The 57,671-nt window shown below is 44.6% G+C and carries 53 protein-coding genes and 1 riboswitch (2 of these 54 cut by a window edge); of the genes, 34 read left to right on the top strand and 19 right to left on the bottom strand.

What is annotated here, in order from left to right; genetic code table 11:
* The 5 genes from OV592_RS16520 to OV592_RS16500 all read left to right on the top strand — a co-directional run.
* On the top strand, positions 1-897 hold the 3' portion of the coding sequence (locus OV592_RS16520) for a substrate-binding domain-containing protein (protein ID WP_406609335.1). It extends 93 nt beyond the left edge of the window; the window shows 897 of its 990 coding nt (coding positions 94-990); its start codon lies beyond the left edge, outside the window; the stop codon is at positions 895-897.
* A gap of 78 nt (positions 898-975) precedes the next feature.
* Positions 976-2,400, top strand: a complete 1,425-nt coding sequence (locus OV592_RS16515) for a helix-turn-helix domain-containing protein (protein WP_406609334.1) — start codon at positions 976-978, stop codon at positions 2,398-2,400.
* Between the two features lie 150 nt (positions 2,401-2,550).
* Entirely contained in the window at positions 2,551-5,205 is a 2,655-nt protein-coding gene (locus OV592_RS16510) for an alpha-amylase family glycosyl hydrolase (protein ID WP_406609333.1), read from the top strand.
* A 174-nt stretch (positions 5,206-5,379) separates the two neighbouring features.
* Positions 5,380-6,126 (top strand): carbonic anhydrase, encoded by a 747-nt coding sequence (locus OV592_RS16505; RefSeq protein ID WP_406609332.1) that lies wholly within the window; start codon positions 5,380-5,382, stop codon positions 6,124-6,126.
* Positions 6,127-6,378: 252 nt separating this feature from the next.
* Positions 6,379-7,983, top strand: a complete 1,605-nt coding sequence (locus OV592_RS16500; RefSeq protein WP_406609331.1) for a cellulase family glycosylhydrolase — start codon at positions 6,379-6,381, stop codon at positions 7,981-7,983.
* Between the two features lie 59 nt (positions 7,984-8,042).
* On the opposite strand, the gene OV592_RS16495 is transcribed toward OV592_RS16500, so the two are convergent.
* Together OV592_RS16495 and OV592_RS16490 are read right to left on the bottom strand one after the other, a co-directional pair.
* Positions 8,043-8,603: a DJ-1 family glyoxalase III gene (locus OV592_RS16495; RefSeq protein WP_406609330.1), complete on the bottom strand. Its 561-nt coding sequence runs from the start codon at positions 8,601-8,603 to the stop codon at positions 8,043-8,045.
* Positions 8,596-9,519, bottom strand: a complete 924-nt coding sequence (locus OV592_RS16490; protein ID WP_406609329.1) for a ketopantoate reductase family protein — start codon at positions 9,517-9,519, stop codon at positions 8,596-8,598. Before OV592_RS16490 ends, OV592_RS16495 begins: the two co-directional genes overlap by 8 nt.
* 121 nt (positions 9,520-9,640) lie before the next feature.
* Between OV592_RS16490 and OV592_RS16485 the strand changes: the two genes are divergently transcribed.
* The 3 genes from OV592_RS16485 to OV592_RS16475 all read left to right on the top strand — a co-directional run bounded on the left by OV592_RS16485 (position 9,641) and on the right by OV592_RS16475 (position 11,891).
* The gene (locus tag OV592_RS16485) at positions 9,641-10,123 is read left to right on the top strand and encodes a YajQ family cyclic di-GMP-binding protein (protein ID WP_016400328.1); all 483 of its coding nucleotides are present in this window, start codon (positions 9,641-9,643) and stop codon (positions 10,121-10,123) included.
* A 191-nt stretch (positions 10,124-10,314) separates the two neighbouring features.
* Complete coding sequence (locus tag OV592_RS16480; protein ID WP_016400327.1) at positions 10,315-10,656, top strand: YciI family protein; 342 nt, start codon at positions 10,315-10,317, stop codon at positions 10,654-10,656.
* On the top strand, positions 10,653-11,891 hold the full coding sequence (locus OV592_RS16475; RefSeq protein WP_406609328.1) for an RNA polymerase sigma factor: 1,239 nt from the start codon (positions 10,653-10,655) through the stop codon (positions 11,889-11,891). Before OV592_RS16480 ends, OV592_RS16475 begins: the two co-directional genes overlap by 4 nt.
* 8 nt (positions 11,892-11,899) lie before the next feature.
* Here the strand turns inward: OV592_RS16475 and OV592_RS16470 are convergent, their stop codons facing one another.
* From OV592_RS16470 to OV592_RS16455, 4 genes are read right to left on the bottom strand one after another with little or no spacing between them, the layout of a single operon-like run.
* A complete protein-coding gene (locus tag OV592_RS16470; protein ID WP_016400325.1) occupies positions 11,900-13,258 on the bottom strand; it encodes an AmpG family muropeptide MFS transporter in 1,359 nt (452 codons plus the stop codon).
* A gap of 27 nt (positions 13,259-13,285) precedes the next feature.
* Positions 13,286-13,864: a peptidylprolyl isomerase gene (locus tag OV592_RS16465; RefSeq protein ID WP_406609327.1), complete on the bottom strand. Its 579-nt coding sequence runs from the start codon at positions 13,862-13,864 to the stop codon at positions 13,286-13,288.
* Positions 13,861-14,442: a YajG family lipoprotein gene (locus OV592_RS16460; protein WP_406609326.1), complete on the bottom strand. Its 582-nt coding sequence runs from the start codon at positions 14,440-14,442 to the stop codon at positions 13,861-13,863. The genes OV592_RS16465 and OV592_RS16460 overlap by 4 nt, the downstream gene beginning before the upstream one ends.
* Before the next feature lie 22 nt (positions 14,443-14,464).
* Positions 14,465-15,607 carry a methyltransferase gene (locus tag OV592_RS16455; RefSeq protein ID WP_406609325.1) on the bottom strand — a complete coding sequence of 381 codons (1,143 nt, stop codon included), beginning with the start codon at positions 15,605-15,607 and terminating at the stop codon, positions 14,465-14,467.
* Positions 15,608-15,618: 11 nt separating this feature from the next.
* On the opposite strand from OV592_RS16455, the gene OV592_RS16450 reads away from it, so the two are divergent.
* From OV592_RS16450 to nqrM, 11 genes are all read left to right on the top strand, one after another.
* Positions 15,619-16,293, top strand: a complete 675-nt coding sequence (locus tag OV592_RS16450; RefSeq protein ID WP_406609324.1) for an alpha-ketoglutarate-dependent dioxygenase AlkB family protein — start codon at positions 15,619-15,621, stop codon at positions 16,291-16,293.
* Between the two features lie 18 nt (positions 16,294-16,311).
* Complete coding sequence (locus OV592_RS16445) at positions 16,312-16,617, top strand: BolA family protein (RefSeq protein ID WP_406609323.1); 306 nt, start codon at positions 16,312-16,314, stop codon at positions 16,615-16,617.
* Positions 16,618-16,648: 31 nt separating this feature from the next.
* Positions 16,649-17,719 (top strand): TRAP transporter substrate-binding protein, encoded by a 1,071-nt coding sequence (locus tag OV592_RS16440; protein WP_406609322.1) that lies wholly within the window; start codon positions 16,649-16,651, stop codon positions 17,717-17,719.
* A 296-nt stretch (positions 17,720-18,015) separates the two neighbouring features.
* Entirely contained in the window at positions 18,016-19,356 is a 1,341-nt protein-coding gene (locus tag OV592_RS16435; protein ID WP_152780028.1) for a Na(+)-translocating NADH-quinone reductase subunit A, read from the top strand.
* 2 nt (positions 19,357-19,358) lie between these two features.
* Complete coding sequence (locus tag OV592_RS16430; RefSeq protein ID WP_406609321.1) at positions 19,359-20,576, top strand: NADH:ubiquinone reductase (Na(+)-transporting) subunit B; 1,218 nt, start codon at positions 19,359-19,361, stop codon at positions 20,574-20,576.
* On the top strand, positions 20,566-21,351 hold the full coding sequence (locus OV592_RS16425) for a Na(+)-translocating NADH-quinone reductase subunit C (RefSeq protein ID WP_016400316.1): 786 nt from the start codon (positions 20,566-20,568) through the stop codon (positions 21,349-21,351). The genes OV592_RS16430 and OV592_RS16425 overlap by 11 nt, the downstream gene beginning before the upstream one ends.
* Positions 21,344-21,976 carry an NADH:ubiquinone reductase (Na(+)-transporting) subunit D gene (locus OV592_RS16420; RefSeq protein ID WP_016400315.1) on the top strand — a complete coding sequence of 211 codons (633 nt, stop codon included), beginning with the start codon at positions 21,344-21,346 and terminating at the stop codon, positions 21,974-21,976. Before OV592_RS16425 ends, OV592_RS16420 begins: the two co-directional genes overlap by 8 nt.
* A 4-nt stretch (positions 21,977-21,980) precedes the next feature.
* Entirely contained in the window at positions 21,981-22,589 is a 609-nt protein-coding gene (gene nqrE / locus OV592_RS16415) for an NADH:ubiquinone reductase (Na(+)-transporting) subunit E (RefSeq protein ID WP_016400314.1), read from the top strand.
* A 31-nt stretch (positions 22,590-22,620) separates the two neighbouring features.
* Complete coding sequence (gene nqrF / locus OV592_RS16410; protein WP_016400313.1) at positions 22,621-23,844, top strand: NADH:ubiquinone reductase (Na(+)-transporting) subunit F; 1,224 nt, start codon at positions 22,621-22,623, stop codon at positions 23,842-23,844.
* Positions 23,845-23,847: 3 nt separating this feature from the next.
* Positions 23,848-24,873 (top strand): FAD:protein FMN transferase, encoded by a 1,026-nt coding sequence (locus OV592_RS16405; protein WP_406609320.1) that lies wholly within the window; start codon positions 23,848-23,850, stop codon positions 24,871-24,873.
* A gap of 17 nt (positions 24,874-24,890) precedes the next feature.
* Positions 24,891-25,127, top strand: coding sequence for a (Na+)-NQR maturation NqrM (nqrM, locus tag OV592_RS16400; protein ID WP_016400311.1), 237 nt, complete (start codon positions 24,891-24,893; stop codon positions 25,125-25,127).
* A gap of 223 nt (positions 25,128-25,350) precedes the next feature.
* On the opposite strand, the gene ggt is transcribed toward nqrM, so the two are convergent.
* Positions 25,351-27,090 carry a gamma-glutamyltransferase gene (gene ggt / locus OV592_RS16395; protein ID WP_406609319.1) on the bottom strand — a complete coding sequence of 580 codons (1,740 nt, stop codon included), beginning with the start codon at positions 27,088-27,090 and terminating at the stop codon, positions 25,351-25,353.
* Positions 27,091-27,449: 359 nt separating this feature from the next.
* Here ggt and OV592_RS16390 point away from each other — a divergent pair, with 359 nt between their 5' ends.
* The gene (locus OV592_RS16390) at positions 27,450-27,710 is read left to right on the top strand and encodes a hypothetical protein (protein ID WP_016400309.1); all 261 of its coding nucleotides are present in this window, start codon (positions 27,450-27,452) and stop codon (positions 27,708-27,710) included.
* Positions 27,711-27,860: 150 nt separating this feature from the next.
* On the opposite strand, the gene OV592_RS16385 is transcribed toward OV592_RS16390, so the two are convergent.
* Positions 27,861-29,084 (bottom strand): threonine/serine exporter ThrE family protein, encoded by a 1,224-nt coding sequence (locus OV592_RS16385; protein ID WP_406609318.1) that lies wholly within the window; start codon positions 29,082-29,084, stop codon positions 27,861-27,863.
* A 205-nt stretch (positions 29,085-29,289) separates the two neighbouring features.
* Between OV592_RS16385 and OV592_RS16380 the strand changes: the two genes are divergently transcribed.
* Positions 29,290-31,005, top strand: a complete 1,716-nt coding sequence (locus OV592_RS16380; protein ID WP_406609317.1) for an NAD-dependent malic enzyme — start codon at positions 29,290-29,292, stop codon at positions 31,003-31,005.
* A 350-nt stretch (positions 31,006-31,355) separates the two neighbouring features.
* Here the strand turns inward: OV592_RS16380 and OV592_RS16375 are convergent, their stop codons facing one another.
* Entirely contained in the window at positions 31,356-33,098 is a 1,743-nt protein-coding gene (locus OV592_RS16375) for a choice-of-anchor I family protein (protein ID WP_406609316.1), read from the bottom strand.
* A 302-nt stretch (positions 33,099-33,400) separates the two neighbouring features.
* Here OV592_RS16375 and OV592_RS16370 point away from each other — a divergent pair, with 302 nt between their 5' ends.
* Positions 33,401-33,898, top strand: a complete 498-nt coding sequence (locus OV592_RS16370) for a fasciclin domain-containing protein (RefSeq protein ID WP_406609315.1) — start codon at positions 33,401-33,403, stop codon at positions 33,896-33,898.
* 65 nt (positions 33,899-33,963) lie between these two features.
* Here OV592_RS16370 and OV592_RS16365 read toward each other — a convergent pair whose 3' ends face one another.
* Entirely contained in the window at positions 33,964-34,800 is an 837-nt protein-coding gene (locus OV592_RS16365; RefSeq protein ID WP_406609314.1) for a hypothetical protein, read from the bottom strand.
* Between the two features lie 183 nt (positions 34,801-34,983).
* Positions 34,984-35,181, top strand: a riboswitch (FMN riboswitch).
* A gap of 154 nt (positions 35,182-35,335) precedes the next feature.
* Between OV592_RS16365 and ribB the strand changes: the two genes are divergently transcribed.
* Together ribB and OV592_RS16355 are read left to right on the top strand one after the other, a co-directional pair.
* Positions 35,336-35,989, top strand: a complete 654-nt coding sequence (ribB, locus tag OV592_RS16360) for a 3,4-dihydroxy-2-butanone-4-phosphate synthase (protein WP_406609313.1) — start codon at positions 35,336-35,338, stop codon at positions 35,987-35,989.
* A gap of 323 nt (positions 35,990-36,312) precedes the next feature.
* Entirely contained in the window at positions 36,313-37,776 is a 1,464-nt protein-coding gene (locus OV592_RS16355; protein ID WP_406609312.1) for an alpha/beta hydrolase-fold protein, read from the top strand.
* Positions 37,777-38,003: 227 nt separating this feature from the next.
* Here OV592_RS16355 and OV592_RS16350 read toward each other — a convergent pair whose 3' ends face one another.
* On the bottom strand, positions 38,004-38,987 hold the full coding sequence (locus OV592_RS16350) for an aldo/keto reductase (RefSeq protein WP_406609311.1): 984 nt from the start codon (positions 38,985-38,987) through the stop codon (positions 38,004-38,006).
* Positions 38,988-39,141: 154 nt separating this feature from the next.
* On the opposite strand from OV592_RS16350, the gene OV592_RS16345 reads away from it, so the two are divergent.
* Entirely contained in the window at positions 39,142-40,038 is an 897-nt protein-coding gene (locus tag OV592_RS16345; protein ID WP_040306961.1) for a LysR family transcriptional regulator, read from the top strand.
* 155 nt (positions 40,039-40,193) lie between these two features.
* On the opposite strand, the gene rnr is transcribed toward OV592_RS16345, so the two are convergent.
* Positions 40,194-42,482: a ribonuclease R gene (gene rnr, locus OV592_RS16340; protein WP_406609310.1), complete on the bottom strand. Its 2,289-nt coding sequence runs from the start codon at positions 42,480-42,482 to the stop codon at positions 40,194-40,196.
* Positions 42,483-43,036: 554 nt separating this feature from the next.
* Here rnr and OV592_RS16335 point away from each other — a divergent pair.
* Positions 43,037-43,873, top strand: a complete 837-nt coding sequence (locus tag OV592_RS16335; protein ID WP_406609309.1) for a hypothetical protein — start codon at positions 43,037-43,039, stop codon at positions 43,871-43,873.
* On the opposite strand, the gene yjjX is transcribed toward OV592_RS16335, so the two are convergent.
* The 3 genes from yjjX to OV592_RS16320 all read right to left on the bottom strand — a co-directional run bounded on the left by yjjX (position 43,859) and on the right by OV592_RS16320 (position 45,632).
* Complete coding sequence (gene yjjX, locus OV592_RS16330; protein WP_406609308.1) at positions 43,859-44,401, bottom strand: inosine/xanthosine triphosphatase; 543 nt, start codon at positions 44,399-44,401, stop codon at positions 43,859-43,861. The genes OV592_RS16335 and yjjX overlap by 15 nt on opposite strands.
* Positions 44,402-44,460: 59 nt before the next feature.
* Complete coding sequence (locus OV592_RS16325) at positions 44,461-45,207, bottom strand: sugar nucleotide-binding protein (protein WP_406609307.1); 747 nt, start codon at positions 45,205-45,207, stop codon at positions 44,461-44,463.
* Between the two features lie 74 nt (positions 45,208-45,281).
* Entirely contained in the window at positions 45,282-45,632 is a 351-nt protein-coding gene (locus OV592_RS16320; RefSeq protein ID WP_406609306.1) for a hypothetical protein, read from the bottom strand.
* A 551-nt stretch (positions 45,633-46,183) separates the two neighbouring features.
* On the opposite strand from OV592_RS16320, the gene OV592_RS16315 reads away from it, so the two are divergent.
* Positions 46,184-46,405, top strand: a complete 222-nt coding sequence (locus OV592_RS16315) for a hypothetical protein (RefSeq protein WP_406609305.1) — start codon at positions 46,184-46,186, stop codon at positions 46,403-46,405.
* A 25-nt stretch (positions 46,406-46,430) separates the two neighbouring features.
* Here OV592_RS16315 and OV592_RS16310 read toward each other — a convergent pair whose 3' ends face one another.
* On the bottom strand, positions 46,431-47,861 hold the full coding sequence (locus tag OV592_RS16310) for a PLP-dependent aminotransferase family protein (RefSeq protein WP_406609304.1): 1,431 nt from the start codon (positions 47,859-47,861) through the stop codon (positions 46,431-46,433).
* A 216-nt stretch (positions 47,862-48,077) separates the two neighbouring features.
* Here OV592_RS16310 and OV592_RS16305 point away from each other — a divergent pair, with 216 nt between their 5' ends.
* Both OV592_RS16305 and OV592_RS16300 read left to right on the top strand, forming a co-directional pair.
* Positions 48,078-48,338: a DUF1127 domain-containing protein gene (locus tag OV592_RS16305; RefSeq protein ID WP_406609303.1), complete on the top strand. Its 261-nt coding sequence runs from the start codon at positions 48,078-48,080 to the stop codon at positions 48,336-48,338.
* A 229-nt stretch (positions 48,339-48,567) separates the two neighbouring features.
* Positions 48,568-50,700 (top strand): di-heme-cytochrome C peroxidase, encoded by a 2,133-nt coding sequence (locus tag OV592_RS16300; protein ID WP_406609302.1) that lies wholly within the window; start codon positions 48,568-48,570, stop codon positions 50,698-50,700.
* 89 nt (positions 50,701-50,789) lie between these two features.
* On the opposite strand, the gene OV592_RS16295 is transcribed toward OV592_RS16300, so the two are convergent.
* The gene (locus OV592_RS16295; protein WP_406611440.1) at positions 50,790-51,947 is read right to left on the bottom strand and encodes an iron-containing alcohol dehydrogenase; all 1,158 of its coding nucleotides are present in this window, start codon (positions 51,945-51,947) and stop codon (positions 50,790-50,792) included.
* Positions 51,948-52,029: 82 nt separating this feature from the next.
* Entirely contained in the window at positions 52,030-52,719 is a 690-nt protein-coding gene (locus OV592_RS16290; protein WP_406609301.1) for a type 1 glutamine amidotransferase domain-containing protein, read from the bottom strand.
* 158 nt (positions 52,720-52,877) lie between these two features.
* On the opposite strand from OV592_RS16290, the gene OV592_RS16285 reads away from it, so the two are divergent.
* From OV592_RS16285 to OV592_RS16265, 5 genes are all read left to right on the top strand, one after another.
* Complete coding sequence (locus OV592_RS16285; RefSeq protein ID WP_406609300.1) at positions 52,878-53,789, top strand: LysR family transcriptional regulator; 912 nt, start codon at positions 52,878-52,880, stop codon at positions 53,787-53,789.
* Positions 53,790-53,940: 151 nt separating this feature from the next.
* Entirely contained in the window at positions 53,941-54,834 is an 894-nt protein-coding gene (locus tag OV592_RS16280; RefSeq protein ID WP_406609299.1) for an EamA family transporter, read from the top strand.
* A 9-nt stretch (positions 54,835-54,843) separates the two neighbouring features.
* Positions 54,844-55,317 (top strand): DUF1772 domain-containing protein, encoded by a 474-nt coding sequence (locus tag OV592_RS16275; RefSeq protein WP_406609298.1) that lies wholly within the window; start codon positions 54,844-54,846, stop codon positions 55,315-55,317.
* 225 nt (positions 55,318-55,542) lie between these two features.
* Positions 55,543-56,421, top strand: coding sequence for a LysR family transcriptional regulator (locus tag OV592_RS16270; protein ID WP_406609297.1), 879 nt, complete (start codon positions 55,543-55,545; stop codon positions 56,419-56,421).
* 318 nt (positions 56,422-56,739) lie between these two features.
* Positions 56,740-57,342 carry a YiiX/YebB-like N1pC/P60 family cysteine hydrolase gene (locus OV592_RS16265; RefSeq protein WP_016400891.1) on the top strand — a complete coding sequence of 201 codons (603 nt, stop codon included), beginning with the start codon at positions 56,740-56,742 and terminating at the stop codon, positions 57,340-57,342.
* A gap of 94 nt (positions 57,343-57,436) precedes the next feature.
* On the opposite strand, the gene OV592_RS16260 is transcribed toward OV592_RS16265, so the two are convergent.
* Positions 57,437-57,671, bottom strand: partial view of an efflux transporter outer membrane subunit gene (locus tag OV592_RS16260; RefSeq protein ID WP_406609296.1) — the end only. Its footprint extends 1,238 nt past the window's final position; only the last 235 of its 1,473 coding nucleotides appear in the window; the start codon falls outside the window, past its right edge; the stop codon is at positions 57,437-57,439.

The following is a 57,671-nucleotide window of genomic DNA, read 5'->3' as shown; positions in this document are numbered from 1 at the left end:
AAAACCGTTACTAACCCCTTTTTTGATGATGTTGAGAAAGGGTGTTTGCAAGCAGCAGCAGAGCTAGATGTTGAATGCGTGTATATTGGCCCTGAAGAGGCCGATGCACGTTACCAAGACCAAATTATTTCTCAGCAAATTGAGCAAGGGCTCGACGGTATTTCGGTATCGGTCATTAATTCTCGGGTGCTTACTCACCGCAGTATGCAATTGGCCAAGCAAAACCAAATCCCCGTGGTTACATTTGATTCTGATTTTTCTGAAAAAGCCTTGGCTGCCGATCCCAAACTACGACATAGCTACATTGGAACCGATAACTTTCAGTTTGGCTTTCAGCTAGGGCGTTTAACCCAAGCCTTAAAGCCACAAGGAGGTTCGTTCTGTATTATTACCGGACACAAGGGCGCAGCCAATTTGGTGGAACGTATAAGCGGGGTGTATGCTGGCTTGGGTTTTAACAATAACAGCGGTAAAAGTGATTTATGGGAAGAGCTTAGTCGCTGCCCCATCTATTCCGATGACGAGGCTCAGCGCTCATTAAATAATCTCGATAGAATGCTACGTTTACATCAATATGAGCCGAAGTTGCTTGATGTAATTATTACTGTTGGTGCATGGCCACAAACTTTGGAGTTTAAATACTCAGATGTTGTGTCGCCGCATAGTGATAGTTTAGCGTCAAAGCGTTTATTGCTTATTTTTGGCGACACCCTCGAAGTACAAAAGCGCTTATTAGCCCAAGGCTTAGCACATGGCAATGTTGGCCAGTCGCCTTACGATATGGGCTACCAATCGATTTATACGCTGTATAGCATTCACCAAGGTAAGACCGTAGAACCGTTAATACACACCAAGCTGGAACGTTGTGTATTTGGTCAAATACCTATGTGCCAGTAAACATGCTTACAATCTTTATATTGATAAGCTAACCAGCTTGTTAGACACTGGCGAAAATTTCTACACTAGATCAATTACTTGAATCAAGCTCCAGTCATTTCTGCCTTAGCCAAAAAACTTGGTCATTCCCACTTGCAAGTAGCGGGTGAATACTGGCACTTGGCCGATGTATTGTGTTTGCAATCGATGTTGTTGCTGCATGCTCCTTCACTAAAAGAGGGCTTGGTGTGGTGGAGTAAAAGCCTCTCTTTGTTTGATAGAAGTGTTTATGTTGAGGTGAGCGATGATAAGCAAGGTTTAACCCTAAGTTTACAAACCCGTGATTCACAAGTGTTGCCTGCTTGGAGTGAACTACTGCTAGATAATCTGTATCAGCAGCTGCAGCAATTCAACAATCCACTGATTACCTGCCATTTTAGTGGCACAAGTTTGCAGGTGGCTGCCAAAGGGCTTCCGCTTAGCTTACAGGCTAAATCGGCGAGCCACAGTTTTGCTAAAAAAGTATATTCACTACTATTGCATCAATCGATTGAATCGCCAGACTTACAGCTACAACTAAAACGCTCTATTCAACGTTCACTTGATAAGCCACTAAACCTAGAGCTTGTGGCTAAAAAAATTGGTTTGTCGACGCGTACTTTGCAGCGGCGTTTAGCCGAGAAACAGCTTCATTTCTCTCAGCTAGTTGAAGATGAGAAGAAAACCTTGGCGCTAAATTTGTTAGCCGATACCCAGTTGCCTATTTCTAGTATTGGTTTGCGTTTAGGTTATGACGACCCCTCTAACTTTCATCGTTCGTTTCGTCGCTGGTTTAAGTTTACCCCTAGTTTTTATCGCCAGCGTTGTGTGCAAAATCGCAGTCAATTAAGAGCGCAGCCAGTGCGTTTACATTATGCGCGTGGACCCATAGGCGAGGCCGAGGAGTTACATACTCAAGAAGGTCAAGTTTGGTTAGAAGTGGATAACATTGCCTTCGAAAAAGTAGTGACGGTTGAGTGTAAAGACAGGGATGGCATATGGCGCCATTACCCGGCATTTTTTGCCGATTTTTTAAGTGATGGCACCGAGCTTTGGTCTACCGCCAACCTGCCGGTTGCTCACCCCTTATGTTTTCGTCTGCGTTATGAAGTAGATGGAGAAAGCTATGTGGATGATAACCAACAGCGGGATTACTTAGTCAGTGAACGTTTGCTACTGGGCACTCCGGCCTATATCGTGCCCACTCTTAGCATTATTAAAACCGGTTTTGCCTACCAGTTGTTTATTGAGCTTGCTTGCCAATTAGTGCAGGTCAGCAAAATACTTTGTTATCTGGGAGAGCATTCTCAGCCACTGGCGCTGCAGCAAGTGAGCAGTAATAAGCAATACAGTATTTGGACCTTATCCAGCCCTTTTCCGGCCCTCGCCGAGCATTGCCGTTTTAGAGTATTTGACCAACACGATAACGAATTAGCTGAGCAGCACTACCCGCAGCGCTATCAATTTGTTCCTCCATTGTTATAAGCCATAAGCTTACTCTCCAGAAATAGCTACTAAGTTCACAGAATGCTTTAGCTGGCATGCTGCTGCGTATTATTTGGCGCCAAGTGACACTACGCGCCATGAGTGTCTGGCTTATTGTTCTCCGCAAGATAACTCATAAAGGAATGAAATATGTTGCGGGGAAGAAATAACATACTAAAACCATTGAATATAGTGGCATTATCAGTTGCGGTGGCGTTAAGTGGCTGTAATTCCGATGAACAGCAGAGTGAAACTACCGGAAGTCATGTGGCATCACCGGAATGGCAAGATCAAATTATCTACTTTTTAATGATTGATCGCTTTAACAATGGCGATCCTAGTTTGAGCGATCAAGGGCAGGGGGAGTTTGACCCAAGTTCAGACAAAAAATTTAGTGGTGGTGACTTAGTAGGCATAGCCGACAAGCTAGATTACATTCAACAGCTTGGTGCCACATCGGTTTGGCTAACGCCACCGGTTGCTAACCAGTGGTGGGATAATGAGCAAAACTATGGTGGTTACCATGGCTACTGGGCGAGAGATTTTCAAAAAGTTGATGAGCACTTTGGTGATTTGACCAGCTACCAAGATTTAGCGCGAGAAATCCACGGCCGCAATATGTACCTCATTCAAGATATTGTGACTAACCATGTAGGAAACTATTTCACTTATGATCAACCTTGGGAATACGACTCAAGCTTGCCATGCCAAGGGTTCCGCTTAATAGATAGCCCCTTAGTTGAAGGGCAAGAACTACCTTATCCCTTAAACCAAAATAACTGTAATGAAGATGGTTCTGGGATCTACCACTGGACGCCAAGCATTAGCGACCATAACGATTCTATTCAGGAGAAAAACTGGCAGCTGTCTGATTTAGATGACTTAAATACCGCTCACCCGGAAGTGCGTGCTTATTTGAAAGAAAGTTATAGAAAATGGATACGTGAGGTGGGGGTGGATGCTTTTCGTATCGATACCGTCAAGTTTGTAGAGCACGAGTTTTGGACCGACTTTTTACATGCCGACGATGGAGTAATGGCACAAGCAGAACAAACAGGGCGGAGCAATTTTCTTACCTTTGGTGAAGTATTCGAGAGCTCAAGTGCTTATAACACCGAAGGTGAGCAAAAAATGCTGAGCTACCTAGGGGATGCAGATAACAAACAGCTGGCATCCTTACTTAACTTCCCCTTGCAAACCACCATGACGCGAGTATTTGCTGCAGGGCAACCTACCGATTATCTAAGGTTTCGTATAGAAAAAATGATGGAGCTATTTCCTAATCCATACATTTTGCCCAACTTTATCGACAACCACGATATGCCGCGCTTTTTGTCGCAAGCTAGCCAAGCTGATTTAAAACAAGCGCTAATGACCATGTTAAGCATTCCGGGCATTCCGGTGATTTATCAAGGCACTGAACAAGCAATGAGTGCGAGTCGAGACGCGATGTTTGAGGGAGGCTATCGCGAAGATGGTGAGTCGCTCGACTCCTTCGACAGCGGCAGCGAGATGTATCTGTTTATTCAGCAATTGGCGACGCTACGTAGTAATAATCCTGTGATGACGCGCGGAGATATTAAGGTGTTGGCTAGCGACAAGTCGGGTGCCGGTGTATTTGCATTTACTCGTCAGTTAGCGGAGCAAGAAGTGCTGGTAATAATGAATACCGCTAATCAACCCATGCTGTTAAACAGGTTGGATCTAGAGCAAGCAGAAGGCACGGTATTTGAACAGCAAATTCAAGCCAATTGGATACAAGCACCAGCAGGTTTAGTGGTGGATGCAAACGGTGAAGTAAGTGTTGAACTGCCAGCAAAAGCCGCGGTGTTGTATTTTAAAACGAATACTATTGCGGAAGTAGATACTGCAAATTTGGGCATCAGCCTAGATGAGGATTGGACAAACCGAGTGATTAGCGCAGATACCCAGATAACTGGCCGCGCTCAAGCAAATGCTCAATTGCAATTGGTGGTGAACGGAAACTTAGCCACAGCAACAGACATACAAGTTGATTCGCAAGGGCAGTGGTCGGCCATGTTATCAACTCGACATTTCGCGATTGGTGAGCAGCAGCATCGTTTTGCTATTTATTCAGCCGAAGAAAAAGCAGGTTTAGCCGACGTGCATTTCACTTCAGATTTAGCTTGGTCTGATACACCTGATCTAAGCATTGATGATAGCAACGATGTGCAAGAAGGAACGGGTGGTCCTAACGGCAGTTACTCGTTGCCAGGTGACCCTAGCTTTGACAAGGTAAACAGCCAGCTAGCAATTAACCAAGCTGAAGTGTACTCCGTAGGAAGCAATATTCGACTTAAACTCACCATGGATAAGCTCACCGATACTTGGTTGCCACCAAATGGTTTCGACCACGTAGGTTTTACCGTGTTTATTGATTTACCCGAAGACCAAGGGCTTAGCGCTACCGTTCTACCAAAAATTAATGCCAACATGCCTACTGGAACTTGGAGCCGAAATGCGGTGATATTTGGCTGGCAAAGCTCTATATATAACGCTCAAGGTGCCGATGCGGATAATTGGGGTGAAGCAGTAACACCTGCACCAAAAGTGACTGTAGATAAGGCTCAGCAAGTCATCTATCTTGATTTTGCAAGTGATTCTCTTGGAAGACCAAATAGTTTAGACGGTATCCGTTTTTACCTTTCTACCTGGGACTTAGATGGTTTGTCTGCTGTTTATAGACCACTTGCTGAAGATGCTGGCCCGTGGAATTTTTCTGGTGGCGAGGCTAACCAAGAAAAGATCTGGGATGAGTTGCCTATTATCACTCTTAGTGAATAAGCCACATTGATGATAAAGCCTTCAATGAGTAAGGCTTTATTTACAGCTAAATTGTAATAAATTCAGTGTGTTTCTTATTTTTATTGATCTTGTTATCAATAAATTGATAAAACCTTTTTTCCGTTTATGCTCATCGATTTTTGCGATGGGCTTTTTACATTCAAGGATCTAAGGATGAATAAGCAACAACTGAAAAGTGTAATGATTAGTGCTGTATTAGGTTTTTCGGGCAGTGTATTGGCAGAAGGCAATGGGCACTGGGGCTATTCTGGTCATCAAGGGCCTGAGCATTGGGGTGAGTTAGCCCCCGAGTTTAGCCTTTGCGCAAGCGGCAAAAATCAATCACCTATTAATATTGCTGGCACAACCAAAGGTGAGCTGCCAACTCTGGCGCTTAGTTATAAAGCCGCAGGCAGTGAAGTCATCAACAATGGGCACACTATTCAAGTGAATTACCAGCCTGGCAGCAGTATTAGCCTTGCTGGGCATAGCTTTGAGTTAAAACAGTTTCATTTCCATTCACCCAGTGAAAACACCTTAAAAGGAAAGTCATTCCCGCTGGAAGCGCACTTTGTACATGCCGATGAAGATGGTCACCTAGCGGTGGTGGCAGTAATGTTCGAGCAAGGAGATGAGAACCAAGAGTTGGCAAAAGCGTGGGCGAAGATGCCTAAACATGCTGGCGAGCAAGCAGCCTTGCTTGACGCGGTTGATGGATTGGCGCTGTGGCCAAAGAGTCACGAGTACTACCGTTTTAATGGCTCATTAACCACACCGCCGTGTAGCGAAGGAGTAACTTGGTTGGTGCTAAAACAACCAGTTAGTGCTTCCGAGCAGCAAATTCGAGACTTTACTGCAGTAATGAAACACCCCAACAATCGCCCTGTTCAAGCAATTAATGCGCGGGTCATTGTTGAATAAATCCGCTAATAGCAATATGCCGGGGCTTTAGTTCCGGCAGTCTCACTGAACGCCAAAATATTCTTTAGATTTAAAATAATACAATTAGTCAATGGCTGGTTTTAAATTTTGCCTAAAACTAGATCTGTATTGATGTATTTCGTGAAATCACTATGAAACCACTATTCGTTGAGTTATTTCTCTGACTATTTATCTATTGTTTATTTTGTTAATAGTTTTATTTGTCATTAATTGAAAAGGAGCGTCACCGATATGAACATTAGTACTTTAGAAAAACTCAACAATAGTAAGCGTGTTAACCCTATTTCTCGATTAAGTCTTAGTGTAGCGGCGGGCTTGTTGGCCTTGTCTAGTTTGCCTGCAGTGGCAGGTTTTAGTACCTCAGGTACTCAACTGCTAGACGCTAACGGGCATGAGGTAATTATGCGCGGGGTAAACCATGCTCACGCTTGGTATAACTATCGCCAAGGCGCGTTTAGAGACATTGCTGAAGCTGGCGCAAATACTGTGAGGGTGGTGCTAAGTGATGGTCAGCAGTTCGCTAAAAACGATGCAGAAGACGTGGCCAAAGTGGTTAAGATGTGTAAGTTAAATCGCTTAGTCTGTGTGCTTGAAGTGCATGATGTCACAGGATCAGGTGAAAAAGCTGAGGCTGGCGATTTACAAACCACAGCTGCTTATTGGGTGGAACTTGCAGATGTGCTTAAGGGTGAAGAAGACTATGTGATCATCAACATTGCTAACGAACCCTTTGGTAACAATGTACCTGCAGAAACCTATGTAAATGAACATAAAAAAGCGATAACAACGCTACGAGATGCTGGCTTTACCCACACCATAATGATTGATGCGGCAAACTGGGGGCAAGATTGGCAGGAGATTATGTTAGACAATGCCACAGAGGTTGCTTCTGCAGATTCGTTAAACAACATTATGTTTAGTGTGCATATGTACCAGGTTTACCAAAACCGCGAGAAGATCGAGTCCTACGTATCTACCTTTTTGAGCCGCCACAACATGCCACTAATCGTGGGTGAGTTTGGCATGGATCATCAAGGTCAAGATGTGGATGAAGATGCTATTTTGGCGGTGGCCGAAGAATATAAAATTGGCTACTTAGGTTGGTCTTGGTCGGGCAATACTGCGCCGGGTACATTTGAACTAGATATGACGGTGAACTTCGATGCCAGTAAACTCACTACTTGGGGCAAACGCCTAATCAATGGTGAAAATGGTATTAAACAAACCTCGGTTCTTGCTTCTGTATTTGATGGCCAAGAGCTACCGGTTGTTCAACAGTGTGATTTTTACGGCACCATTGTGCCTATTTGTTTATACGAAGATGCCGGACACTCTCAAGAAAATGGCGGTAACTGTGTGGGTTACACGATGTGTAGCGAAATTCCTGCAGGCTCGGGCGGCATAGTGGATGGTCCTGTAGACCCAACAGACCCAACAGACCCAACAGACCCAACAGACCCAACAGACCCAACAGACCCAACAGACCCAACAGACCCAACAGACCCAACAGACCCAACAGACCCAACAGATCCTGTTGATCCTAATGCTGCGTGTAAACATGTAGTGGTTAACTCGTGGGAAGGTGGTTTCCAAGGTGCAGTGGTTATCACTAATACTGGCAGCGAACCCATCAATACTTGGCAAGTTAGCTGGGCGTATAGTGATGGTTCAAGCATAAGTAGCTCTTGGAATGCCGAGCTAAATTCTGCCGAGGGATACACCGCTTCTAACCTTGCTTGGAATAGCACTATTGCTGCTGGGCAGTCGGTTGAATTTGGCTTTACCGGAACAGGCGCGGGCGTGGCTAGCGCGGTAACCGGTGGCGTTTGCCAATAGTTGCCGTTATTTAAGTAATAAAGCCATGTTATGCATGGCTTTTTTCCTTAAGTTTGGATTTAAGCAAGCACCATAGGAGCTGCCACTTGGTCGGCGCTATATTGATCTTTTAGTTGAGCAATTAAGGCTAGGCTGAATTCAATGGCTGTGCCGGGGCCTTGGCTTGTGATGAGCTTATGGGGTTGATCAACCACCACTCTATCTAGACTTAATTGATTTTGCGGTAGCTGCTGTTGAAAGTCAGGGTGGCAAGTTACTGCGGCATCACCCAGTAAATTATGCTCTGCTAGTACTACAGCAGGAGCTGCGCAAATTGCAGCTAACCATTGCTTCGCTTTACGTTGCTTAAGCATGGCAATGAGTGATTCACAGTCACGGAAAGCCTCACTACCGGGAACACCACCGGGTAATACCAACATGTCGTAGTTTGTAGCGTCTATTTCACTAATGTGTATATCGGCCATCAGCTTAACGCCGCGAGAGGCAACAATATCTAAGCGTTTGTTGGCTTCTATACTCACTACGTCTACGATAATCTCGGCTCGGCGTAATACATCGATGATGCTTACGGCTTCAATCTCTTCACTGCCAGAGGCTATAGCTACCATCACTTTAGTCATTGTGTTTCTCCAATCGCTGGATCTGTTGCAGCATGTATTGATTATGTGGGCAAGCCAATTGATGTTTCGCAGCTTGCTTAACTATATAACCATTAATGTAGCCTATTTCACTAAGGCGTTTGTGGTGTATGTCTTGCTGCATAGAGGAAAAGTTATTGGCAGTTGCTTTCGCTACCTGCAACACCGTTTTGTGTAGGTCTTCGGCACTTAAATCAAGCTGTTCGGCAGCGGCTACTTGGCTAACTTCGTCGCAAAGTGCGGCAATATCTTTGGCAAAACGTGTATCTAGCAGTTCGCCGTTTCGGCATTGGTGCAAGGCAGTGAGAGGGTTAATGCAGCAATTGATTGCCAGTTTTCGCCACAGAGCGGGGTAAATATTGTCTTGCCAACTTGCGCTTGGCAATGCTTGTTCAAGTGCCATCAAATCTTGCGGCTTTGCGGCGTTTTTTAGGTAAGGCCCAACAACCAGCTGACCCAAACCAGTGTGTTTTAGTTGTAGTTGGGTATTAGTCTTTTCTTGAATAAGCGAGCCATGAGTATTACTGGCTAAATACAACTGCTGGGGGGCTAGTTTATCTACGATCTCATGGTCTGCGCCCATCCCGTTCACCACTAGCATGAGTTTGCAATTGTCGGCTAGCTTAAACGCAGACAAGGCTTGTTTTACTTGGTGGGCTTTTACGCATAGCAATAACCAACGGCAATTAGGTAAGTTGCGAAATACCTTTAAGTTGTTTGTAATTACGCCATATTCAAGGCTATCAAGTTGCAATGTTAGGTCTTGATTATGCTTTAAGCGTGAGTCAACAAAACACACTTTTTGTTGTTGATGGCTCAACAAGCTGGCCAGTAAGCCACCTACGGCGCCCGCGCCAATAATGGCAAAGTCGTAATAGGGTTCTGTAGAAACAGTCATAAATAGACTCACTAATCTAACAAAATTGGCGCTAGCGTTACCGCAAGCGATACTCTTTTAGTGGTAACGGGATATAATGCAGCAATTTTCGCATAAGGCCAGATTTTAGGGGAGAGAAAACATGCCTTCATTTGACATTGTTTCTGAGATAGATGCTAACGAAGTTCGCCATGCTTGTGATAATGCGATACGTGAACTGGAAACGCGTTTTGATTTTCGTGGTGTAGAAGCCAGCTTCGAATACAAAGATGAGTCAATTAAGATGACTGCCGAGGCTGAGTTTCAGTTACAGCAAATGCTGCATATTTTGCGTGGCACTTTAGTAAAGCGCTCGGTTGATGCTAAGTCGATTGATTTAGCCTCGGTAACCCGTAGCGGCAAAACCCACTCTCAAGTGGTTAACTTTAAAAACGGGATTGATCAAGCCACCGCTAAAAAAGTGGTTAAGCAAATCAAAGATGCCAAGCTAAAAGTTCAGGCCTCTATTCAAGGTGAACAAGTGCGTGTTACCGGCAAGAAACGCGATGACCTGCAAGCGGCAATGGCTTTGGTACGTAGTGGTGAATACGACCAACCGTTCCAGTTTAATAACTTTCGCGACTAAGGCTGTATAGCCAAGGTTTGTTGTACTGCATAAACCGCCATCTGGCGGTTTTTTTGTGTCTGGTGCTTATCTCATAAACTTTTTAATAAAACTTTCCCACCAAGTGTCCAAGTTTATATTTGTTAAACGTCATTACTATGTCGGTGAAATATGCTTCACTGATTAGATAGCAATTTTAATGGAGTGAAATAATGAGCAATAAACAATATATGTGTTTACTTCGCAGTGACTCGGGCGGCTGCGAACAATTATCTGCCAGTGACATGGAAGTGATGTATGCCAAATTTAATGCTTGGCAAACTAAATTTGCTGACAACATTGTGGATATGGGCGGTAAGTTGGGCAGTGAAGGGGCGGTGGTTAATCGTGATGAAGTAAAAGATGGCCCCTTCATCGAAGTTAAAGAAATTGTTGGTGGTTATATGTTGCTTACTGCCAGTGATTTGTCAGAAGCTATTGAGGTGATTAAAGCGAGCCCTATGGTCGAAAACATGGGAACCAATATTGAGCTTCGAGAAATAAGCAAACCTTGAGTTCCCGCGGACAAGTAGAGCATCTATTTCGCCACGAGTATGGCCAACTCGTGGCGTTATTGGTTCGTCGTTTTGGCTTTGAGCATTTTGAGCAAGTAGAAGATGCGGTGCAGTGGGCGATGGCCCAAGCGCTTGATACTTGGTTGAAACAGGCCGTGCCAGACAAACCCTCTGCTTGGCTCTATCAAGTGGCACTGCGTTACCTTTTGTCGCAGTTTCGCCAACAGCAAAGCCATGCTAATTTGCTAGCCCAAACTGAAGAGCCACAAACTGAAGTACTGGTAGAGCCGCCACTTAGTGGAGAATTAAGTGACGCATTATTACGAATGTTGTTTGTTGCTAGCGATGAGGCTTTAGCGGTGGAGTCGCAACTGGTTTTCACTCTAAAAAGCTTGGTGGGGTTTAGCATTAAAGAAACCGCATTGCGTCTATTTATTAGTGAAGCCAATGCTTATAAGCGCTTTAGTCGTGCTAAAAAACACCTACAACAGCAGCCCTTGCAGCTAGACAGTTTAAACGAGCAAGACATGCAACGGCGTTTGCCCGCAGTGTATCGGGTACTGTATTTACTTTTTACCGAAGGCTATTTGTCTTCTCATGAAGATTTATCTATTCGCCAAGATTTATGTGAAGAGGCAATTCGTTTAACTGGGTTGCTAAGCCAACATGCCTTGGGCAATCGGCCCGAAAGCTATGCTTTGTTAGCGCTTATGTATCTAAATACAGCTAGGTTGCCCGCGCGACAACAAGCGGGGGAGCTACTGCTGTTGCAAGAACAAGATCGTAGTAGCTGGAATCAGGCACAAATTGCTATGGGCTTGCGTTGTTTGCAGCGCTCGGCACAAGGTGAGCAATTGTCTCGCTACCATATAGAAGCTGGCATAGCGGCAGAACACTGCTTGGCTTCTTCTTTTGAGCAGACTCGTTGGCATAAAATAGTGGAGGCTTATCAGTTGCTAGAAAAGCTGGCGCCTTCACCCTTTCATATTCTCAATCGAGCAGTAGCGCTAGCGCAATGGCAAGGGGCAAAGGTTGGCTTGGCAGAGCTGGAGAGTTCTCAAGTTCCTAGTTGGCTGAGTCGTTCCTATCATTGGTATGCAGTATTGGCAGACTTACAATTTCGCAGTGGAGAACAGAAACTGGCAGAGCAAAATGCCCAGCTAGCACTAGAGCAGGCCCCTAGCGCTACGATTAGGCGTTTATTAAGTAAGCGCTGGCGCTTAATTGCGCCTTAAGATAGCGCTTAAGTTTGTTTGCTGGATTCGTTATGTGCCAATATCTTGGTGAAGTAGCCTTTCAAGCTGAGTAACATGATTAAACTTGGCACAACCATCACCGCGGTTAAGATGAAAAACAGCGGCCAAGATTCTAAATAATCTGCCAAGCTGCCGCTGAAAGAGGCGAGCGTGGTTCGGCCTAAGTTGCCCAAACTGGCAAGCAAGGCGTATTGAGTTGCCGAGAACGCTTGGCCAGTAAGCACCGTTAAAAACGAAACAAAGGCTACTGTGGCAAAGGCACTGGTAAAGTTATCGACAATAATGGTCGCTAAAAATAGTTGTTCATCTGGGCCGGTTGCGGCAATCCAAGCAAACATTAAGTTACTGCTAGCCATAGCAATACCACCTAATATAAGCCCTTTAATAATGCCAAAGCGTACATTAAAGGCACTGCCAACAATGGTGAATAAAACCGTTGCACCCCAACCAATAAGTTTAGAGTAATGGCCAATTTGTTCATTACTAAAGCCTACTTCGCGGTAGAAGGTAATTGACATGCGGCCTAAGAAGGCTTCGCCAATTTTGAATAGAAACACAAACAGCAACAAGGTTATGGCTACACGCACCCCGTTGCGGCGGAAAAAATCTAAAAACGGTTCGGCAACCGTTACCGTTAACCACGCCACCAAAGGTGATTTAGTACCAAGGTATTGGGCATGGCGCGCTTCGGCTTGTTGTTGCAAAGCTTCACGGTTGCTAATAGGTTCTTTCACTAACACGGTAAAGAGCATGAGTAGTGCAACAATAAAGCACATGCCTAAATAGACACCATTCCAACCTATGCTGTCGGCGTTAATAAATGCCAAATACCCCGGCAGAGAATAGCCCGTCCACCAACCGATTACCGCCATGGCCGAGGCTTGCGGTAAGCGATGTGAATCGCTATTTGCAAAGGTATCGATACGGTAAGCATCAATGGCAATATCTTGGGTGGAAGAGGCAGTGGCGATGCACAAGGCCAGCAGCGAGGTAAAGACCAAGCTGTTGGCGGGGTCAAACTGGGCAATGCCAAAGGTACACAGCAACACGATACTTTGGCATAAAAATATCCAACTTCTACGTTGGCCGAGCCAAGCATGTAAAACGGGAAGTTTTACCCTATCAACTAAGGGAGCCCATAAAAAATTGATGGCATACACGGTAAATACCGAGCCAAAAAAGCCAATGGCTGAGCGTGACAAACCAGCGTCGGTAAGCCAGCCCGACATATTAGAACCAATTAGTACCCACGGAAAACCGCTGGCACAACCGAGCATAAATACCCAAAGCAATCGTTTATCTAAATAAGAACGTAGGGTCTGAGACCAATTTAGCGATGAGTTCATTTATAGCTCGGTTAAGTTGTGGCGAGTTTACGGTTGGCTTTCGTCAACAATGACTACATCTTCAATAATCACTTTTTCCATAGGAACATTGCGCATGCCAGGGATAGGACCTGTTTTAGTTGGCTTGCTTACAATTCTATCCACTACTTCCATGCCCGAAGTGATCTCTGCAAATACCGTGTAGCCATATTTATTTGCGCTGCCGTCTAAATAGGCATTATCGATAACGTTGATGAAAAACTGACGAGTAGCACTGTGTGGGTCGTTAGTGCGTGCCATAGCAACGGTGCCACGCTTGTTGCTCAAGCCGTTTTTCGACTCGTTTTCAACTGGGCGATAAGTATCTACTTTTTCGTAGTTAATGGAGTAGCCGCCACCTTGCACCATAAAGTTAGAAATGGTGCGGTGAAATAACGTACCTTTAAAGCTGCCGTCTTCTACATAGCGAAGGAAGTTAGCGACAGTTTTTGGCGCAGCTTCGGCATTCAGTTCCATTTCAAATTCACCTTGGTTAGTGATGAATTTTAAGGTTTGTGCACTAGTGCCAAGACTTAATGTAGCGAAAACACAAGCCACCAAGGTGTTACGGAAAATGCCCAAGTTCATAATTGATACTCCAATACTTCAATAAGTTGCGGGTCGTTAGCGATTTGTGTCAGTAGTTCAGAAAGCTGTTGGCTCATGGCTTCGCTTTGCTTGCTTACGTTGACAGAAAACGCACCTTCATTAGTGTGGGTGGAACGAAATTGTTTGCTTAAGGTTTTGTGAGGGGTGTCGATAGTCACCTTTAAACGCATAACAGAACTGGCGGCATGTTTAACGCTGCTTTCTTCTACTTTGTTGGCCAATTCTAGAATATCGATGGTAATTAGGTTTGGTGAGTCTGGCACAAAACCAATGCCTTGTTGTTGCCAAGCACTCGAGAGCTGTTGCTCGATGTTTTGACGCAAATTGTTGCCGCTTGAAATCAGCTGGGCTTGTTCTTCACCTTCTTGGTGAATGCTAATTAAAAACCGGTTACTGCGTAAATCTTGAGATTTTATTGCAGCAATGATTGAGTGTTGAGCCGAATTATTAACCTCAATGCTTGGGGTTAATGCGACTTGCTGCGGTTGGCTGCTGCAGGCGCTAAGCCCTAATACGCCGCTAATTAGCAAAGCGGGTAATAAAAACTGAGTTTTCAAGTTGTTCACCTTAATGAGTGGATTAACGCTTAGTGCTGCTCAGAATAACAAATTTGTTATTGCTCGCCAGTAACTTATAACCGCCAAAGTAAGATTTTAATAGTGGGTGATAGCCCAAGTGTCGGTTAGCTACCACTATCAGTTGGCCGCCACTACGCAAGCAGCGTTTGGCGTCGCGAAACATTTGTTGGGCAATATGCGTAGAAATGGTGTTCTGTTGATGAAAAGGCGGATTACATAACACGAGATCGGCACTGTTGTCGGCTTGATGCTGCAAAGCGTTGTCGTGGTTAAACTCACAATCGGCTAATCGCTCTGGAAAGTTTAAGCTTACATTATTTTTTGCCGAGGCTAAGGCCATAGCCGATTCGTCACAAAAAGAGACTTTAGCCTTGGGATAATGTTTGAGAGCTTGCAAACCCAGTAGGCCATTGCCACAACCTAAATCAACCACCGCTTCAAAATCGCCCTGCGGAAAATGTTCTAACATAAAGCGGCTGCCAATATCTAATTTACCGAAGCAAAATACATTGGCATGGTCGTTTAGCTTGAATTGGTGCTCTGTAACTTTCCATTGTTTGGGATAAGGGCTAATAGAGCTAATACCTTGATAGTGGCCAAACAATAAGCGGGCTTTTTTCTTTGCCAGCGAAGTGCTTACCTTACCAAGGTGTTTTTCAAATAAAGAGAAAACTGACTTAGGTAAGTTCTTTAGCATTACTCCGCAGGTAAAAAGGCTATCAGCCGACAATATCGCTTGCAGTGCAATTAGTTGGTATTCCAAATAATTTAAGCTTTTGGGCTGACGCATTAACACCATGTCACTGGCTGGAAGACTATCGGTGCTGCTAAGCAGAGTGAGCCGCCCATCCATAGTTAAGTTGTTTGCTTTTAAGTTCTCAGCTAAGGCTTGTTGTGCAATAAAGGAGTCGCTTAACCAATGTATTTGGCTATCGGTAAACTCAGGGGCGGCCAACAGAGCACAGGCTAGCGCGCCAAATTCATCGTTCATAATGAGTATGCGTTTGGCTGCGGTGGTTTGCTCAAAGGCAAAGTTGAGCATTAGTTCATCAGCAGCATTCCATGCTTGTAAATCGTTTGTCGCCTGTTTTGGGTAGCGCGATAAGCTCAAATGGAGCGAGTTAATTTGCAATTCATGACTCATATTGGATTTGTATGCTGCAGGCCTTGATTAGTGGCAGCAGTGTATCTAAGTTGAGGGCTAAACTAAAGCAACACCCATATGGAAATAGGCTGTCGTACGTGGTGCTAGCAGAAGATACTCAAGTAGAAAACATTGTTCATCATCAGCAGTGGCTAAAAGCCGAGTCTGCTGAGGCATTTTATCGACAATCGCTTACCAAGCTGCCTTGGCAGCAACATACCATCAAAATATTTGGCAAAACTTGCTTGGAGCCACGCCTTTCCTTGTGGATAGGCGATGCGAATACCGCTTATCGTTATTCGGGCGAGTGGCGTACGCCTTTGTCTTGGCCTAGCTTTTTACTACCACTAAAGTTTGCCGTGCAGCAAAAGTGCGGGCAGCAGTTTAACAGCGTATTACTTAACTATTATCGTGATGGTCATGATTACATGGGCTGGCATAGCGACAACGAAAAGCAATTGGGTAAGCAACCAGTGATTGCTTCTTTGAGTTTGGGCCAAGCGCGTCGTTTTTTATTTCGTAATAAATCCAAAGATCAAAAACACGAGTATTTACTGGAACATGGCGATTTATTGGTAATGAATAAATTATGCCAAGACCAATGGCAACACAGTTTGCCTAAGGCTTTACGGATAAAACAGCCGAGGATCAATTTTACTTTTCGTTATACAATGCCAGATGACTAATCAATACAGGGAACAGTTATGCGGGTTGAAACACTAATCACCAATAAATTGCAGCAACATTTTGCTCCAACGCATTTAGATGTGGTGAATGAAAGTAATATGCATAATGTGCCTCCCGGCTCAGAGAGCCATTTTAAAGTGACAATTGTGAGCGAGGCCTTTGAAGGTAAACGTTTATTGCAACGCCATCGAGCGGTAAATCAATTGCTTGCCGAAGAGCTTAAAAATGAAATTCACGCTTTAGCGATGCATACTTTTACGCCTGCGCAATGGGCTGAGCAACAACAAGTACCTAGTTCACCTCAGTGCCGTGGTGGACAATAGCTAACACACTGCATCAAATAAGGATTGTTTAATGCGGGTATATATAAAGGTGGCGTTATTAACGTTGCTATTGAGTGCTTGCTTTGATCGCTCGGCGAATCAAGGCGAATCTCAGCCAGTCGAGTACACATGGACCTTAGTGACATCTTGGCCAAAACACCTACCTGGTTTAGGGTCAACGCCGGACCGCTTTGCTGAAGAAGTGGCCGCGATGAGCAATGGCCGTATGCAAATAAATGTATATGGCGCTGGTGAGCTTTATCCCGCCTTAGAGGTATTTAGCGTAGTGTCGGAAGGAAAAGCTGAAATGGGCCATAGTGCAGCCTACTATTGGCAAGAGCAGCTTCCTGCGGCGGCATTTTTTAGTTCGGTGCCTTTTGGCATGCAAGCAAAAGAGCTGAATGCCTGGTTATACCTTGGAGGAGGCTTAGAGCTATGGCGTGAGTTATATGCGCCTCATAACTTAATTCCGTTTCCTGGTGGCAATACCGACGCGCAAATGGGTGGCTGGTATAGCAAAAAAATATCCACTATTGCAGACTTTAAAGATCTAAAAATGCGTTTGCCCGGCCTCGGTGGGCGAGTGCTTGAATTGGCAGGCGGCCAGCCTACAAATTTACCTGCTGGGCAGCTTTATACAGCTTTGCAATCTGGTGAGCTAGACGCTGTTGAGTGGGTAGGGCCATACAACGATCTTGCGTTTGGCTTTCATAAAGTAGCACCTTACTACTATTACCCAGGCTGGCATGAGCCGAGTACCTCCTTAGAATTTGTGATAAACCAAGATGCTTTTGCCGCCTTGCCTGCTGATTTACAACGAATTGTTGAAAATGCCACCAAAGTCGTTAATCAAGAAACCCTTAACGAATATGTGGTCTACAATATAGAAGCGCTCAATGTGCTGGCCAACGAGCATGGCGTAGAGGTTTTGGCATACCCCGATGACGTGCTTGCTTCGCTTAAAAGTTTCAGTGTTGAAGTGATCCAAGAGTTAGCCCAGCAGGATCGGTTCTTTGAAAAGGTTCTCAGTAGTTATCAGCGGTTTCAATTTGGCGTACTTAAGTACAATCAGGTGAAGCTGGATCCAACAACCTTAGAATAAGCTAAAAATCACCACAAAATAATTGGGGTGATATGTCAGCAATTTGAGCTTTGTTTGGTGGAAGCATGACTTGTTTTACAAGTCTGTTAACAATCCGCTAACACTTAAGTCGAATAGGTTAGGTTTTTGGCCTTTTTCTTTGGAGAAATAGGATTAATTGGTGCTAGAATACACGCGATTTCTGTGTCTTGTTAGTTAATTGTCTAAGACTTGTTAGCTGAACTACCCAATTTTGAGTACAAAAGTTACACAGAAATCATCGCTCGTCTTCCGACCCAACACATGTGTAAGAGAGTATGATTACAATAAATAAAGGACTGGATCTGCCTATAAAAGGCGGTCCCAAACAGCAAATAGTAGACGCGTCTATTGTTACCAAAGTTGCTGTACTCGGAGAAGATTATGTAGGCATGCGTCCTACAATGAAGGTTCGAGTGGGTGACGTGGTAAGCCAAGGTCAGACGCTGTTCGAAGATAAGAAGAACCCCGGCGTTGTATTTACTGCACCTTGTGCTGGCGTTGTTCAAGAAATTAACCGTGGTGCCCAACGTGTATTGCAGTCTGTTGTTATTGAAAAACAAGACGGCGATAGCATCGACTTTGGTGCCCTTAGCGATGCAGAAATCGACAGCGCAGATCGCGCTACGATTGTAGACAAGTTAGTTAAGTCTGGCCAATGGGTTGGCTTAAGAACTCGTCCTTATAGCAAAGTGCCAGCAGTAGACTCAGAACCTTCTGCCATTTTTGTTACTGCCATCGACACTAACCCTCTCGCTGCCGATCCCAAAGTAGTAATAGACCAAAACGAAAGTGCTTATTTAACAGGCTTACGTGTTTTGTCTCGTTTAACTGCTGGGGAAGTTTTTGTTTGTAAAGCAAACGATAGCTTACCTAAATCGGATGCAGCCCGTGTTGAAGAGCACGTATTTGCTGGCCCGCATCCAGCAGGTTTAGCTGGAACGCATATTCATACCTTAAAGCCTGCTAGTGCTCAGCGCACAGTTTGGACGCTTTCTTACCAAGAGGTGATTGCATTTGGTCACTTATTTGCTAGCGGCAAAGTTTACAACCAACGGGTTGTGTCTTTGGCTGGTCCAGTGGTTAAAGAACCTCGTTTAGTGCGTACCGAGTTAGGTGCTAATGTTGTTGAGTTGACCGATGGAGAGTTGGTTGACGGCGAGCACCGCGTTATCTCTGGTTCAGTGCTTATGGGTAATCATGCTACTGGTCCTCACGCTTATATTGGTCGTTATCACCAGCAGGTTGTTGCGTTGGAAGAAGGCTACGAGAAAGAGTTTATGGGCTGGGCTGTGCCTGGTACCAGTAAGTTCTCTTTAGCGAGAATATTTATCTCTGGCCTTAATAAGAGCAAATTGTTCCCGTTCACTACCACTACCGGTGGTAGCTCTAGAGCGATGGTGCCAATTGGTCAGTACGAGCGCATTATGCCGCTAGATATTTTACCTACGTTATTGCTTCGAGATTTGTTGGCTAATGATACCGACAGTGCTCAACAATTAGGTTGTTTAGAGCTAGATGAAGAAGATTTAGCACTGTGTACCTTTGTGTGTCCTGGCAAATACGAGTACGGTAGCGTGCTACGTGATTGTTTGACCAAGATTGAGAAGGAAGGTTAAGCATGAGCAGTATTAAAGATTATATTGAAAAGATTGAACCGCAATTCTTACCTGGCGGTAAGCATGAAAAGTGGTTCGCTTTATACGAAGCTATCGCGACGTTTTTATACTCGCCAGGCTTAGTAACCAAGAAAAACACCCACGTACGTGATGCGATTGACTTAAAACGTATCATGATTTTTGTTTGGGTTGCCTTAATGCCGGCTATGTTCTTTGGCATGTATAACGCAGGTATCCAAGCTAACGAAGCCATTATTGCTGGCGCAGGTACTGTACCAGACGACTGGCATGGTGCATTAATTAGCATGCTAGGGGTTCCAACGGGCGCTGAAGCTGGCTGGATTGCGTCGATGATATATGGGGCAATTTTCTTTTTGCCTATCTATCTAACCGCTTTTGTTGTTGGTGGCTTCTGGGAAGTATTGTTTGCTTCTGTGCGTGGCCATGAAGTTAACGAAGGTTTCTTTGTTACTTCTATCTTATTTGCACTTACGTTGCCTGCAACCATGCCGTTATGGCAAGTTGCTTTAGGTATCACCTTTGGTGTTGTAGTGGCCAAAGAAGTATTTGGCGGTACCGGCAAAAACTTCCTAAACCCTGCTTTAGCTGGCCGTGCTTTCTTATTCTTTGCTTACCCAACAGCCATTTCTGGCGATGCGGTATGGACTGCAGTAGATGGTTACTCAGGCGCAACTGCATTAAGCGTTGTTGCTGCAGAAGGTATGCAAGGTTTAGTTGACCAAGGCATTTCTTGGAGCGACGCATTCTTTGGCTTTATTCAAGGTTCAAGTGGTGAAACCTCTACGTTCTTGCTAGCTCTTGGTGGTCTATTCCTAATCTTTACTCGCATTGCATCTTGGCGCATTGTTGCCGGTGTATTAGTAGGTATGGTGATTAGCAGCTTGCTATTGAACATGATTGGCTCTGACAGCAACATGATGTTCCAGCTGCCTCCACATTGGCACTTAGTATTGGGTGGTTTTGCTCTTGGTATGTTCTTTATGGCAACCGACCCTGTGTCAGCTTCATTTACCAACAAAGGTAAGTGGTGGTACGGCGGTTTAATTGGTGTGATGGTGGTGTTAATTCGCGTAGTTAACCCGGCATTCCCAGAAGGCATGATGTTGGCAATTCTATTCGCTAATTTGTTTGCTCCAATTTTTGACTACTTTGTAGTTCAAGCCAATATCAAACGGAGGCTTGCTCGCGATGGCCAGTAATGATTCCTTAGCCAAAACCATTAAGGTTGTTGTTGGCGTAAGTTTAGTGTGTTCAATTGTTGTATCTCTTGCAGCAGTTGGTCTACGAGGGATGCAGCAGCAGAATGCGGTTGAAGATAAGCAGAAAAATATCTTGGCAGTATCTGGTGTAGCCCTAGATGGTCGTAAGGTAGCTGATGTTTACTCGCAGGTGATTGAGCCACGCGTGATTGATATCGAAACCGGTGAGTTTGTTTCTCAAGACCAAATTGACCCTGCTACCTTTGAACAGCGCAAATCAGCAAAAGATCCGGCAACCAGTATTCGTTTATCTAGCGAAGAAGATATTGCCGGTATCGTTCGTCGCTCTAACCTTGCTAGCGTGTATCTTGTTAAAGACGAGCAAGGCGAAATTGAACGGGTTATTTTGCCAGTACATGGTCGTGGTCTTTGGTCAACTATGTACGCGTTCTTGGCTATTCAGCCAGACGGCAATACCGTTGATGCGATTGTTTACTATGACCAAGGGGAAACTCCTGGTTTAGGTGGTGAAGTAGCCAATCCATTGTGGCAAGACAAGTTCATCGGCAAAAAACTGTTTGATGAAAACGGCGATACTGCGATCTCTGTGATTAAAGGTAGTGCTCCAGCTGACTCACTTTACGAAGTGGACGGATTATCTGGTGCAACGCTTACCAGTAACGGTGTCGATGCCACCTTCAAATTTTGGTTAAGTGATAAAGGCTTTGGTAAGTTCCTTGCCAAGTTGCAACAGGGAGGCCTAAACAATGGCTGATGCTAAGGAAACCAAAAAGGTTCTATTTGGGCCTGTTTTTGCAAATAACCCTATCGCACTACAGGTGCTTGGTGTTTGTTCTGCATTAGCGGTAACCAGTAAGCTAGAAACTGCGTTTGTAATGACCCTAGCCGTAATTGTTGTTACTGCATTCTCTAACTTGTTCATCTCTATGATTCGTAATCACATTCCTAGTAGTGTGCGAATCATTGTTCAAATGGCGATTATTGCTTCATTAGTAATTGTGGTAGACCAAGTGCTTAAGGCGGTGGTGTATGACATTTCTAAACAGCTCTCGGTATTTGTTGGCTTGATTATTACCAACTGTATCGTAATGGGCCGTGCAGAAGCCTTCGCAATGAAGGAGCCACCGTTTAAATCATTCCTTGATGGTATCGGTAATGGCTTAGGCTATGGTGCTATTTTGATGTCGGTAGGTGCTGTTCGTGAACTATTTGGTTCGGGCTCGCTATTTGGTATCGAAATTATGCCTTTGATTAACAATGGCGGTTGGTACCAACCAAACGGTCTATTGTTATTGCCTGCTTCGGCATTCTTCATTATTGGTTTGTTGATTTGGGCCTTGCGTACTGCATACCCAGAGCAAGTAGAGCCGAAGGAGTAATCGAGTGGAACATTATATTAGTTTGTTAGTTCGCTCTATTTTCATTGAAAATATGGCTTTAGCTTTCTTGCTAGGTATGTGTACCTTCCTAGCGGTTTCTAAGAAAGTTAAAACTGCATTTGGCTTAGGTGTAGCGGTTATTGTGGTATTGGGTATCTCAGTACCAGTAAACCAGCTTATCTACTTCAACTTATTGGCTCCTGGCGCGCTAAGCTGGGCTGGCTTGCCAAATGCTGATTTAAGCTTTTTGGGCTTCATTACCTTTATTGGTGTTATTGCCGCCTTAGTACAAATACTAGAAATGGTATTAGATAAGTACTTCCCGGCCTTGTACCAAGCTCTAGGTATCTTCTTACCGTTGATTACCGTTAACTGTGCCATCTTCGGTGGTGTATCGTTCATGGTGCAACGTGAGTACAACCTAGGCGAATCTTTGGTATACGGAATAGGTAGTGGTATCGGTTGGATGTTAGCCATTGTGGCGCTAGCCGGTATTCGTGAAAAGATGAAGTATTCAGACGTGCCAGATGGTTTACGTGGTTTAGGTATTACCTTTATCACTGTAGGTTTAATGGCAATGGCGTTTATGTCGTTCTCAGGCGTTCAGCTTTAAGACGGCCAATAACTACAAGGAAAATTAGTCGATGGAAATTATTCTCGGCGTAACCATGTTTACCTTGCTCGTCTTGGCTTTAGTAACAATCATTTTGTTTGCTAAGTCTAAGCTGGTAAGTTCTGGTGATATTCAAATTTTAATTAATGATGATCCTGCCAAGGCGATTACTACTCAAGCGGGTAGTAAGTTGCTAGGTGTATTAGGTAATTCAGGTATCTTCGTATCTTCTGCTTGTGGTGGCGGTGGCTCATGTGGTCAATGTCATGTTCACATTCATGAAGGTGGCGGTGATATTCTTCCTACTGAATTAGATCATATTAGCAAGCGTGATGCTGCTACCGGTTTGCGTTTAGCCTGTCAGGTTAATGTTAAGCAAGACATGAAAATTTCGTTACCAGAAGAAATTTTTGGTGTGAAAAAATGGGATTGTGAAGTTATCTCTAACGATAATAAAGCAACCTTCATTAAAGAGCTTAAACTGCAAATTCCAGACGGTGAGTCAGTACCATTCCGAGCGGGTGGTTACATTCAAATTGAAGCACCAGCTCACCACGTTAAGTACTCTGACTTTGATGTAGAAGAGCAATACCGTGGCGACTGGGAACACTTTGGTTTCTTCAACTTAGAGTCAAAAGTTGATGAAGAAACCATTCGTGCTTACTCAATGGCTAACTACCCAGAAGAAGAAGGCATCATCATGTTGAACGTGCGTATTGCTACGCCACCGCCAAACAACATGAGCCTACCTTGCGGTAAGATGTCTTCGTACATCTTTAACCTAAAAGCAGGTGATAAAGTTACTATCTCTGGTCCATTTGGTGAGTTCTTCGCGAAAGAAACCGATGCTGAAATGGTATTTATTGGTGGTGGTGCGGGTATGGCACCTATGCGTTCGCACATTTTCGACCAGCTTAAGCGATTGAGCTCGAAGCGTAAAATTAGCTTCTGGTATGGTGCACGTTCACGTCGTGAGATCTTCTATGAAGAAGACTTCGATATGTTGGCCCGAGAAAACGAAAACTTTGAATGGCATGTTGCCCTATCTGATCCACAACCTGGAGACGACTGGGAAGGTAAAACAGGCTTCATTCACAACGTATTGTTTGAAAACTACTTACGTGACCACGATGCCCCAGAAGATTGTGAGTACTACATGTGTGGTCCACCGGTAATGAATGCTGCTGTTATTAACATGCTTAAAGATTTAGGCGTGGAAGACGAAAACATTCTACTTGATGACTTTGGTGGCTAAACCGTGAGTCTAGTGAAGCATTATTGGCTAGCCCTGCTTGGGCTAGCCTTTTTTATTAGTGGCTGTAGTGAGCAAAACAATTTGTATACCTTACAAATTGAAGGGCGCACTATGGGAACCTATTACCAAATAAAGTTAGTTGAGCCTAAGGCCAAACTGCCCGATGGCGACAAGCTGCAAGCTAAAATTGACCAAGTGTTACAACAAGTCAATCAAGAGATGTCTACCTACATAGCCGATTCGGAATTGTCACGTTTCAACCAGCATTCTAGTAATCAGGCGATTAGCATTTCAGATAATCTAGCTTTGGTGATTGAAGCCTCCTTACAGCTCTCAGAAGACTCTAATGGTGCTTTTGACGTAACTGTAGGCCCACTGGTTAACTTGTGGGGCTTTGGCCCAGAGGGGCGTCCTGAGAAGCGACCTAATGACCAGCTACTTGACGAGACTCGTGCTAAAATTGGCTACCATCACTTGAGTTTGAATGCTGGTAAGTTGTCAAAGGATCTACCTGAGCTTTATGTAGATTTATCAGCAATTGCAAAAGGCCACGGAGTAGACCGTGTTGCCGATTTGCTGGAAGCTGAAGGTTACCTGAACTACATGGTCGATATTGGTGGTGAGTTACGCCTAAAAGGTCACAATGACAAAGCCCTTGGCTGGCGCATTGCTGTAGAGAAACCCTTGGCTGAACAGCGGGCGGTTCAAAAAGTGATTGCACCGGGTGATAATGGTTTAGCGACATCGGGTGATTATCGAAATTATTTTGAGCAAGATGGGGTCAGATATTCACACACCATCAACCCAAATACCGGTAAGCCGATTGCCAACCATATTGTGTCGGTAACTGTTATCGATGAAACCAGCATGATGGCTGACGCTTATGCCACCGCATTTACGGTAATGGGTGTGGAGCAAGCGATGGAATTCGCTGAAGCTAAGCAGCTAGCGGTGTATATTATCGAGAAGCAAGAGAACGAATTTGTTGAGCATATCAGCGCCAAATTTGTGCCTTTTGTAGTCCAATAACAGAATAAGGAGTCGTAATGGCTTATTTTTTGGTGACATTCATTTTCTTCATGGTGGTTATTGCCGCCATGGCTGTGGGCTACATTTTCCAAAAGAAAACCATTAGCGGAAGCTGTGGCGGAATTGCTTCTTTAGGCATCGAAAAGGTGTGTGACTGCCCCGAGCCTTGCGATAAGCGCAAAGCCAAAATGGCCTTGGTTGAGCAGAAGAAAAAGGCTCGCCAAGCCATGTTAGATGAGCATCGCATTATCTAAGGCTAAGGGCTTTATCATTTAAAAAAAACAGCGCCTTTGCGCTGTTTTTTTGTTTTATACCAATCACACTAAGTAAGTGATCAGAAATAACGCAGGAAAAATACTCGAGAAAAAGGCAGGATTTTGCGATAAGTAGTTATTCTACAATCAAAAATCCTAACGCAGTTATCGAGAATTTTAACCAGATAGAATGAACAGTTACTTAGTACGATTGGTATTAGTGCTAGTCCCCTTTGGCTATTCCTTCACGCCTAGGATCGGCCGCACCTTCTAACCTATCGTGGTAGATCCTTATGCCTTGTAAACCCGAAGTCATATCTTTGATTTTGGTTTTGTAGCCTAAGACTTCTAAAGCCAATTGCTTATCTGCAGCGGCTGTATTAGCTTCCAACTCAAAGGTGCCAAAACGATTGTTTAAATGAGGCTGTTCAACCGCTTGTTGTAGGCTCATTCCCCAACTCAAGTGGTTAACTAAACTCTGCGCTACGTAGCCGATAATGCTACTGCCACCCGGTGAGCCAATGGCAATAATTGGCTGTTTGTTTTCCATAACAATGGTTGGCGCCATAGAAGAGCGAGGGCGTTTATTGGCTGCGACTCCATTCGCCACTTTCTTACCGTTTTTCTCAGCGACAAATGAGAAGTCAGTCAGCTGATTGTTAAGCAAGAACCCTTTTACAAATACTCTCGAACCAAAGGCATTCTCAATGCTACTGGTCATCGACAATACGTTGCCTTGGGCATCCACAATACTTATGTGAGTGGTAGAAGGAAGTTCTAGGCTTTGGTCCATACTGCGATAAGCGTTTAAAGGCAACTCGCCAGGGCTTACCGAGGCTAAGGCTTTATCCCCACTTAACAGCTTAGCGCGCTTGGCAAGGTACTCAGGGCTTAGTAAGTTGCTAAGTGGCACGTCGACAAAATCACTGTCGGCAAGGTAGGCGCCTCGGTCTGCAAAGGCTAGGCGAGAAGCATCACCGAGAATACGCCAGCTTTGCGGATTATTAGGTCCCCAATCTGACAAGGGGTAATGCGCGGCTATACCGAGGATCTGTCCAACGGTGCTAGCGCCTGAACTCGGTGGCCCCATGCCACATATTGAGTATTGAAAGTAAGCAGAGCAAAGGGCAGGGCGCTGTTTTACTTGGTAATTGGCTAGATCTTTTTCACTAAGCAAGCCAGGGTTGTCATTGAATTGACCAACAGCCGCAACAATTGCTTTGGCGGTATCACCTTGATAAAAACCTGAAGCGCCTTGCTCCGCGACCAACTGTAAGGTGTTAGCGTAATCAGGGTTTTGTAGTAAGTGCCCTTCGCGTAAAGGCTCGGCTGAGTCATCAAAGAAGTAGTCGCGGCTAGTTGGGTAGCGACCGAGGCGTTCAGCGTCGCCAGCAATTAACTTTGCCAATCGCGGGCTCACTTTAAAACCTTCTTTAGCTAAGCCAATTGCCGGTTTAAACAAATCTTGCCAATTGCTGCTACCGTAACGCTGATGCATTTCTTCAAACAGCGCGATAACTCCAGGTGCGCCTACTGAACGCCCACCCACCACTGCGTCATAAAACTTTAGCGGTTTACCTTGTTGGTCCAAAAATAAGCTAGCATCGACTTGTGAAGGGGCGGTTTCTCTGGCGTCAAAGGTGGTGAGTTGTTGCTTGGCCGCATCGTAATACACCACAAAAGCACCGCCACCAATCCCTGAGGATTGCGGTTCAACCAAGCCTAGTACGCTTTGCACGGCAATCATTGCATCTACTGCATTGCCGCCTGCTTTTAGCACCTCATAACCGGCTTCAACCGCTAAGGGGTTAGCAGCCGACACCATGAATTTTTTGGCAGTGACCTCGGTCTTAGCCTGCACTCCGCTGGCTAACTCTGGGGCATAATCATCGGTGCTTTGGCTATTTGAATAGCAAAAGCCGCTAATTATTAGGGTTGATGCAATGAGGCTGCGAGTAAACATGCTAAATCCTTTTTTAATGCGTATTTAGCCAGTGTAGCAGTCCATATATTAATCGCCATCGCTTGTTTATATAACTGAATTTATGCAGGTTTTTCTATTTGTATGAGAATTGAGCACAGCGGTGACGTAGATAAGAGACAGCTTGAAGCCGCATAACTCGTCGGTTTTGGCTTTTATCACTATTTAGGTGTCGCTTGTAGGCGACGCTGGCATTTGAATTGCGACCATGATTTGTGGTTATGTATTTGATTTTGAATGGTTTTTAAAAGTTGGTTCGACCTTTGCTATATGTAGTTCGTCAACCGCTAAACCTAGTTAGCGGCCATTTAGTGAAGTAGATGTTAAACAAGGAGTTTCTTATGAACTTGAAGTATAGCTTTCCAGTGTTAGCGCTATTTGTAGCCAGCCTAGCCTCGGCAAATAGTGAAGTGTTCAAAGACCTAGATACCAACCAAGATTTGGTGGTAAGCATGGAAGAAGCTGCCGAACTACCGATCCTTACTGAAGTATGGAGTGAGCTTGATACAGACCAGGATGGTGTATTGAGCCAAGCAGAATTCATAAACCTTGAAATTTCCGTTCAACCTGAAGACCCTGAAAACAGCGAAGTAGCTGAATAGTTAGTTCCTTTATGTTTTCGTGAACCGATCCAATTTTAGGACGCTGTCGGGGGCCAATTTTTCTGCGATTTGGTCTAGTTTGTAGCAGTTTTAATCCTCGATAATTTTCCAGCGCTTAAGTCTGTGCTAGCTTAAGCGCCTTTTTTTTCTTTATAGCGAGCTACGTTGCGGCACCGCTACGTTAGCAAATAAAATCCCCGCCACAATCGACATGAAAATCAAAAATGTTTGCGAACCAATATTGGGGATGCTCACCATTGACTCACCTAGTACCAATGAATTTAAGCTGATATAAGCCTTACTACCCGGTACCAATAATACTATGCCTTGCAGCAATACCACCGATGCCGGAGACTTGGTTAACTTGGCAAATAGGTTTGCATATACACCCACAATAAATGCCCCTACAAAAGGACCTAATGCTTCGCCTAGGTAGGCGCTGCCAGCAAAGGCGGCAGCATAGGCAATCACTCCCGAAAGAATGCCCCAAGGTAAATCTTTAGCGCGTACTTTAAATACCACGCTAAGGCCTAAGGATAACAACACCACACCTAGCCACTTAATCCACCAGGTGCTAACAAAGCTAGATTGAAGATCAACCTGCCCCCAAATTAGAGCACCAAAGGCCATGCCTAACACCGCGCCGAAATAGAGTTTAAACAACACCATAATGCCGTCCATTACCCTTGCCGTGCCCGATATAAGCTCGCGTGCTGCTAACTCACTTAAACCAAGGGTGAGTGATAAACCTGGAATGAAAATAATGATCGCCGAAAGCACCACAATGGGAATGTTTACATCTGGCACAAACTGAGAAATAGCAACCGCCACAAAGGAGCAGAGCAGTGCAGCTACTGGCTCTAAAGCTTCATGTACCCCCTTAGAGTGCTCGGCACGATAAGCCAAATAAAATGAAATACAACTAAGCAAGCTCGACCAAATAATGGTGCTCCAATTGGCAGACATTAACATGGCAAATGCGCCGCCAGTAATGGCAAAGGCCAAGCAAATTACCCAAGGAGAGTGTAAAGCAGGCTGATTGGCCATTTGGTTTAACCGCTCTATGGCCTCGGATAAACTGATTTCTTCGTCGGTTACTTTTTTAACCAGCTGATTGGTACGGGCCAACAAACCTAAATCGATTTCACCGGGCTTTACTCGCATCACATAGTTATATTCTTGAGTATCGTCTGGTGCCCAAAGTACAAAAGTGAGTGAGGTAGGAGTAACTAAAAAATAGCCATTTAGGCCTAAGGTCTCAGCGACATTACTTAGGTGTGACTCTAAGCGAAACGCCGGCGTACCATATTTATGTAAGGCCTTGCCTAGTCTGATAATGAAATTACGTTTTACTTCAAAGCTTGATTGTTTCAATGCGGGGGCTAATTCTAAAAAGCGGATGCTTAATTGTATCTCACAGATTGGCATTTGGTGTAGTTGTCTTAAGATAAAAAACTCCTGCCGGCGTTTTAAACAGAGAAATTTTCCTATTTTTTAATGAAATAGCGTACAGAATCGGCCTGATCATTTATCATTTACAGTTAGCTAATTATTCTCACGTGCTGTCTCGGAGGACACCATGGCCGCTGGTAAATATTTACGTTGGAAAGACGAAAACGGTAACGAGTTTCGCCCTGTTTCAATATCTGGTAACGCATTACTTAACGATCGTACTTTAAATAAAAGCTCAGCTTTTAGTTTTGAAGAGCGCGAAGCCTTTAATTTGGCGGGCTTGTTGCCTCCCAAGCCGCAAACCTTTGAAGATCAATTAAAGCGTGTTTACCAAGGCTTTTTAAGTGCTTGTAGCGACATTGAGCAATACCAATACCTACGCGCACTTCAAGACAGAAATGAAACCTTGTTTTATGCATTGGTATCTCGCCACATCGAAGAAATGGCGCCGATTATTTATACCCCAACAGTGGGTAAGGCCTGTCAGGAATTTAGCCATCGCTATCAAAAAGACCGCGGGTTATACATTACCGCAGAGAATGTCGATCAAATGGGCGAGATGGCGCGCCACTTCGCCGGTAAAGATATTAAGATTATTGTGGTTACCGACAGCCAAGGTATTCTCGGCCTCGGTGATTTAGGTATTGGTGGCATGGGTATTCCTATTGGTAAATTGTCACTGTATACCTTAGGCGCCGGTATTCACCCTGCACGTTGTTTGCCGATTGCGCTTGATGTAGGTACCGATAATCAAGACTTACTCAACGATCCTATGTATTTAGGCCTCCCGCAAAAACGGATGCGTGGCCAAGAGTACCAAGACTTCATCGAAAAGTTTGTGGCGCAAACTAAGCTGCACTTCCCTGAAGCCGTGTTGCAATGGGAAGACTTTAGTAAGTCTAATGCCTTCGATAACCTATCTAAGTATGAAGACGAATTGCCATCATTTAACGATGATATTCAAGGCACCGGTTCTGTGGTTTTGGCTGGCGTGATTGGCGCTACTAAAATTAAGAACGAAACCCTTGGCGAGCAAATTTACGCGGTGTACGGCGCAGGCGCCGGCGGGGTAGGTGTTGCCGACCAAATATTTGCTGGCTTGCTTAAAGAGGGCATTAGCCACCAAGAGGCACGTGATCGTATTTTCATTCTAGACTCACGCGGAGTGGTTTTTGATAACCGTGAAGATCTCGATGAATACAAAAAACGTTACGCCAAGCCATTTGAACTAGCCCAAAACTGGACGCTAGCCGAAGAAGGCAAGGCGAGTTTGGGTGAGCTTATTGATAATACGCCGGTTACCGTATTATTGGGTTGTAGTGGTGTAGGCGGTGCATTTAAAGAAAGCCATGTGAAAAAGATGCTGGAATATACCGACCGCCCGATGGTATTCCCGCTATCTAACCCAACCGATAACTGTGAAGCCCTACCAGAAGATGTATACAAGTGGACCAATGGCCAAGCCATTGTGGCCACAGGCAGCCCCTTTGACGACGTAGATTACAACGGCAAAAACTACCGTATTGGTCAGGGTAACAATGTGTTTATCTTTCCAGCGGTTGGCCTTGCAACCATTGTTTCTGGCGTGAGCAAAATCACCATGGAAATGTTTACCACAGCGTCGTTTGCTTTGGCTGAGTATGTATCTCAAGAAGACTTAGACAGCGGCTGTGTATTCCCAAGAATGCGTGAGCTAAAAGAAGTTTCTGGCTTTGTAGCTAAAGCGATTTTGAAGCAAATTCAAGAAACTGATCCGCAAGGCTGTTTGAGCGGTAAAGACATAGACCAAGAAATTGCCGAGCATATGTGGGAGCCTATTTACCTGCCATATCGCAGAGTATAAGGCCTTAACAATTGATTAGGGTCTGTTGATCTTTGCTGATGGTTTTTGCAGTAATTTATTAGCCATTTAGGCAAGGCAGTGAGTGTGCAGTTAAGTGGGCTTAATAATCACTCACTAACGCTGAATAAATGGGCTAATAAATGCTGCCCGAAGGGTTCGGATAAGCGAACTTTACTCTTTGTTAAGCACTTCTTGCTTAGCCCACTAAGCTTCTAAGTGCTCGCCGCGATTAAAGCCCGCTTATCTCGAACAAAATTCCAACACCAAAGATCAACAGACCCTAGCCGTTAAGAATAAAAAGGAGCCAATGGGCTCCTTTTTTGTATGAAGAGTGGATGCAGGGTTTAGCCTTAGTTGGCAGTAATTTCCCATACTGTTAACGACCCACTTACTTCGTTACCTACCAACAATAATGGTTGGCTGGTTGGGCTGCTATCGGCGGCAACAAATACCAAGCTTTCTGGAGCTAAGTCACCAATACCGTCATCAACGCTTAAACCTTCTGTTAGGTCACGGTTAATTACGTAGGTTTCGAACTTGCTGTTGTAAGGGTTAGTTACATCGTAAACCATAATGCCGCCCATGCGCTCTAAACCAATAAAGGCGTAGGTTTTGTCGCCAACAGTACCAACTGTTAGCGCTTCAGGTTCAGCGCCTTTGTTTTCTGAGCGAGAGTCGCCTTCGTTCTCATCATCACCGTTGTTAAAGGCATTGCCGTGAAGTGCTGCAGTGATACGACCAATTTCATCACCAGAATCAAACACGACTAAACCATTTTGATCCCATACGGTGAACGAGCGAGCACCATAGGCTACGGCAGTTTCATACTCGCCATTGCCGTCGGCATCGCCCAGTACATTAGTTACGCGTAGGTCATCAATCTCGCCGCCAGCTTGCAGTGCTTCTAGCTTAGAGCCTGCTTGGGCGGTAAGGTTTTTAAGTTTTACTTCTTCGGTAAAGGCTAAGCAACCATCGTCTTCATCGTAGTCTTGACCACCTGCAGCAACACAGGCAGCTTCGTCGGCTACATCAAAGAAATACTCACGTGCATCACCTTCGTTGGCCGTGATGAGGAACGGCGCACCATTCCACGAGAAAGAAGCAATGGTGTCTGGCATGTAAGCGCCGTATAAGCCGTCGTATTGGCCAAAGCTCACTGTGCCATCTTCGTTCCCATCAAAGTTTAACCCTGACCAATCTTTATATCCCAAGCCAATAATTTGCACGCTGTTATCGCTTAAATCTACAATTGCTAAGCCGTTGTTTTCTTGAAGCGTTACATAGGCCATGTCGTTGCTGGCGGTAATGTATTCGGGCTCTAAGTCTTGTGCAACAGCAGTGGCAATTACTTGGCCGTTTAAAGTACGACCACTTGGGTTAGGGAAATGCAGCCCTTTAGCTTCAAGCTCACTTTGCAAGCCGTTAAAGCTAGTAAAGTCGATGATAGTGGCGCTAGTCGCTGGTGTTCCATCAGTTACGCTAATGACAGCAATTGTGCCTTCAGGATCGTTGCTGGAATCGCCACTTGGCTCACCTTCGTTAGCCACAATCACTTTGCTGCCATCAGGCGTGAAAGTAACCATATCTGGCAAGTTTCCTACTTCAACAGCACTTAGGAATACTGGAGTGCCAGCGTTTAAACCATTGTAGAAAACAATGAAACCATTGTTGGCTTGGGCGTCGGCTTCAATGGCAACAGCCATTAAATCATTATGCACGGCAATGCTGTTGGCTCCGCCCAGAGCAACGCCATTAGCTTCGGTTGGCAAAGTAAGTGGGGTAGCACTTAGGTTAGTATCGCTAGCTGGGGAGCTTAGTTGCTCAGAGCTAAGGCCAGAGGCATCAATCATCTCAACCGTTGCGTCAGAGCTATTAATGGCATAAATAGTTTGAGTAGCAGCGTGGTATTGCAGGATCTCTGCAGCACCGTCTGGGTTTAATACTGCACGACCAACCGGATTAAGCATGATGCTGCTAACAGCATCTGCGCCAGGCTCACCGTTTAAACCATTTTGACCATCGTCACTACTACACGCTGTTAATGTTAGGCTAGAAATTACTGCCAATGAAACCAAGCTCTTCTTGAGCATCATGTTATATCCCTATAAATAGTTACAATTCGAAGGGCATTTTGTGTACTCAATGTGACTTTACGATGACGAAAATATGACAATCAATGAAATATTCCAATAAGGTAATGCGTGAACTTAAGCCTGAAGGCTTCAGCGATTTTCTGCTATGTAAGTAATTGAATGTAATAGCTATTCCACCTAATCTATTTAACGCTTTAGTTTGAGAAAAGTGGCACGATTGTGCTTTTCGTTTGATCTAAGCAAATTTGCCAGCCGTAACCATTCTCGAAACCTATGCAACTTAAGCTTGAAGGAAAGAGACAATGATTAAACGAATTGCAAGTGTATTTACTTTGATTATCACAACAATGACATTCTCAATGCTGGCTCAAGCTGGTCATCACGGCATGAAAAAGGATGTTGTTGATGTAGCCGTCGAGAATGGCTCTTTTACTACTTTAGTTACCGCTGTGAAAGCCGCTGGATTGGTTGATACCTTAAAGGGAGATGGGCCTTTTACAGTGTTTGCTCCTACCGATGAAGCCTTCGAAAAATTGCCTGAAGGAACCGTGGAAATGTTACTCATGCCTGAGAACAAAGATAAGCTAATCGCTGTGCTTACTTACCATGTTGTAGCTGGAAAAGTCATGGCAGCCGATGTCGTTAACATTGATAGCGCTACAACCGTTCAAGGAGGCATGTTAGCCGTTAGTTCTAGCGGTGAAACGGTAATGATTAATAACGCAAAGGTGGTGGCTGCAGACGTAAAAGCTAGCAACGGTGTGATTCATGTTGTCGACACCGTATTGCTACCAAAATAGGCGTATCGGCAGGGCTAAATTAAACCCTGCCTAGTTTTTGAAATTAAGCCGTTCTTAAAGGTTTGCTAAACACTGCTTAGCTTTTTGACCACTTGATTCATGGTGTAGTGAACAAACTGAGCACCTAATTCGGTGAGTTGATAGGGTTTGGTTTCTTCAAAAGCAGATTCTAAGAGCGGGCTTGCAGGTTTTCTAACTTTACCTTTACTTGACTGTTTTACAAAGTTGCCCTCATAAGTGGTTTCTCTAGTTTGTCTAATCACTCCACCTGCACTTAAATCTCTAATAAGCAACTTAAACAGATCGGCTTCAGCGCTATCTTCACGGGGCATTTCTTCACTTACCGACTGCCAAATGGCTAATCGGGTTATTCCCTTGCTTTGGTAAATAGCGCGGATCACCTTAAAGTGGATTTCATGGTATTTATCTAACCAGTCATTAAACAAGCGAATTTGGTCATCAGGGCAAAGAGGAGAAGCCGCAGCGTTAGATATTAGGTTCACCACGTAATCACGTTTTTCTTGTGTTTCTGCAGCATCCCAAGACTTAAACGCTCTGCGTATTAATGCTAAATAGGCTTCTGATTGAATCCGAGATTTATTGGTAGCATGCACCGACTCTAATCGATACGCCATTTCATCGAGGGTTAACATCAGTTGATTAACTTTTTGCTGGTGGATTTTAAGCCACTCTTCATGCAGTTCGTTAACTCTACCTTGCTCGCTCTCTCCGTGAATAGAGGCGCTGCTAGCTAGTACTTGGCCAACCCAAGGTATCGCCGACATGGCATTAGCAACAATGCGACAATACTTAGTCCATTGGCCTCGATCTTTTAAAATGGCCAATTCGTAAGCAATAAACTCTTCGTTTCTTTCTTCTAGAGGCTTGTTTGTGTCTTCCATGACGAAACCTTGTAAGCGCTAAGTATTAATGTGGAATAACAATGGCTTGCTAAACCAAGTGCTACTTTGATTTCTTCTTTGTTTTTTATCAATAGCTAAACGTGATTTTGTTAACTCAGTTCAAGATTGAGTTTCTAGCAGAAGCAGGGCACCATAGGTGGGTTGCTTCGTAATCGGAGCAGCAATAATTCTCAGGGCGGGGTGCAATTCCCCACCGGCGGTAGTTAGTGTGTCGTTAGTAAACGAGACAGTAAAAGCCCGCGAGCGCCCAACAATAGTTGGGGTCAGCAGATCTGGTGACTTAACTTAATGAGTTAATAGTCCAGAGCCGACGGTAATTTGCAGCGTAGCTGTAATAAGTCCGGATGGAAGAGAATCAAGTATCACTAACTGGTGTTCTGCCAGTTAGATATAAGTGCTTGGCCAATGGCTAAGTGTTTGTTGATGCCGATCTAAAACCTCTGCTAGCTAGAGGTGCTATTCCTGCGCGCCCTGATTCTGGAAAACTTAATGTTGTACCTTAAGGAATTAAACCATGAATCAGTCTCTACTTGCCGAATATGGCAATCCTATTGAACGTGTTAACGCCGCACTTAACGCTTTACGTGATGGCAAAGGTGTGTTGGTGGTTGACGATGAAGACCGCGAAAACGAAGGCGATTTAATCTTTGCCGCCGAAACCCTTACTAATGCTCAAATGGCCATGTTGATCCGTGAATGTAGCGGTATTGTTTGTTTATGTTTAACTGACGATAAAGTTAAACAGCTCGATTTACCCCCTATGGTCAGTGATAACTCTAGCCAATTTGGCACCGCGTTTACCGTAAGTATTGAAGCCAAGCAAGGGGTCACCACTGGGGTGTCGGCTGCCGATCGCGTTACCACCATTAAAACAGCCATTGCCGATAACGCTAAACCCAGTGACTTAGCCAGGCCAGGCCATGTTTACCCCCTGCGTGCCCAACCGGGTGGAGTATTAACTAGGCGAGGACATACCGAAGGTACGGTAGATCTAATGAGCTTGGCGGGCTTAATACCTGCCGGAGTATTGTGTGAAGTGACCATGCCAGATGGCACCATGGCGCGTCTTCCTCAGATCGTTAGCTTTGCCAGGCAGCATGCCATGCCAGTGTGCAGTATTGAAGATATTGTGGAGTATCGCAAAGCGTTAGTCAGCAAGGCTAGCTGAGCTCAAATTCTATAAGAGGCTTAAGGGCCTCTTTGTTGTTTGGCTTTCCTTTCCTTTCCTTTCCCTTCCCCTTCCCTTCCCTTAGTGCATTGCGAAGCGCGACGAATATTTCCAATGTAACTTTGCAGCCAAGTTTACCTTTACGCGCGCAGCTAAGTCTTCACTCCAAATATAAATATATAAGCTAAATAAATCTTACTATTTACCTCTATCACATATATTGCGCTTGTCTCTTTGGCTTATTTTTACAATGTGTTTATATACTATTGATATATATGTTTTTATTTCCATTGCCGGAGAACTATTTATAGGGAGGTAAAGCAATGAACAATAAATTGGCATGCCTTGTCACTGCGCTTTTGGCCTTTTGGATGCTGGTTGGATGTTCTAACAACAGCACAAAAGACTGCGATAACGTAGCGGGTACTTGGCAGTTAGTTGTTGATGTTGATGATTACGAATGCAACGGTTTAGGCCAACGCTATAAACAAGTATTTGAGGTGTCTCAGAATCAATGTCAGTTAAGTATAGAAGGAGGTACTACCGGAATAATAAGCCAGGGAATGATTACTTGGACATCGCCTAGTACGGAAACAGACGGTGGGACGCTTAGCTACTCCTCAGCCTATAGCGAAGTAAACAACAAAGAAATAACTGGCGCTTATGATTGGCAATGGAGTAACGACAGTTTCAGTTGTTCTGGTACTGTCACTGCTAAAGGGCATATCTTAACAGAGCAACAAGCTGCTAACGCTAAATTGGGAGAAACTGCCATACAGCTTGAGCATCCCTTACTTTCCCCCAGCGAGAATACTGTTGCTCATACTTTTACCGTGGAAGCAAAAAATGCAAGACAGGTTTACTTAGCCGGAGAAATGAGTGATTGGCGAAGTAAGGTGCTTGTTTTGCAGCCAAGCGAAGCAGACCACTGGTCTATCACCTTGTACTTAAAACCAGGGGCATGGCAATACAAATTTGTGATAGACGGAGTGTGGGTGGCCGACCAGCAAAACCCGCAATCGGTACCCGATGGTTATGGTGGCGTTAATTCTGTATTTGTTATTGGCGAAGAGGATGCATTGTTAATAGCTCAGCCAGGGATCGCTCATGGCAGCATTGTTGAAGCCGAGTTTAAGAGTGACAGCTTAAATCAAGCCAGCCCATATGCCGTGTACTTGCCGCCTGGTTACCAAACATCTAAGCAAGATTATCCAGTATTGATGCTATTGCATGGTTATGGTCAAGATTATAAGCAGTGGGTTATAGACGGTAAGATTCAACACTTAATGGATAACATGATTGCCAATAAGAGTATTGAGCCGTTTATTGTGTTAATGCCTTCTGCAGGAACTAGCTATTATAAAGGGCAGCATGAAAGTTTCATTATGCAGGAGCTGCTGCCTCATGTTGCTGAGCAATATAAAGTTAAAGCAGGGCCTGATTATAGAGCTATTAGTGGCATATCAATGGGTGGCGCAGGTGCGTTTTATTTAGCGCATAAGTACCCAAAGAAATTTGGCCTTTCGTTGCCGCTTAGTGGTTATTTTGATTTGGAAATGTATCCCAGTTTTAGTTGGCAAAACTTCACATTAGATGCTGAGCTTACTCTGTTTTGTGGAGAAGATGACTCAATCAGTTACCCATCTAATCAACGTTTAGTTGAACAACTTAATCAGCAGGGAGTTGAGTTTTCTTACTTGACCGCTGAGGGGGGGCATACTTGGCGTTATTGGAATAGTATTTCAGAACAAGTACTTAAGCAGGTATCGTCGTTTTTCGCACGATAAAATAAAAGGGGCCCTAAGGCCCCTAATCGATTTATGCGTTTAGTACTATTGTTGTTTTGTAGGTGTAAACACCTTTTTGTCAGTATAGACAAGTTGTGACAAAAGTAACTCGCAATATGCTTATTTCAGGTGGTTTTTCCAAATACTGTGATCAGCATACTACCCAAGGGGTAGTATGTCGTGATAGAGCTTTTGCTCTATTGTTGTGAGTACTTATTTTTAAAATACTAGAAGCGCTCTGGCCCTGCTGGTTTATTACCCAGAATATCATCCACTTGCAGCCAAACTTGCTGATTTAAGCTGCTGCTGTTGGTTAGTGCTTGCAAGTTATCTTCAAGCTGTTCCAGTTTAGATACGCCCAAAATCACGCTGCTTACATTGGGAGTGCGTAAACACCAATTTAAGGCCAAGTGGTGTAATGGCATGTCTAATTGCTGGGCGAGCTGATTTAGCTGGGCAATTTGCTCAAGTTTGTTGTTTTCACCAATTAGCATATCGCGCAACCATTCATAACCAGGCAAACTTAAACGGCTATTCTCTGGCACCCCATTTAGGTATTTGCCAGTGAGCAAGCCACTCGCTAAAGGAGAGAAAATAGTGGTGCCTAGTCCAGTTAAAGAATAAAGCGGCAGGTACTCGGCTTCTACTTTGTCACGAACCATCATGTTGTACTGTGGTTGCTCCATTACTGGGGCATGTAAGTTTTCGGCTTTAGCCACTGCCCATGCTTCGGTAATTTGTTGGGCGCTCCACTCAGATGTGCCCCAATACATTACTTTGCCTTGGCTAACCAAGTCATGCATCGCTCGCACTGTTTCGTAGATTGGCGTATCAATATCTGGGCGGTGGCAATAGAACAAATCTAAATAATCTACTCGTAATCTGGCCAGAGCAGCGTGGCAAGCATCAAACACATGTTTGCGGCTTAGACCTCGTTGGGTGGGCTTGTCGCCTCCCCAAAATACTTTGCTAGACACAACAAAGCTGTCGCGTGACCAGCCAAGCTGTTCGATGGCTTGGCCCATTAAGCGCTCACTTTCACCGCTTTCGTAGCCTTCGGCATTATCGTAAAAATTGATACCAGCATCATAAGCCCTTGCCATGATCTGCTTGGCCGCTGATAAATCCACTTGTTTACCAAAGGTTACCCATGAGCCTAAGCCAAATTCACTAACTTGCAGGCCGCTGCGGCCTAAACGACGATATTGCATATTACACCTACTTAAATAGAGGAAATTGGCACCAGTATAGAGCGTAGCTAAAGCATGAAAAAAGATCGTAAAAGCAAAAATACTGTTTGATATAACATACAAACTATAATTTTTGAGTATTATTGTTTACAACTAAACGCGTGGATGGGTAATAGTGTCTAAGAATCATAAAAAGCTGGAGCGCTTGTTGTTGTTCTATGAAGTTGCTCAGCATTTGAGCTTTTCTAAAGCCGCTGAGCACTTAGCGATTTCGCGTAGTTATTTGTCTCAGCAAATTCGCAGCTTAGAGCAAGATTTACAAACTCAGTTATTAATACGAACTACCCGTAAGGTGCGCTTAACGACCGAAGGGCACAAAGTGTTTGTGCAAGCGCAAGCTATGCACCACGGCTTGTTAGACCTAGAGCGCGAGCTTGAACACAGTGGTGATAAGGTTGCAGGTATCTTGCGCTTAACCGCTCCTGCGGCCTTTGCCGATAGCTTCTTGGCCGATGTGTGTTATCAGTTCTCGCAGCGTTATTCAGAAGTGAGTTTTGAAATTGATGTAGGCCACCACTTAGAAGATTTGCACGAACGAAACTTTGATTTGGCCATTAGGGTAACCACAAAGCCTCCAGAAAACATGGTGGCACGTAAGCTTATGCCATATTGCCATTGGGTGGTTGCCTCACCTGAGTACTTATCGGCTAACGGACAACCCACTCAACCCAGTGATTTGGCAAATTTGCAGTGTTTAGCATTTCCAAGTTGGCGCAATTGGCAGTTTGTAAAAGCAGGGAAGGTTGAGGAAATTGAAGCAAAAGGGCAGTTTGCGGTAAACGACAACAATATTTTGATTAAGGCTGCACTAAATCATCAAGGGGTCACTAGGGTGCCCGAGCATTTGCTGTGGCAATTAGTCAGAGAGGGGCGTTTGCAGCGTGTGCTTAGTGACTACCAAGTAGAGCAGCGACAGGTGTGGATGCTTTACCCACCTAAAATTGAACACTCTTCTCGCTTGCAGCATTTTGTGGCTTTTTTGCAGCAGTACCTTAGCCAAGTTAGGCCCTAGATAGCTTGGTATCCAAAAACGTTTATCTTTCTTAATGCCAGTTTCCGAGATTTGTAATTCGAGGTCTGACTTGTGTTTTTCTTTTAGCTGCGGTGCTTAGGTGATTTTTGAACGGTGGTTTTGAGGGAGTCCCAAAACCACTGTTAGATGAAGGATTAAGCGACGTTTTTACTTAAACCTTTATGGCTTTGCTTTAAGACAAATTCAATTTTGCGCTGTTCCATATCTACTCGGGCAATGGTTACCGAGATGGCTTGGCCAATGCTATAGCTTTTACGGCTGTTTTCACCAGTTAAACGTTGCTTGTTGGCATCGTAATGGTAGAAATCGCCTTTTAAAGCAGAAATATGAATACTGCCTTCAACCTGAGTAGCAGGCAATTCTACAAACAACCCAAAGCCGTTTACGCCACTTACAATGCCTTCAAAGCTCTCACCCACTCGGTCTTGCATGTATTCGCATTTAAGCCATGCATCAACATCCCAGCTGGCTTCGTCAGCGCGGCGAGATACTAACGAACAATGCTCAGCCAACATCAACATTTGTACGGTGTCGTAAGGATAGCTTTGTTCAATGGCTAGTGGCGTAGCACCTTTTAGGCGCTGCACTGGATCAAAACCTTTACCACTTAGGCTCTTAAGTGCACGCTTCATGATGCCGCCAGACTCTTTGCTACGAATGATTGAGCGAATAGCGCGATGCACCAATAAGTCGGGGTAGCGACGAATTGGCGAGGTGAAGTGGGCATAAGCATCAAAAGACAAACCAAAGTGGCCTTCGTTTTCTGGGGTGTAAATGGCTTGACTCATTGAGCGCAGCATAATGGTTTGAATAATGCTGGCATCATCCCGCTCACTAATGCTGCTTAATAGCTGGTTATAATCTGCTGGGCTAGGTTTGTCGCCGCCCGCAAGGTTAAGACCTAATTCGCCTAAAAAGCTACGTAAAGCTGTTAGCTTTTTCTCTTTTGGTCCACGGTGTACCCGGTATAAGGCGGGAATGTTTAACTGCTCTAGAAAACGAGCTGTAGCTACGTTTGCACACAGCATACATTCTTCAATTAGCTTATGAGCGTCGCTACGTACCAGTGGCACTATGCGTTCAATTTTACGTTGCGCATTAAACACAAACTGGCTTTCGTTAGTTTCAAAGTCAATAGCGCCACGTTTTGCCCGTGCTACCTTCAGCACTTGATATAAGCTATGTAGTTGCTGCAGGTGCGGTAATACTTCGGCAAACTGCTTAGTGAGCAGCTGTCCCTCGTTGCTATTTGCGTCTTCTAACATAGTGCCTACTTGGCTATAAGTAAGGCGAGCATGAGAGTGGATAAGCCCTTCACAAAACTGAAAACTGGCCAACTCACCGGCGCTGTTTATGGTCATGTCGCATACCATTACTAAGCGGTCAACCTGAGGGTTTAACGAACACAAACCGTTGGATATCGCCTCTGGCAACATCGGAACTACATGCCCAGGAAAGTACACCGAGGTGCCGCGTTTTTGGGCTTCTATATCTAAGGCACTGTTTGGCTGAATGTAGTGTGATACATCGGCAATCGCCACCAGTAAGCGCCAGTTACCGTTACTTAGCGGCTCTGCATACACAGCATCGTCGAAGTCTTTGGCATCTTCACCATCAATAGTGACAAAAGGCGTTGCGGTGAAATCCACCCGGTGTAGCTTATCTTGCTCGGCCACTTCTGGGGCTAATTGTTTGGCTTGGGCTAGTGCTTCTTCAGGCCATTCAAAGGGAATATCGTGGCTGCGGATCGCAAGGTTGATTTCCATGCCTGGCGCCATAGGATCACCAATCACTTCGCTAATGTGGGCGATGGCATTGTCACGTTTATGTGGGTAGCTAATTAGCTCTGCAGTCACGTATTGGCCATGCTTAGCACCTAAGGTTTTCTCTGCTGGTATTTCAATGATTTGGCTAATTTTTTGGTTGTCTGGCTGGAGGCTAAAGTGGCCATTGCTTTCAACTAACTTACCAATGATTTGCTGGGTGTTCTTTTCCAGTATTTTAATCACTCGCGCTTCTTCACGACCGCGATTATTAAAGCCATTTGGCAGCGCTTGAATAAGGTCGCCATCAAATACTTTGCTCATTTGCGAGCTATGCAATACAAAGTCGGTGTCGTAGCCTTCACATTTTAAGAAGCCAAATCCTTCACGGTGACCGATTACTTTACCTACCAAATACTCACTGTCGTCTACGGGCCAGTAATTGCGTTTACGGTCGCTATGTAATTGACCATCGCGGCTCATCGCAATTAAACGGCGGCGCAGGGCTTCTAGATCGTTTTCACTGTCTAGGTTTAGGGCTACCGCTATTTGCTCGCGGTTAAGTGCTTGGCCTTGCTGATCGAGCAGCGCAATAATCGCGTCGCGGTCGGGAATGGGATTAGCATATTGTTGCTCTTTAGAGCTTGAGTGTTTACTCATAGTTATTGTTCTCTGTTAATAGGGCCAATAACCTTGCTCTAGGGAAATCATGAAATGTTTTAAGTATGCAGTTCAGATATAACTCTCAAGGTTGTTAGGCCTGGGCGCTTGCTTTAAAGCAAGTCGCTAAAATTTGTTACTTGCTGGCGCCATTAGTTGGCCTTGCAAGTGATGTAGTTGGTCTGACTTATAAGCCGCTTATGTGACACATAGATGACAGACAATCATATAGTTGCCGAAAGGCAAGATTGGAAAAACAAGCTTGAATTTAAAACGACGAAACGAAGGTTAAAAGAAGGCAACCTTAAAGCGGAGTTCAAAAAATAGACTGAATTTCTAATGGCCGCCACTTTATAGACTTGTGGCGGAAAGTCAACTTTTGTCGTTGAGCCTAGGTTCTTTTAGGCACGAGTGATGAGGTATTTCCTCAAATATCCAATATTGACTTAATTATTATCTAGTTCACAAATTGTTCAGTTTTGAGTTGTCCTTTATTTTTGTGTGGTTATTATTTGCTCGCTTAAAAAACATAATTAGAAACAGCGGGAATGAAAATGAGAATAACAATAGCGGCGCTAGCACTGCTGCATTTTAGTGGGCAAGCTACTCCCTTTAGTAGCAATGTGATTAACGATGTATATCACAATCAAGCCAACGGAGTCCCAACTGCTCGGGATCACAATGATGGAGTACCGGATCTTTACGATGCTGTAAATCTGTTATTGGGCACCAACTACCAAAGCAATGCCGATTTGGATAATCGTTTTGTAGCTAATGATCAATTGTTTGTTGGTGAAGGCTCTCAAAGTGTGGCCTTAGTTGGCCTAACAGCCGGTAACCACAATACCTTAGGTATCTATACAGATATCGGTGTGGGTAACGATAAAACAGCTATTTTACCCTCCGATCCACATTACGGTTTTAAGGGGGATGGCTCAACAAGTCTGCCATTTTCAGGTGTTACTTTGGATATTAATGGCGAATTTGGTTGGTATTTGGAGCAGGGTGGTCCACTTACTTACTCAACGTTCTATTCGGAAAATCAGCTAAATGGTGGTTGGGATCATACTATGACTTTTGCAATGCCTGAGCTTAACGGACAATCACACTATCTAGATATTGGTGGAAACATTGTCGAACACATGTTTACTAATGCCTATTTAATCGGTTGGGAAGACCTTCCTTTTGGCTTTTTTGAGCCAGGCATGTTGGGAGATGATGATTACGACGACATGATGTATTTAGTGGATTTTAAACCGGCCTCTATAACAACTCCTGTAGAAGCTTCAGAGCCGCTATCTGCATGGCTGCTAGCCAGTGGTTTGCTTGGCTGTTGTTTACAGCGGCGTAAACGCCGCCTGTCTGCAATGGTGGGTTTACAGAGCAAATAGCTCTTTGTGAGCAAACTGCACTAGCGCCAATATTAGTGCATGCACATAGTTATCTTCGCGGGTTGCTAAGCCATTGGTGAGTAGTCCAATGGCGCCGCCTTTTTGCTTAATATTCTTAGTATTAAACAGTTTGTCCATTAGTGGGCCAAGTTCCTCACCTTGCTCTAGCGCTTGATAAACGCTTGGCGGAAGGGGCATGTTGGCCCCACGCCCTACCGAAAGGTGCTCACCACGTGCGATTGCCACATAAGCAAACGTAGCGGGGCCATCTTCAAACATATCTACGCCGCCTTCAATTGCGGCATAAAAATCTGCTGCTTGGTGCTGCTGGCAGTAGCGCAGGCGATTTACTGCACCATCGCGAGTCTGCTGAGTGGTAATGGGTTGCTCGGGCACTTGAGAGGGGGCATCAATGCCTTGGCAGTCAATCTCAGCATCTGGGGAATACATTGCGAGGGCTTTAGCAACTGCTCGCACTTTGACTGGGTTACGCGACCCTACCACTACTTTAAAACTTTGCTCTGACATAATTACTGTTCTTCAATTTAGTTGGAAAAGGCGAGGCCCTGATTTAGCGCGTGGCCAAGTTATATAGCCAGTTGCTTGGCGATGCTGCCACATGCGACTCGTGAGTCGATAATTCGGCCATCTCGCTGAGGGTCGCTAGCGGGGCGAATGTCCCAGTTTAACTGGTACTTTTGATTGATCATTTGCACCAATTGGTAGAAAGACAAGCCTTGCTCATTACCGCCTACATGATATATCCCCGGTTTGGCTTGCTTAGCCAAAGTGACTAAGCACTGCATGCTATGTTCAACAAAGGCCACGGCTGGTAACCACTCGGTGCTAGCTACCAAATAGCCTTTTTCATTGTGCATGTCTCTCACATGTGTGAGTAGGTTGTCTTGCTCGAAGTTATCGAACATTTGCCAGCCTAGGCGAGCAATAATGGTATTGGGGTTAGCGGCAAGGGCAGCTTGTTCACAGCCTATTTTATATAGCCCATAATCATTTACCGCATCTGCCGGATGCTCTGGGGTGAAAGGGCCGGTGCTCTCTGGGTTAAATACACTTTCGGTGCTGGTAAATAGCATTGGAATATTTTCTTCACCAGCAATGCCAGCTAGACAAGCCAGCCACTCTTCGGGCCCTGTAGCTAGGTGAAATATTGCATCGATGTGGTTGCCGCGAACATAGCCTAGCTGCTGCGCGCGGTTGGTAATGTCTAGCTCTTGACGATTAAAGCCATGTACTGCAATGCCTTGCTTTTCTAGCGCTTGTTTAAGGTAAGGTGCAAGTCGACCATTTAGACCGGTTACTAGTACGTTTTGCATTGCATAATCTCATCACTTTCTAAGAAGTGGCTATTATGCGGTTAGACGGCTTTAAGCGCTAGAGTAGGGCGAATTTAGTTAGCCAGTATTTGTTCTACTTTGTCTTCTTGTAGCCAGCTAATGCAGTAGCGAATAGAGCCGGAAGGTGGGACATTTTTAGCGCCAGCTTCAGCTTCGGCGTATACCGCTTCAAAGTGTTCGGTAGGTAATACGCTGTACTGGTAGAACACTTCCATTTCTTCGCGCAAGCCATTTAGTGTGGCAGCCGGAGTGGGATCGATTTTGGCTTGAATGTGGTACATACAAGCGGCAAAAGCATAGTTTTTAAGCGCAGGAAGCTCAGAGCTATCAATGCTTGCATTGGCCACACTGGCTTGAGAACTAAGTAAAATAACAGCGGCACTAACTATGTGTTTTAATTTCATTGTTACCTTATATATCTAATAGCAATTGCCGTTAAATATGATTTAAATCCATTTACTGTGGCCCAAAAATTATCCCAAGCAATGATACTTGTCAAACTAACAAATTGAGATTTTAGGCTTGAAATTATTATTTAATTCGTCATGTAAATTTTAAGATTTGTGGTTTGTTAATAAACATGATCGCTTAAAGTATGCTTATTAACATTAATGCTAAATTATGAAATCGTTTACTTGGCGTTAGTTTTAATTGACTGAAATTTAAAGATTTACGTTTAAAGTATGATGTTTGGCTGCTTTTCACAGGATTTGCGTAAATAATAGCCACTTAAACTAACAATTAAATAAAAATAACCCTCTGTTGAAATCGATGTCATTTTTATTATTTACTGATTACATAATTAATTTCCTGATACTCAAGAAGTGAAAATGCTGTCATTTTAACGTCTGCTTTATATTGTGAGTTTTTTCACAAAACTGTCGCAGATTGCACTGCGGAAAATAGCTGGTATAAAACGCAGAAATTACTTTTATCAATAATTGTGAGAAGAAAAATGCGTAATGTTTTAATCAGCTCAGTTGCACTAGTGTTCGGTTTAGGTCTTAGCGTAACTACAATTGCTGCCGAACAACCAAGCAGCAAGCCAGCGCTTAGCGAATTCGATAAAAATGCAGAGTATTACAATAAAAGCCTAGTAAAAGATGGCTACCGCTTTGGTTGCCGTGTGCACGACGACAACGGCAAATGCACTAAGTTACAGTGGAAGAAGCTGTAATAATAAGCGGGCGAGCTTAACGCGTTTAAGCTCGCGCTAAGGCTTGCTGTAAGAGAATCTTTGCCTGTTCGCCAACAATTTTGATGGCTTGCTCTATGCGCTCACTGGGTTTGTTGGCGTAACTTATGCGTAAACAGTTTTGATACTTGCCTGCAGCTGAAAACAAGCTGCCCGCCGCAATACCAATGTTAAACGGTTTTAAGTTTTCGTTTAGCACCAAGCTGTCGATTGACTCTGGTAGCTCTACCCACAAAAAGAATCCGCCTTTAGGAAAGCTCATTTTACTGCCGCTAGGAAAGTAGCGCTGTACCCAGTGGAGCATCAAATCGCGCCTTGCTTGATACTGTTGTTTTGCCAGCCTTAGGTGTTTTTCGTAGTGTCCTTGCTCGATAAAATCGGCCACTGCCAACAGGGGTAAGCTGTTAGCACCCAGTGAGGTAACAAATTTTAAGTGAGTGAGCATCTGCCCATAACGGCCAGGCGCTACCCAGCCCACTCGCAGGCCTGGAGCAATGGTTTTAGAAAACGATGAGCAAAACAACACTCTATCTTGGCTATCGTAGGATTTTAAACTGCGCGGGCGGGGTGTTTGGTAATAGCCGTCGCCCAGAATGTCGTCCTCAATAATGGCGAAATCGTATTTCTCGGCCATTTTTAGCAGCTTAAGTTTGTTCTTTTCGGGCATCACATAACCCAAAGGGTTATTAGATGTTGGGATTAGTTGCAGCACTTTTATTGGCCACTGCTCTAGAGCAAGTTCTAGGGCGGGCAAACTTATGCCGGTTTCAGGGTGGGTTGGGATCTCAATAACTTTCAATTGGTTAGATTGAATCGCCTGCATCGAGCCATAAAAGTTGGGTGAATCAATCGCCACAATATCACCAGGCTGGGTGAGTGCTTTTAAACTTAACGATAGTGCTTCCTGGCAACCAGCTGTAATTTGGATGTTATCGGGATGAATATGACAACCAGAGTTCTGCATTAGGCGAGCAATTTGCACCCGTAACTTAAACAAACCATTGCCTTTTGAGCAGCGAAAAACTTGTTTGCTTTGATACTTAATATTGTCGCTAAGTAAGCGCTGCAATGGTTTTAAACTGCTTAACTCGGTATCTGGTGAGCCTCTGCCTAAGGCAAGAAAGTGACTATTGCTTTCTGTCATCATAAGCTCTAACACTGCTTGCCAATTGTCGATCGGCACAGGGCGTTGCTCTGGTTGGCTGGTTTCTGGCAGCTGTGCGGTGCTTGGAGGTTGTTGAACATAATAACCCGACTTGAGCTTACTGCGAACAAAGCCGGCATCTTCTAACAATCGATAACTCTCTTGCACCGTAGAAATACTTACCCCTCTCGCCTTACTCATCTCGCGGATAGAAGGCAGCTTTTGGCCAACCGGGTAATAGGCTTGAGAGATTTGTTCCTTAAGTTCTTGTGCAAATTGCTCGTAGAGGGTCATTGGCAACTCCTTAGCCAAAACATCGCTCATTAATAACACAGAGGAATACAGTTAAGCAAAGTTGCGTAGCAAGGCAGTACAGATTGAACATTAACAAGCATTACAGATAGCTATTTGCAGCATCTGTAATGGCAAAATTATTGTATTCTGAATCTGTAAGCTTGCTTGTTCAAAATTTAAGCTAGAGGGGTAGCTGATTAAAACAAGGAGCGGAATATGCAGATACAAGTTTCTTTCCATATGGGTTTTCATGCACTAATTAAGCGCCTTGCCCTGTATCGAGCACGTCGCCGCAGTCGCAGAGCTTTGCTAGCCTTGAGTGACGAGTTGCTCAAAGATATTGGTTTAAGCCGAGCGCAAGCCTTAGCTGAAGGCAGTAAACCTTTTTGGCAAGCAGGTAAATGTGGGCGTAGCCATAGTGACAAAAATATTCGGCAAAGCAGCGGGCATAAGTTTACTCAAAAGCTAAAGACTTAAGCGATGCCAGGCAGCTTTGTTATCTTAGCTGCCTTATCTCTAGGTTTGCGCAGATGCGTAAAGCTAACGGTACTGACACCACAGTTAATAGGTTTACATTAAAGCCACTTTTCCTCTATGGTTTAGCCTTAGCAGAGAGATTTTTTCAAGGATGTTAGGCGCTTGCTCAGCGCAGTAATAGTGAATCATCATCTGCTTGTTACCCTTCATGGAAGAAAGGAATAAATGTATGAGTAAGGTGTTATCTAGCAAACTGGCTCGTTTCGGCATCATATTGTTGGTGCTGCTAGTGGTGTATTTATTGATGCTACTAAGCAGTGACAAGGTGAAGAGCATTACCGAAGCCTTAACGCCGCCTAATTTGCCCGAGCTGCAAGTTGTTCACCAAGATGGCTCTTGGCTAAAACAGTATTGGCCAGAGCAAAACTGGGGCAGCAAAGGTGATTATGTTAGTGATGATGCTAAAAAGTACCATCACATTTCTCAGGGTACTCGCACCATTCCCATTCCTTACCAATGGTTTGTGAGTTTAGAGCAGCCCAGCGGCTCGCTTTGGTCTTTGCTATTGCTAAACGGTTTTTCTGATAACGGCTTGCTTTCTGCAAACGAGTTTTTGCTGCGTTTTGGCTTTGTTCGCTCACAAGTTACTGAGCAAAATCCCGATGGTTTACCTATTGGTTTTGCTCGCACCGATTCTGTTAATTTGCCTGGTTATCCAACCCGCACTGCGGGGATCGGTTTTACTTGTGCGGCTTGTCATACCGGCCACTTTATTCATGGGGAAGGGGAAAACAAAACCGAGTATGTGATTGATGGCGCTCCCGCCACCACCGACTTAAGTTTGCTTACCGAAACCTTAGCCGCTGCGCTAGGGCAAACTTTGCTTTCGAGTAAGTTACCCATTTTAGATGGGCGATTTGACCGCTTTGCCCGCCGAGTGCTTGGCGCTAGTTACAGTCCAGCCAACAAGCTGTCTTTGGCAGAAGAGTTAGCCAGCATTGTTGCAGCTAGCGAAGGGCAGCAAGATGTTATTCAAGTAAACGAAGGCTTTATGCGCTTAGATGCGCTAAACCGCATTGGTAACCAGGTATTTGCCGAGAACATCAATCGCCGTGAAAATTACCACGCGATAAATGCGCCAGTTAATTATCCGCATTTATGGAGCGCTTCTTGGTTTAATTGGGTGCAATACGACGCCTCAATTATGAGCCCGCTAATTCGCAATGCGGGCGAAGCGATGGGGGTAAATGCTTATGTGGATATGCAAAGCGCTATGGATGACAATCGCTTTAGCTCTTCAATCCCAATGCAAAACTTGGTGTGGCTAGAACACTTTCTTGGTGGGGAACAGCCTAGCCAAACTAAGGGCTTTTCCGGTTTACAGCCACCCAAGTGGCAATTTGGCCCAATAAATCAACAAAAAGCAGAGCTTGGGGCTTCACTTTATCAAGCTAAGTGTCAGGGCTGCCATTTACCACCTTTGGACAGCCAAGAGATTTGGCAAGAGCAATACTTTTCGCCGATTGTTTATCAGCAAAATGGCGAACAAAAACAAACCGCAGAGAAAGTACTGCAACTTAAGCTGATTGATTTGTCGCAAGTTGGGACCGATCCTGCTCAGGCAAATGTATTGGCTACTCGCACCTTAAGCACGGCTGGAGTAAGCAATGTAGCTGCTGCGAATGTGACTCCTGGCTTAGGCATCGATGAAACAATTTGTGGCGAAAACCCTAACCAGCTTTATGGCAACCAAATGGCTGGCGCTAACTATTCGAAGAAGGATACAGCCCAGCTGGTGGACTTGCCGGTAAACGATAGTGGCGAAGTATTATTTGGCTTAGCGCTGGGCGCAATAGTGCAGGAAACCGTGAACGCTTGGTTTAAACAACAGGGCGTGAGTGATAAAGCCTTACAAGCTGAATTTGAAGGAGGACGCCCCAACTGTATTCGAGTCACTTCTGGCTATAAAGCTCGCCCACTAAATGGTGTTTGGGCCACAGCGCCATTTTTGCATAACGGTTCTGTAGCAACATTGCGCGATTTGCTTTGCCCTGAGGGAGGCGAGCGCCCTAAGTATTTGCAGTTGGGTAACATTGGCTATGATGCGGTGAACCTAGGGTTACAGCAGCCTGAAGGTTTTGAAAAAGTGGCTAACAAAGCGCTGAGGAAAGGTCAGCAATATACAGCGGAAGGCTACTTTATCTTAGATACTTCAATACCGGGTAATCACAACAGCGGCCATCACTTTTCAGATTTATACGACCCTAGTAAACATTATTTGGATCAGCCTAAAGGGGTGATTGGCACTGCCTTTGATTCGCAGCAATGTGACGCGATACTTGAGTACCTAAAAACGATCTAATCTATGCGGTGCTTATGATTGCACCTAGAACTCTGTGTTGTTCTCAATAAAAAAGGGCCTTCAGGCCCTTTTTTTTATAAGCATTGGATTTATAGCGCGGCGTTTAGGATTTCGCGGCTAACATCTAAAGTGATAGCTTTATCTTCGCCTAAAGCCACCATTTGGTGTTGCTCTAACTTAGTCAACAATACCTCTACATCGCTAGCGCCTAGTTCTATGTCACTTAAGCGCACTGGAACTTGCATGCTACGGAAGAAGGCTTCGGTAGCGGCAATCGCTTGGTCGATGCGTTGCTGCTTGTCGCCTTCGCTTATGCCCCAAATTCGTTCTGCGTATTGCAGCAATTTGTCGGCTTTTGCTTCACGGCGAATTTTCATTACCGCTGGCAAAGTGATAGACAAGCTGCGTGCGTGGTCAACGCCATAAGCCGCGGTTAACTCGTGGCCCAACATGTGGCTTGCCCAATCTTGCGGCACGCCAGCACCAATTAAACCGTTTAAGGCCATGGTGGCTGCCCACATAATGTTAGCGCGAACCTCTAAGTCTTTGCTGCTCTCTTCGGCAAGTGCTTTAGGCCCTTCTTCAATTAAGGTGAGCAAAATGCCTTCGGCAAAGCGATCTTGGATTTTGGCGTTTACCGGGTAAGTGAGGTATTGCTCCATTACGTGAACAAAAGCATCTACCACACCATTGCTTACTTGGCGGGGCGATAAACTTAAGGTTACGCTTGGGTCTAAAACCGCAAACTTAGGGCGCACTGCTAGGGCATAAAAAGGTAATTTAGTGCCGTCACGGGTGACCACTGCTGCTGGGTTGGTTTCAGAACCAGTGGCTGGCAAGGTGAGCACTGCTCCTAATGGCAAGGCTGTATCAACCGGGTGTTGCTTGGCAATAATGTCCCAAGGATCATCGCCTTGGTAACATGCTGCAGCAGCGATAAACTTGCTGCCATCAATTACCGAGCCACCGCCTACAGCAAGAATGTAGTCAAGCCCTTCCGCTTTAATTTGCTCAACAGCCCGCATAAGCGTGTGATAGCTAGGGTTAGGCTCGATGCCCGAAAACTCAGACCACCGGTGATTCTCTAAGGCCTTTGCAACTTGGTCATAAACGCCATTGCTTTTTATTGAGCCTCCACCATAGGTGACCAATACTTTGGCATCCACCGGGATCTCGTTAGCGATGGTAGCTATTTGCCCTTCGCCAAAATGAATTTGGGTACTGTTTTGGAACGAAAAATTTAACATCATATTTCCTTCAATTAACTAGGGCCTGCTGATCTTTGGTGTAAAAAACATCTGCAAAGTTCAACAGGCCCTAGCTTGGCGATTAGGCCAAGTGCTGTAGTACTTTTTCTGCGGCCATTTCTGAAGATGCCGGATTTTGACCGGTAATCATTAAACCATCTTGAATCGCAAAAGGGTTCCAGTCGGCTACTGCTTGGTAATCTGCACCGCGGGCTTTTAACTCATCTTCTAACAAAAATGGCACCACCTCGGTAAGTTGTACTGCGGCTTCTTCACTGTTGGTAAAGCCGGTTGCTGCTTTGCCTTTTACCAATAATTGACCATCGGCTTGTTTTACATTTAGTAAGGCTGCGCTGGCATGGCAAACTGCTGCAACTGGTTTGTTTTGCGCAACAAAGTTCTCTAGTAACGAGATAGATTGTGGATTATCGGTAAGATCCCACAATGGACCATGACCACCGGGGTAAAACACCGCATCGTAATCACCAGCATCTACGTCGGCGAGCTTAAGCGTAGTGGCTAACTGTTGTTTTGCAGCGTCGTCTTTGTCAAAGCGGCGAGTGGCATCGGTTTGAAAATCAGGGAGCTCGCTATTTGGGTCTATGGGTGGTTGGCCGCCATTAGGTGACGCTAAGGTGATGTTTGCTCCAGCATCTAAAAACACATAATAAGGGGCGGCAAATTCTTCTACCCAAAAACCAGTTTTATGTTCGGTATTGCCCAGTTGGTCGTGAGAAGTTAGAACCATTAGGATTTTTTTAGCTGTGCTCATTGGTGCATTCCTTAAAATTGATGAGTCACTATGCGATCTCGCAATAGCAATGCACCTAGTGTAGGTGGGTAAGCTCGTTCCAATAATGCAGATTAAATAGACATTATTGGTAGAATAATTGATACAATTAGGAGGTGTTTTAAAAGAGAGATAGAACAATGAGCGTTAGTTTTGAACAGCTAAAAAGTATGGTGGTATTTGCTCAGGTAGTTGAGCAGGGCAGTTTTAGTGCCGCCGCTAAGCATATTGGCATTACCCGCGCGGTGGTTAGTTACCACATCAAAAAGCTGGAACAGCAACTAGGGCTTAGCTTACTAAATCGCTCAACCCGAAGTTTGCATTTAACCGAGGCTGGCGAGCAATACTATCAGCGCTGTCATAACATTGCCGAGCAAGCTAAAGCCGCAAATTTACAGATAGAAAACCTTAAGCAAGAGCCGGAAGGTTCGATCAAAATTTCTTGTCCGGTAAACGCTGGCCTACAAACCATTGTGCCAGTGATTAACGAGTTTCGCCGTTTGTATCCCAAGGTGAATATCGAGCTGGTATTAAGTGATGAGGTGGTAAATATTATTCAAGATGGTTTCGACTTAGCCATCCGCGGAGCAGAGCTTAACGACTCTGGTTTGCAAGCCGCCAAGCTAACCACCTTAAGTACCTGCTTATGCGCTGCCCCAGAATACTTAAATAAGCATGGCCGGCCGACTAAACCTGCAGATTTAGATGCCCACCAATGGGTTATTTATACCGCAGGCTCAAGTACCTTACAGCTAAGCAAAGGTTCCCGTTCTTTTAGTATTAAAACCAAAGGTGGTATGAGCACTAATAATGCAGCTGTGCGTACTGCCTTTGTTGAAGGTGGCCATGGCTTAGGGCGTGTTCCCTTGTACGACGCCTTGCCAAAAATACAGGCCGGAAAGCTAGAAGTGCTTATGGCTGATTATCAATTACAAGATATTGATGTGTACTGTGTTTTTCCTAAAGGCTCGGCGAGCTCTAAGAAGTTGCGTTTACTCATCGATTACTTAAAACAGAGCCTAGCAAAACAAGAATCGCTGCGAGCGCGCTAGTGATTGAAGTTACATCAAGCGTTTAAATAGGGTGGCTAAACTTAAGCAAGGCTAATGTTTTTTGCTTACGCCATTTCGATGCTTAGTTAAGCCCTTGTTGCTATTTAGTTTGTTGCGTAGGCTGGGGTAAATTTTTAGAGAGTACACAGCCTTGTTCTTTTTTATCGCCTTAACCGCTACCTTTGCCTATGCCCTACAAGGGGTGCTAATGGCCAAGGTTTATCGCCAATCAGATCTGCTTAGTGCGGTGGCCTACCGCGGTTTAAGCTTGTTAATTAGCATGTCTCCCTTACTGCTATTGGTGCCGCTGTCTGCGTATTCTGGTTTTATTCATCATGCTGGTTGGTTAGTACTAGCGGCGGGTTTAGCCGCTTTGGCTAACTGGGCAAATGCAATAGCCTTTGTAAGGTTACCTGTTGGCATTGCTAGCGCTTTATCGATGGCATTTACGGCGCTGTTTGTCGGCTTGTTGGGCGAATTACTGTTAGATGAGCGTTTGAGTCCTTTGCAATGGTTAATGGCCGGACTAACCTTACTTGCTGTGCTGCTGGTGGGAGCAAGTCAAACTCGAACTAACACTAAATCCACGGAGAGTGCCGCTCAATACAAACCGCTTATAGGCATTGTAGCCAGTGCTTGTTATGGCGCTTTAATGTCTTGCGCGTTGATACTGGTGGCTAAAATGTCGCGCGACAGCCACCCATTTTTAGTGGGTTTTAGCTGGGAAGTGATGATTGGCGTGATGGCTATGTTAATGGCGTTCGCGCGAGGCAAGCTTAGCGGCCAAGCCGGAATGCAAAAGGTGACAGCCGCACAGTTTAAACAGATCCTCATTTTCGCCTCACCTACGGTAATTGGCACTGGCTGCTATGCCTTAGCGATGACCTTAGGCCCCCTAGCCATTGCGGCAGCTGTGTTAAGCACTATGATGGTATTTAGTATGCTACTCGGCTGGTGGCTATTAGCGGAAAAGCCTACGCTCAAACAGTGGGCAATGATTAGCCTAGTTTGCATTAGTGTTATAGGACTAAAGCTAGTGGTTTAGGGGAAATACATGTTTGAACAAAGCTTAATAATCGCCGCGGCTTTTGGATGCGGTTTAGTGGCTGGTATTTTTGTGGCATTTTCTAATTTTGTAATGCCTGCTCTGGCTAGGCTGAATATTCAGCAAGGTTTAGCGGCCATGCAAAGCATTAATATTACGGTGCTTAACCCAGGATTTTTAGGCTTGTTTATGGGCACGGCAATCTTGTGTTTAGTGGTGCTTGTTTGGCAGGTGTTTTTTGCCGCAACAATTAACTTATGGCTGGTGGCTGCAGGCCTTTGTTATTTGCTGGGCTGCTTTGCGGTGACTGCGTTTGCCAACGTACCAAGAAATAAAGCGCTGGCGCTAATTTCTGTGAATGATGCGCAAAGCGAAGCACAAAGCTTGCAGTGGCAGCAATATTTAGCGGAGTGGACCTATTGGAATCACTGGCGCAGTCTTGCTTCTGCGTTAGCGATGTTACTGTTTATGTTGGGTTTTTAGTAAATCCTCTATTTGCAAAGTTGCAGGTCTATTTGCTGTTCGTGGCAACCATCTGTGTGCTCATTCCATCAAATTTAGCGCTTGTATCCGGTAATGCAAACATGCGGTTCTCTAGTCTGTGAGGTTTTTCGGGGTGCGATGGGCTTTGTTTGTTGTGCAGCCTTGTTTGAAAAATCTACTCCTGCATAATGTTATCTTTCTTGGCTACTTCAATAAGGTTTCATTATGATAAATATCGACTGGTTACAAACCTATTGCACCTTAATTGAAACCGGACATTTTACTCGTACCGCAGAAAAGCTGGCGATGACTCAGCCTGGCGTAAGCCAGCAAATTCGTAAGCTAGAACACTACTACCAGCAAACTCTGTTACAACGAGAAGGCAAAAGCTTCACGCTTACAGAGGCCGGCAATCAAGTGTATTTGCAAGCACAGCAAACCTTGGCTCAACTTAACCAGCTTGAACTGTCACTTAAACAAGATGATCCTCATGCCGGTTTGTGTCGGATTGCCAGCCCCGGCAGCGTGGGTTTGAAGCTCTATCCAAACCTGTTGGGTTTACAAGCAAAATACCCTGATTTGGTGTTTGATTATAAATTTGCACCCAATGCTAGCATCGAACAAATGCTGGCCGATCGTCAGCTTGATTTAGGTTTTATTACTCGCCCCAGTACCCTAAGCGAGCTGGCTACCCAAGCCTTCGCAGAAGAGGCTTTGGTATTGGTAACACCGGCACGATATAACAACGCTAGTTGGCAAAACTTATTAGATTTAGGTTATGTAGACCACCCCGACGGCGCCCATCATTCACAATTGTTATTGTCAGCCAACTACCCAGAATTTGAGCAAACGAGCCAATTTAAACTTCGCGGATTCTCCAACCAAATTAGTTTGATTTTAGAGCCGGTTGCGATGGGCTTGGGCTTTACGGTGTTGCCTGCGCACGCAGTGGCCGCTTTTGCCAAACCTGAGCTTATTGCTGCTAGCCATTTAGCTAATCCAGTGAGTGAAACCATTTATTTGGTGCAGCGCCGTTATCATCGTTTGGCCTCCCGCTTTAAGTTGGTGACCGACAATATGCAGCAGTGTTTGGTGCAGAAATAGCTTGATTAAGGCTGGTTAAATTGTGATTAATATCACATTTAGGTGCCCGTTCATCTAAAGACTTATTAGTTTGAATGCTTGATAAATAAGCTATTGAAAAAAGTACCTTGAAATTGGGTTGGTTAAATTATCGCTTTGAGTTTTAGAAGACGTAACTATAAGCAGTAATATTTTTGATTAGCTTTGGGCCTTTCTCTATGCAGGTTGCTGTAGTCGTTAGTGTTAAATGTCTACTTTTTTGATTTAAGCCCGCACTATTGCGGGCTTTTTGTTTTTATCATATAAAGTTCATTAAGGATTAAAGAGAGAATTAGCAGGATGCTAAAGCCCGACCCACTAGCCAAAAAACTAAAAACAGGCGATTTGGTGTTCTTTTCTGGCAAAGGTTTAAGTAGCGACATTATTCGTTACGGCACGTTTAGCAAATGGTCACATGTTGGCATGGTGCTAGAACTAGAAGCCTATGACTTTGTGACCCTTTGGGAAGCAGTTCCTAATTCAAAAGATACCTGTTTGTATTCTCAACAAGCCAGCAATGGGGTGCAGGTAGTGCCGCTACACCAACGGGTTAAACAACACTTGGGCAGTATTTCAATTCGCCAGTTATTGGGTGGAACCTTGTCCGATGAGCATTTAAGCAAATTAATGCAATTGCTTGAACAACTAAAACTACGCCATTATGAACAAGACTTTTGGGAGCTGGCTCGGGCTGGATGGGAAGGTCCATTTGGTGAGAATCAAGAAAACTTAGATTCACTGTTTTGCAGTGAATTAGTGGCAGCAGCCTACCAACATATTGGTTTGTTGGATAAGCAAAAGCCTTCAAATGAATACACTCCTGCGAATCTTTCAGAAAAACAGCTTACTCATTTAAACGATGGTTTCTATTTGTCACCTGAAATTGATTTGTTCTCAAATTGATAATGGGCGAGAAAAAGGACGCTTTGGCTAACTAGCTAAGAGAGAACAATCCAACTAATTAGGCTTACCTACCAAAGCGTCAACATGACTAAACTTATTGCATCGTCCAGTCACCCCCTAAACTTTTATGTAAACCAACTATGCTGTTAGCGGTTTGCAGCTGAGCAAGCACTTGTGCGTCTTCAAGCAAGTTTTGCTGGCGTTGCGCATCTAAAACAGCCAAGTGGTCCAATAGGCCAGCTCGGTATAGTGAGTTGGCTTTACTTAATGCAAGATCGGCTTGTTCGCTTGCTTGCTCTATATTGCTGGCAAACACTTGGCTATTGCCG

It is taken from the genome of Agarivorans sp. JK6 (assembly GCF_045277145.1).
Classification (GTDB): Bacteria; Pseudomonadota; Gammaproteobacteria; order Enterobacterales; family Celerinatantimonadaceae; genus Agarivorans; species Agarivorans albus.
This window is presented reverse-complemented; position numbering and strand designations above follow the sequence as displayed.

What these genes read in the sequence shown, in the direction of transcription:
- OV592_RS16365 (WP_406609314.1), bottom strand. Translation starts at nt 34,800, where the DNA reads ATGGAAGACACAAACAAGCCTCTAGAAGAAAGAAACGAAGAGTTTATT.
- OV592_RS16495 (WP_406609330.1), bottom strand. Translation starts at nt 8,603, where the DNA reads ATGACTAAAGTGATGGTAGCTATAGCCTCTGGCAGTGAAGAGATTGAA.
- OV592_RS16470 (WP_016400325.1), bottom strand. Translation starts at nt 13,258, where the DNA reads ATGAACTCATCGCTAAATTGGTCTCAGACCCTACGTTCTTATTTAGAT.
- ribB (WP_406609313.1), top strand. Translation starts at nt 35,336, where the DNA reads ATGAATCAGTCTCTACTTGCCGAATATGGCAATCCTATTGAACGTGTT.
- OV592_RS16420 (WP_016400315.1), top strand. Translation starts at nt 21,344, where the DNA reads ATGGCTGATGCTAAGGAAACCAAAAAGGTTCTATTTGGGCCTGTTTTT.
- OV592_RS16490 (WP_406609329.1), bottom strand. Translation starts at nt 9,519, where the DNA reads ATGACTGTTTCTACAGAACCCTATTACGACTTTGCCATTATTGGCGCG.
- OV592_RS16300 (WP_406609302.1), top strand. Translation starts at nt 48,568, where the DNA reads ATGAGTAAGGTGTTATCTAGCAAACTGGCTCGTTTCGGCATCATATTG.
- OV592_RS16375 (WP_406609316.1), bottom strand. Translation starts at nt 33,098, where the DNA reads ATGATGCTCAAGAAGAGCTTGGTTTCATTGGCAGTAATTTCTAGCCTA.
- OV592_RS16380 (WP_406609317.1), top strand. Translation starts at nt 29,290, where the DNA reads ATGGCCGCTGGTAAATATTTACGTTGGAAAGACGAAAACGGTAACGAG.
- OV592_RS16450 (WP_406609324.1), top strand. Translation starts at nt 15,619, where the DNA reads ATGCTGCAGGCCTTGATTAGTGGCAGCAGTGTATCTAAGTTGAGGGCT.
- nqrM (WP_016400311.1), top strand. Translation starts at nt 24,891, where the DNA reads ATGGCTTATTTTTTGGTGACATTCATTTTCTTCATGGTGGTTATTGCC.
- OV592_RS16390 (WP_016400309.1), top strand. Translation starts at nt 27,450, where the DNA reads ATGAACTTGAAGTATAGCTTTCCAGTGTTAGCGCTATTTGTAGCCAGC.
- OV592_RS16505 (WP_406609332.1), top strand. Translation starts at nt 5,380, where the DNA reads ATGAATAAGCAACAACTGAAAAGTGTAATGATTAGTGCTGTATTAGGT.
- yjjX (WP_406609308.1), bottom strand. Translation starts at nt 44,401, where the DNA reads ATGTCAGAGCAAAGTTTTAAAGTAGTGGTAGGGTCGCGTAACCCAGTC.
- OV592_RS16335 (WP_406609309.1), top strand. Translation starts at nt 43,037, where the DNA reads ATGAGAATAACAATAGCGGCGCTAGCACTGCTGCATTTTAGTGGGCAA.
- OV592_RS16350 (WP_406609311.1), bottom strand. Translation starts at nt 38,987, where the DNA reads ATGCAATATCGTCGTTTAGGCCGCAGCGGCCTGCAAGTTAGTGAATTT.
- OV592_RS16445 (WP_406609323.1), top strand. Translation starts at nt 16,312, where the DNA reads ATGCGGGTTGAAACACTAATCACCAATAAATTGCAGCAACATTTTGCT.
- nqrF (WP_016400313.1), top strand. Translation starts at nt 22,621, where the DNA reads ATGGAAATTATTCTCGGCGTAACCATGTTTACCTTGCTCGTCTTGGCT.
- OV592_RS16315 (WP_406609305.1), top strand. Translation starts at nt 46,184, where the DNA reads ATGCGTAATGTTTTAATCAGCTCAGTTGCACTAGTGTTCGGTTTAGGT.
- OV592_RS16275 (WP_406609298.1), top strand. Translation starts at nt 54,844, where the DNA reads ATGTTTGAACAAAGCTTAATAATCGCCGCGGCTTTTGGATGCGGTTTA.
- OV592_RS16430 (WP_406609321.1), top strand. Translation starts at nt 19,359, where the DNA reads ATGAGCAGTATTAAAGATTATATTGAAAAGATTGAACCGCAATTCTTA.
- OV592_RS16325 (WP_406609307.1), bottom strand. Translation starts at nt 45,207, where the DNA reads ATGCAAAACGTACTAGTAACCGGTCTAAATGGTCGACTTGCACCTTAC.
- OV592_RS16425 (WP_016400316.1), top strand. Translation starts at nt 20,566, where the DNA reads ATGGCCAGTAATGATTCCTTAGCCAAAACCATTAAGGTTGTTGTTGGC.
- OV592_RS16265 (WP_016400891.1), top strand. Translation starts at nt 56,740, where the DNA reads ATGCTAAAGCCCGACCCACTAGCCAAAAAACTAAAAACAGGCGATTTG.
- OV592_RS16320 (WP_406609306.1), bottom strand. Translation starts at nt 45,632, where the DNA reads ATGAAATTAAAACACATAGTTAGTGCCGCTGTTATTTTACTTAGTTCT.
- rnr (WP_406609310.1), bottom strand. Translation starts at nt 42,482, where the DNA reads ATGAGTAAACACTCAAGCTCTAAAGAGCAACAATATGCTAATCCCATT.
- OV592_RS16310 (WP_406609304.1), bottom strand. Translation starts at nt 47,861, where the DNA reads ATGACCCTCTACGAGCAATTTGCACAAGAACTTAAGGAACAAATCTCT.
- OV592_RS16440 (WP_406609322.1), top strand. Translation starts at nt 16,649, where the DNA reads ATGCGGGTATATATAAAGGTGGCGTTATTAACGTTGCTATTGAGTGCT.
- ggt (WP_406609319.1), bottom strand. Translation starts at nt 27,090, where the DNA reads ATGTTTACTCGCAGCCTCATTGCATCAACCCTAATAATTAGCGGCTTT.
- OV592_RS16480 (WP_016400327.1), top strand. Translation starts at nt 10,315, where the DNA reads ATGAGCAATAAACAATATATGTGTTTACTTCGCAGTGACTCGGGCGGC.
- OV592_RS16305 (WP_406609303.1), top strand. Translation starts at nt 48,078, where the DNA reads ATGCAGATACAAGTTTCTTTCCATATGGGTTTTCATGCACTAATTAAG.
- OV592_RS16290 (WP_406609301.1), bottom strand. Translation starts at nt 52,719, where the DNA reads ATGAGCACAGCTAAAAAAATCCTAATGGTTCTAACTTCTCACGACCAA.
- OV592_RS16370 (WP_406609315.1), top strand. Translation starts at nt 33,401, where the DNA reads ATGATTAAACGAATTGCAAGTGTATTTACTTTGATTATCACAACAATG.
- OV592_RS16510 (WP_406609333.1), top strand. Translation starts at nt 2,551, where the DNA reads ATGTTGCGGGGAAGAAATAACATACTAAAACCATTGAATATAGTGGCA.
- OV592_RS16485 (WP_016400328.1), top strand. Translation starts at nt 9,641, where the DNA reads ATGCCTTCATTTGACATTGTTTCTGAGATAGATGCTAACGAAGTTCGC.
- OV592_RS16295 (WP_406611440.1), bottom strand. Translation starts at nt 51,947, where the DNA reads ATGTTAAATTTTTCGTTCCAAAACAGTACCCAAATTCATTTTGGCGAA.
- OV592_RS16435 (WP_152780028.1), top strand. Translation starts at nt 18,016, where the DNA reads ATGATTACAATAAATAAAGGACTGGATCTGCCTATAAAAGGCGGTCCC.
- OV592_RS16465 (WP_406609327.1), bottom strand. Translation starts at nt 13,864, where the DNA reads ATGAACTTGGGCATTTTCCGTAACACCTTGGTGGCTTGTGTTTTCGCT.
- OV592_RS16455 (WP_406609325.1), bottom strand. Translation starts at nt 15,607, where the DNA reads ATGAGTCATGAATTGCAAATTAACTCGCTCCATTTGAGCTTATCGCGC.
- OV592_RS16500 (WP_406609331.1), top strand. Translation starts at nt 6,379, where the DNA reads ATGAACATTAGTACTTTAGAAAAACTCAACAATAGTAAGCGTGTTAAC.
- OV592_RS16355 (WP_406609312.1), top strand. Translation starts at nt 36,313, where the DNA reads ATGAACAATAAATTGGCATGCCTTGTCACTGCGCTTTTGGCCTTTTGG.
- OV592_RS16270 (WP_406609297.1), top strand. Translation starts at nt 55,543, where the DNA reads ATGATAAATATCGACTGGTTACAAACCTATTGCACCTTAATTGAAACC.
- OV592_RS16285 (WP_406609300.1), top strand. Translation starts at nt 52,878, where the DNA reads ATGAGCGTTAGTTTTGAACAGCTAAAAAGTATGGTGGTATTTGCTCAG.